Raw genomic sequence first — 55,397 nt, forward strand, 5'->3', positions numbered from 1 at the left:
CGCCGGGTCCAGGTCCACGCCGGGGAACATCGCGGTGAACCGGTCGGCCGACCGCCGGCCCGCGCCGCACGCCGCGGCCTCACGCTCCGCGGGCGGCCGCGGACCGGCCGGGCCCGCCCCGGCGGCGCCGCGCCGCCGCCGCGTGCCGCGCCAGCGCCGCCGCCGCCAGCGCCCCCGCCAGCGCGCACACCCCCGCCCACCCCGCCGGCTCGTACACCCGCGCCGCCAGCCACGACCCCGCCGCCCCGCCCAGATACCCGCACGTCATGTAGGCGGTGTTCACCCGGCTGCGCGCTTCGGCCCGCAACCCGTAGTTGCGGACCTGGTTGGCGACCATCCCCGACTGCATCGCCACGTCCAGCAGCAGCGACCCCGCCGCCAGCCCGCACAGCCCCACCGTCCCGCCCGCGCAGCCCACCGCCAGCACCCCCGCCGCCACCACCGCCCCGGCCATCGACCACAGGTTCACCGCGTCCGCGCCCCGCCGGTCGGCAACCCGCCCCGCCACCGGCGTGCACGCCATCGTCACCGCGTTCACCAGCGCCAGCGCCCCCACCGCCGGCGCGCCCAGCCCGTAGCGGGGACCCGCCAGCAGCAGCGCCACCCCCGTCCACACCGCCGAGAACGCCCCGAACACCGCCGCCTGGTAGAAGCACGACCGGCGCAGGTCCGGCTCCTGCCACAGCAGCGCCGGCGGCTGCAGCAGCAGCCGCCGGTACCGCTGCCCCGACGGCGGCACCGTCACCGGCAGCGCCCGCGCCAGCACCACCGCCAGCACGGCGGCCAGCGCCGCCGCCGCCAGATACGGCGACCGCCACCCCAGCCACTGCGCCAGCGGCCCGCCCAGCGCCCGCGACAGCAGCATCCCGCCCAGCGACCCGCTCAGCAGCACCCCGCTGACCAGCCCCCGCCGCGACGCCGGCACCAGCCCCGCCGCCATCGGCCCCACCACCGGCGCGACCACCGTCGCCGCGCCCGCCGCGGCGCTCGCCGCCAGCAGCACCCCCGCCCCCGGCGCCGCGCCCGCCGCCGCCAGCGCCGCCGCCGTCACCGCCAGCAGCACCACGACCAGCCGCCGGTGCGGCACCCGGTCGCCCAGCGGCACCAGCAGGAAGATCCCCGCCGCGTACCCCAGCTGCGCCGCCGACACCGCCTCCGCCGCCGTCCCCGCGCCCACCCTCAGCCCCGCCGCGACCGCCGGAGCCGCCGCCTGCGGGAAGTACACGTTCCCGACCGCGACACCGCACGTCACCGCCAGCAGCCCGATCACCCCGCGGCCCGCCCCGCCCCGCCCGGACACGGCCCCCTCGGACACGGCCCCCTCGGACACGGCGGCGCCCGCCGCGCTCATCGCCTTCGCTGCGCTCGTCGTCATGCCCACGAGTCGACCGCGGTGGCCCCGGCGCCGGGAAACGATGTAGCGTGGCGCTTAATGATCCGTTTCGTGCTCGGCGTCGAGGATCTCGCCGACACCCGCTTCGCGCTGTCGCCCCTCGGCGAGACCATGGAGAGCCTGCGGGTCCTGCGCGACCCCGGCCGCTACGCGCTGCAGCTGCCGTGGCGGCGCGACGCCCTGCGGCGCCTCGCCGGCGCCGACACCGCGCTGCTGATGGCGCTGGTCGGCGACCGGCACGCCATCCCCGACCACCTCACCCCCCGGCCCGCGGCGTTCGCCCCCGCCTTCGACGACCAGCTCGCCGCCGCCCGCGCCGCCCCGCCCGCCCGCGTCCGCCGCGACCTGCTCGCCGTGCACGCCCCCGGCCCGCCGCCCGCCGCGCTCGCCGACGCCGCCGGCGACGACGCGCGCGTCGCCCGCCTCAACGACGCGATCTGCGACGGGCTGCGCCGCTACTGGCACACCGCCGTGCGGCCGCACTGGCCGCAGATCCGGCTCGTGCTCGAGGCCGACATGACCTACCGCGCCCGCCGCCTGGCCACCGGCGGCGCCCGCGCCCTGTTCGCCGGCATGCACCCCAACCTGCGCTGGGACGACGGCGTCCTGCACATCGACAAGATGATCGGCCGGCACACCGTGCACGCCGCCGGGCGCGGCCTGCTGCTGGTCCCCTCGGCGTTCGCGCACAAGCCCGCCCCGCCCGTCAGCCCCGACGAGGCGCCCCTGCTGGTGTATCCCAGCCGCGGCGTCGCCACCCTGTGGCGCCCCGCCGCCGACGCCGCCGACACCGAAGAAGCCGGGGGCGGTGGTGCGCTGGCGGCGCTGCTCGGGGCGCCGCGGGCCCGGCTGCTCGGCATGCTCGGCGAACCCCTGCCCACCGTGGAGATCGCCCGCCGCCTGTCGGTCACCCCCAGCGCCGTCTCCCAGCACTTGAAGATCCTGCACGCCGCCGGGCTCGTCACCCGCGCCCGCGACGGCCGCCACATGCTGTACCGGCGCAGCGCCCTCGGCGACCACCTCACCGACCCCACCCCCCGAACCTCCCGCGTGTTCGAACAAACGTGATATGTGTTGGAAGCATTGTTGAGCGAACACCGCCAGGGGGCCGTCATGGAATGGGTCGTCGTCGACTACGGCGAGGTCGTCTGCCAGGCGCCGCCCGAGGACGCCGCCGCCCGCCTCGCCGGCACCGTCGGCGGCGACCCCGCCGCGTTCTGGGACGCCTACTGGAGCGGCCGCGCCGCCTACGACCTCGGCACCGTCGACGCCGCCGGCTACTGGGGCGAGCTGTGCGGGCGCCTCGGCCGCGCCGCCACCCCCGCCCTGCTGGAGGTGCTGGTCCGCCTCGACCTGCAGATGTGGTCCCACCTGGACGAGGGCACCCTGCAGATCCTGCGCGAGCTGGACGCCCGCCGCGTCCCCCTGGCGCTGCTGTCCAACGCGCCGCTGGAGATGGCCCGCCACATCGAGGCCGCGCCGTTCGCCGCGCTGTTCCGGCACCGGTTCTTCAGCGCCGACCTGCGCCTGGCCAAACCCGACCCCGCCATCTACGCGCACGTCGCCGACCGCCTGGGCGCCGCGCCCGCCGACCTGACCTTCGTCGACGACCGCCCCGCCAACGTCGAGGCCGCCCGCGCCGCCGGACTGCGCGCGCTGCTGTTCACCGGCGCCGACCGCCTGCGCCGCGACCTCGCCCTCTGACCGCCCCCGGCGCGCTCACGGCGCATCATCGGCTCCTCGGACACCCAGGCGAACCGACCGGACACAGTGACCGGGTGCTCGAAGATCGCAACGATCAGAGGCGGGCGGCGAAAGGGACGCGGCGGGAGGGTGAGGCACCACACGGACATCGGCGTTCCGTCCGAACCACGGCAACGGATGCGTAACAATGGCTCGCTATGGCATGGCGAACGGGGACCCGGATCCGGGCGGCGGCGGTGCTGGCGGCCGGCGCGGTGGCGAGCGCGGCGGGCTGCGGCGTGCCCGCCTTCGGCGGCGGCGACGGCGACCGCGCCGGCCCCGTCACCGCCGGCGACAGGCCCGAATGCCCCAAGGCCGCCGCGCCCGACGGCGACGGCGCCGCCCGCCAGGTCCGCGGCATGTGGATCGCGACCGTCGGCAACACCGACTGGCCCACCGAGCCCGGCCGGCCCGCCGCCGTCCAGCAAAAGCAGTTCACCCGCCTGCTCGACACCGCCAAGGCGATGAACCTCAACGCGGTGTACGTGCAGATCCGCCCCGACTCCGACGCCTTCTACCCCTCCCCGTACGAGCCGTGGTCGCAGTGGCTCACCGGCACCCAGGGCAAGGACCCCGGCTACGACCCGCTCGCCTTCATGGTGGCGCAGGCGCACGCGCGGAACCTGGAGTTCCACGCCTGGTTCAACCCCTACCGCGTCAGCTCGCAGGATGATGTGAAGAAGCTCGCCGCGAGCAGCCCCGCCCGCCGCCACCCCGACTGGGTCCGCCGATACGGCGGCGGCCTGTGGTACGACCCCGGCCTGCCGCAGGTCCGCGACCTGGCGACCAAGGCCGTCCTGGACGTCGTGCACAAGTACGACATCGACGCCGTCCACTTCGACGACTACTTCTATCCCTACCCCGAGGACGGCGACTTCCCCGACGCCGCCACCTACAAGGCCTACGGCAAGGGCCTGTCCAGGGCGGACTGGCGGCGCCGCAACGTCGACACCCTCGTGCAGACCCTGTCGCAGCAGATCCACCAGGCCAAACCCTGGGTGCGGTTCGGCATCAGCCCGTTCGGGGTGTGGCGCAACAAGTCCACCGACCCCGACGGGTCGGCCACCAGCGCCCTGCAGAGCTACGACGACATCTACGCCGACACCCGCGGCTGGATCAAAAAGGGCTGGCTGGACTACGTCACCCCGCAGCTGTACTGGCCCATCGGCGACCCCCGCGCCGACTACGCCGAGCTGCTCGCCTGGTGGGCCCGCCAGGTCAAGGGCACCGAAGTGCAGCTGACCATCGGGCAGGCCGGCTACCGCGTCGGCGAGCCCGGCGCCTGGCGCGACCCCGGCGAACTGTCGCGCCACCTCACCCTGAACCGCAAGTACCCGCAGGTCCGCGGCGACGTGTTCTTCAGCGCCGCCGACATCGCCGCCGACCGCCGCGGGTTCGCCTCCCGCATCCGCGACGACCACTACTCCCGCCCCGCGATCCCGCCCGCCGTCACCGGACGCGGCGGGCACGCCCCGCCCCCCGTCAAGGACACCCGCGCCGTCCCCGACCGCACCGGCGTCAAGGTGCAGTGGCGGCCCTCGGACGGCGCGGTGTCCTACGCGGTGTACCGCGCCGACGGCAGGACCGCCGGATGCGCGCCGCTGGGCGGCGCCCGCCTGATCGCCGACGTCCGCGGCGGCGGCGTCATCGACCCCTCCGCCAAGACCGGACGCTCCTACACCTACTACGTCACCGCCCTGGACCGCCTCCACCACGAGAGCGCTCCCGCGCGCGGGGCAACGGTTACCGCCGCCGAAGGATAATGATCATGCTCTGTGGGGAGGAACACAGCACTGCCCGCCCCCCGGAGGTACGAAGCATGGCGCTGTCGATGGAGGAACAGCGGATCCTCACCCAGATCGAGGTCCGCCTCAGCGAGGACGACCCGCGGCTGGCCGGCCGCCTCGCACGGCTCGGCACCCCCCGCGGCCGCCGCGCCAAGGTGATCACCGCGGCGGCGGTCGCCGTCGTCGTGGTCCTGGCGGCCGCCGGAGCCGCGATCGCCGCCGCCCTTCTGCAGTGACCCGCCCCGCCACCCGCCCCGGCCGCCCGCCGCCCCCGCCACCGGCGGCCGCCGCCCCCGCACGCACCCGCCCCTGAACACCCGCCCCGCCCTACGGGCAGCGCCGCTCCGCCGCCCGCACCCCGCCCGGAGACGGCGAACGCCGAGGCCCCGGCGAGAACGGATCTCGCCGGGGCCTCGGCGCTCAGGCCGGTGTGGTGGTCGCCTCACGGCGAAAGGCACAACGGGGTTCCAGCCCGGACCGTACGGACCGGCGGTATTCCCCGAAGGCGTTGTGTAGAGCCCGGGGGACACATGCCACACCGACGCCACCCACCATAACGGCAACCGGGCACCGCTCATTCCACCGGGGCCGCCCGCGCGTCCACCATCACCTCACCCGCGGGTGAGGGTTGCCTGCACCGGTGCACCGCGCCCGCGCCCGATGCGTCCCTGAAGATGAACCGACGCGGAGAACGCCGGAACCGGCCGCCGGGACGGGGAGACACCCGGCGGCGACCACCGGCCCGCGCACACCGCCGCACGGTGAGGAGACGGGGAACGTGGCACCAGAGGGGAACGGCGCCGACACCGCGATCGCGGACGGCGCCGCAGCCGAAACCGGCATCGACGTCATCGAACCGACCGCCCTAGGGCGACCCGCCGCGAACGGCGGCGCGCAGGGCGGGCAGGGCGCAGAACCCGGCGGGGGGCAGGGCGCGTCCTGGGAACTGCCCGCCGAGCCGCGCACCGCGGCCCGCGCACGCGCCCTCACCGCACGGGCCCTGGACGCCTGGCACGTCACCGACCCCGGCGACGTCGACGACGTCGTCCTGATGGTCGACGAACTGGTCACCAACGCCGTCGTGCACGGCACCGGGCCCGTCCGCCTGCGCCTGCGCCTGGACGGCGGCCGCCTCACCGGCGAGGTCGGCGACGCCGACCCCGCCCCGCCGGGCGGCATCGAGTCCGGGATCGCGCCCGGCATCGCGCGGCCGGCGCCCCCCGTCCTGGACTGGGCCGAGGCCGGCCGGGGGCTGCTGCTGGTGACCGCGCTCGCCACCGGGTTCGGCGCGCGCTGCCACGCGGCCGGCAAGACCGTCTGGTTCACCCGCGACCTGCACGGCGCCGGCCCCGGGAACGCGCCCGTCACCGCCGCCGCCGCCGCAACGGCCCCCGCGCACGAGCCCGCGCGCCCGCCGCGCCGCTGACCGCCCCGCCGACCGTGCCGCCCGGCGCCGCGCTGGTGCTCCATGAACACCTGCGGCAACCGCGCCAAGAAGGACGCCCTGCACGCCCGCGGCCACACCACCGCCTGACCCGGCCCGGACCACCCCCCGCCCGGGTCAGGCCTGCAGCGGGCAGCGGTCCACCACCCAGACCTCCTCCTCATCACCCGACGGCGGCCGCGGCGGCTCGTCGGTCAGCCGGTCCAGATGCCACTCGATGTGCGCCAGCGGACCCCGCCAGCCCGCCAGCAGATCCGCCAGCGGACGCGGCGGACCCGGCGGCCCGTACGGCCGCGGATCGGGCAGCTCCCCCTCCCACAGCGCGTCGTCGCAGTCCGCCGCCCAGTGCGCCGCCGCCTCCAGCACCTGGTTCAGGTCCCGCGCCAGATCCCCCAGCGACCGCGGCGCCATCGCGTCCTGGATCATCCGCTCACGCGCGTCATAGGGCAGCTCCCGGTCGAACACCGCCGGGAACGGCGGGCGCCGCCCCTCCAGCACCGGATCCTCACCGGTCGCCGCCGCCCGGATCGCCGCCAGCTGCCAGCGCGTCCACTCCGCCAGATGCCCCAGCACCCCGCGCAGCGTCGCCGCACCCGCACCGCCGCCGCGCACCTGCCCGGCCGCCTCCCGCAGCCGCGACCGCACCAACTCCAGCCGGTCCAGCGTCCACACCCGGGCCCGCACCGCACCCGCCGCGCCGCCGCGCAGCGCGTCCGCCGCGGGACGCGGCATCGGCACCCGCAGCGCCGCCAGCAGCCCGTCCAGGTCCCGCACGTCCGCGCCGCGCCCCGACAGCACCGCCGCGCCCACCCGGTCCAGCCGGAACATCCGCGGCCCGTCCCGCATCAGGCACCACCCCACCAGGTACTCCCCGTAGGGGGCGGTGACCAGCCCGTGCGCCTCCACGTCCCGGAAACTGCGCGCGCCCGCCCGATCGGTGTAGGCGAGCCGGACGACGCGCCGCCGCCGCACCGCCTCGGCGATGGTGTCGCGGACCGGGCCCATCAGCGACGCGACCTGCCCCAGCGGCTCCGGCTCCGCGGGCTCCTCCAGCACGTACCCGCGGCGGCCCCGCGGCCGGACCGCGAGCCCGCCGTGCGTCAGCAGCTCCAGGTCGCGGCGCACCGTCCGCTCGCTGACCTGCAGCCGCGCGGCCAGCTCCCGCGGCTGCAGCGGCTCGGGCGAGGCCGCGCGCAGCTCCGCGACCAGCGCCAGGAGCCGGTCCACCCGGTCGACACGCTCCATACGGCCATCGTGACCGGCGCCGCCGACATTATGCGGCGGTGAAGACGCCTGTAACCCTTACGCCACAGGCGACCTGCGCCTTCCGGCCCGTCCCGGCGCCGGCGGGTCAGCGGCCCGACAGCTCGGCCGCCAGCCCCTGGAAGTCCGCCGCCGTCAGCGTCAGCGCGCTGCCGATCGCCTGCGTCGCCTCCGCGCTGCCCAGATGCCGCGTCGCCGCCCGGTCCAGATACGCCTCCACCAGCCGCGCCCCGGTCAGCCGGCCGCGCGGCCGCAGCGTCGCCGCGTCCCGCTCCACCACCGCCCACGCGTCCGAGCCCAGCCGCAGCGACCGCTCCTCGGCCAGCAGCCCGACCAGCGCCGACCGCGCCCGCCCGTCCGACAGATCCGGCAGCCGTACCGCCCGCAGATCGGTCACCAGCTCCGGCGACGCCGCCGACAGCTCCCCGACCCGGTCCGGCTCGCAGGTGCCCAGCAGCGCGGTGTCGTTGACGCCCTCCAGCCGCGTCCGGTACAGCACCGACGCGTACGCCGCGCCCTGCGCCTCGTCCAGGATCAGCCCGTCCAGGCCGTCCAGCAGCAGCACGTGCCCCGCGTGCTCCTCCAGCGCCGCCCGCAGCCCCTCCGGGCCCGCGTCGCGCAGGTCCTCGGCGTGCGCCGAGCGGACCTCGCCGCTGGAGGCCTCCACCTCCGCCAGCGCCCGCGCCACCATCCGCGCCAGCCGCCGCTGGCCGCTGGACGGCGCGCCGATCAGCAGCAGCGCCGGCGCCGACGCGCTCGACACCTCCTGCCCGCGCAGCCGCCGCGCCCACTTGCCGCGCCGCCGCACCTCCGTCACCACCCGGCCGATGTCGTCGGCGCCGCACAGGAACCGGATCCCGTACGCTTCGGCGACCCGCGGCGCCGAGTCCGGCACCGGCGCCTGCGGCGCCGGCGGGACCGGCTCGGGCACCGGCACCGGAGGCGGCGGCAGATCCGGCTGCTGCGCCGCCGGCTGCGGCGCGGCGGGCTGCTGCTGGACGCCCGGCGGCGGGGCCGACGGCATCGGCGCGCCCGGCCACGCCGGACCCTGGTCGAGCTTGGTGCGGAACGCGTCGGTGTCCAGCTGCGTCGCCGCGGCGTGCGCCGCCGGCGGCTCGGGCTCCGACGGCCACCGCGGCTCCTCCGCCGGACCGGGCGGCGGCGCCGGAGCAGCCGGCACCGGAGCACTGGGGGCCGGAGCAGCGGGCGCGGGCTCGGGTGGTGCGGGCTCGGGGACCGGCTCCCGCCGGGCCGCGGCGCGCCCGTCCGGCTCGGGCGCCGCGGGCGGCGGGGCGGGAGGCGCGATCCGCGGCGGCGGGACGTCGGACGCCAGCGGGTTCACCGGCGCCGGCCGCTCCCCGCGTGCCCGCGCGGACGGCTCGGGAGCCGGCGGGACGGGCGGGTCGGCCCGGTGCGCCGCGGGCGGCTCCGGCGGCTCCGGCGGCGTGGCGGGCGGGGGCATCGGCGGGGCCGACGGCGGCTCCACCGGGGCGACGGCCGGCGGCGGGCCCGGCGCGTCCTGCGCCGGCTCGGGCACCGGCGCGACCGGCCGGTCCGGGCCCGAGGACGCCCGCTCGGCGGCCATGTGCGCGCGGGCCGCCTTGATGATGTCCCACGCCGACAGCTCGTCGGTGGACGGCGGGGAGTGCATCGCCGGGGAGGTCAGCTCCGCCGCGACCGCCTGCGGCACCGCGAACCCCGTCGCCGGCGGCGGCACCTGCGCCAGCCGGCACCACGTCAGCCCGAGGGTGTAGGTGGTGGCCAGCAGCGCCGCCAGGGCGTCGGGGTCGTCGCGGCGCAGCGCGTCCGGCAGCCGCCCGTCGCGCGGCCACAGCGCCCGCAGCGGATTGGCGGGGTCGCTCAGCACCGCCTGCAGCGTGCGGGCGCTGTCGGGGTCCAGCCAGCGCTGCAGCGCCGGCAGCGCGCCCGGCGCGGCCGCCAGGTCGGCGGCCAGCACCGCGACGCCGGCGCGGCGGACCTCGTCGTGGCTGCGGCCGCCCGGCGCCGGACGCGGCCCGGTCAGCCCGTGCACGATCTGCTCCAGGTCGTACAGGGCCAGGCGCAGGTACTCGCCCGGCGCGGTGTCGCGGACCATCGGCGTGGCGAACTCGGCGGGGCAGCGGCGCCGCCACTCCTGCACGATCGCCTCGGGACCGTAGCGGACGGTGGCCATGTCCTGGTTGACCATCCGCAGCGACGCGGCGGTGACGGCGGCGAGCGCGTCGGCGCCCGGCCGGAACCGCGGGTCGGCCTGCAGGCCCGCCGCGACCTCGTACATCACCCGCGCGATGTGCGCGGCGCCGCCGCCGTCGCCGGCGCCGAGCCGGTGGACGTAGTAGCCGGCCAGGGTGCCGAAGTCGGGCGGCATCATCCAGTGCAGCCGGTCGGCGGAGGTGGTCAGGAACGGGATGAACGACTCGATCAGCGGGTGCTCGGTCAGCACCACCGGGGAGCCCGCGCACCACAGCAGCGCGCCCCACGCGGCGGCGATGGTGCTGGGCGTGCCGGGCTGGAACATCGGGTCGCGCTGGGCGAACTGCTGCGGGTCGACCGCGAGCGCGGTGGTGATGGCCTGGGAGATCCGCGCGACGATCGCCGTGTCGGGGACGGGCCCGAGGAACCCCAGCGGCGCGACCCGCCCGGCCGACTGGTCGGGGCCGGGGGGGTACCGCGGGGGGGGGCGGGGGGGGGGGCCGCCGCCGCGGGGCGCCGCCACCGCGACGCGCCGGTCGGCGAACTCCGGCGGGGGAGGGCAGGGATGCCAGGCGCCGTCCAGGCCGCACCGGTACCAGCGCCCCCACGCGCCGAACAGCCACCACTCCCCGGCGCCCCACAGCATCCGCGCGGCGATCTGCGCGGCCCGGTCCTGCGGCTGGGCGGTCCGCCACCACGGCGAGGCGACCAGTTCGCGCACGTTGCCCTCGACCGCCGCGAACAGGTCCCCGCTCGGGCCGCCTCCCGTCCCGCCGGGTCCCGCCCCGGCCCCCTGCCAGCTCACCCGGCGAATAGTAGTCCTCCCCGGCGGAGTGTCCGGCATGTCGCGTCCTGCCGGCCGTTTCGGACGGACCGTGCATGACGGGCGCGGTCCGCGCGGGACGGGCGGGCGGTCAGGCGTTCTCGGCGCGGAACCGGCGGGCCCCCAGCCACACCGACACCACCAAAAGCACCGCCGCGACCAGCGCGCCCTCGGCGAGGGCCGCCGTCGCGTAGTCGCCCAGGAACGCCGCCCGCGCCGCGTCCACCACGTACCGGAACGGCGTGCACCGCGACACCGCGTCCAGCCAGCCCGGCGCCAGGCTCATCGGCAGCAGGATCCCCGACAGCAGCAGCAGCGGCAGCGTCACCGCCGACAGCAGCGGCGCGAACGCGTCCTCGCTGCGGGTGCGCATCGCCAGCACGTACGACAGCGACGCGACCGCGGCCGCCAGCGACACCACGAACAGCAGCCCGACCGCGACGCCGGCCGCCGGCGCCCGCAGCCCCAGCGCCAGCCCGACCGCCACCAGCATCACCGCCTGCACCGCCACGATGAGGGTGTCGCGCAGCACCCGGCCGAGCAGCAGCGCGGTCCGGCTGACCGGCGTCACCCGCAGCCGCTCCACCACCCCCGACCGCAGCTCCGCGATCAGCCCGAACCCGACGAACCCGGCGCCGAACAGCGCGAGCTGGATCAGCACGCCCGGCACGAACACCTGCCAGGCGCTGCCGGCGCCGAACCCGCGCACGTCCACCAGCCGCGACAGCAGCGGCCCGAACAGCACCAGGTACAGCAGCGGCTGCAGCGCGCCGAACACCACCGCGACCTTGCTGCGCAGCGTCTGCCGCAGACACCGGCCGAACACCAGGCGGGTGTCGGCGGCGGTCCGTGCCAGGGACATCGAACTTCTCCTTCTGTCGGTTTGTCGTTTCGTCGGTCGCGGCCGTCGGCCCGTGGTCGCGGCGGGGTCGCCGCCGGTCAGGCGGCGTCGCGCAGGGAACGGCCGGTGACGGTGAGGAACACGTCGTCGAGGCTGGGACGGGCCAGGTTCAGCGACGCCAGCTCCACCCCCGCGGCGTCCAGCGTCCGCACCAGGCTCATCAGCTGCCGCTCGCCGTCCTCGACGGTCAGCCGCACGGCGCCGCCGGCGGCCACCGCCTTGCGCACCGAGCGGTGCCGCGACAGGGCCTCGCGGGCCCGCGCCGCGCCGGAGGGGTCGGCGAGCTGCAGGGTGACCACGTCGCCGGCGACGCGGCGCTTCAGCTCGGCGGGCGTGCCCGCCGCGACGATGCGGCCCCGGTCGATGATGAGCAGCCGGTCGCACAACGCGTCCGCCTCGTCGAGGTAGTGGGTGGTCAGGAACACCGTCGTGCCGTCCCCGGCGCGCATCGAGCGGATGTGCTCCCACAGGTTCCCGCGGCTCTGCGGGTCCAGGCCGGTGGTCGGCTCGTCCAGGAACAGCAGCGGCGGCCGGTGCACCAGCCCCAGCGCGATGTCCAGCCGGCGCCGCTGCCCGCCCGACAGCGCCCCGCACGGCCGGTCCCACAGCCCCTCCAGCTCCAGCCGCGCGCACAGCTCGGCGATCCGCTGCGCGCGGCCGTCCACCCCGTAGAGGCGGGCCTGCAGGTCCAGCTCCTCGCCGGCCGGGACGGACGGGTCGGTGCCGCCGCCCTGCGCGACGTAGCCGATGCGGCGCCGCACCCCGCCCGGATCGGCGCGCAGGTCGCGGCCGGCGACCGTGGCGGTGCCGGCGGTCGGTGCCAGCAGCGTCGTCAGCATCCGCAGCGTGGTGGTCTTCCCGGCGCCGTTGGGGCCGAGGAACCCGACGATCTCGCCGGGCGCCACCGACAGGTCTACGCCGCGCACGGCCTCGACTCTCCCGTGCTTGCCGGTGAAGGTGCGGGCGAGCCCGCGTGCCTCGATCACGATGACCTCCGATGGGGGGATGGACGACCCGGTCGGTAGAGTAACCACAATTTTGCAGTCTCACCAAATTTTCAGTGAGTCCAGCGAAGGTAGGATCTCCCGCATGGGCAAGGAGATCGACCGGCGGCCCGAGCCCGAACTGGGGCTGCGCGAGCGCAAGAAGCGCGAGACCCGCCGCCGCATATCCGACATCGCCACCGGGCTGTTCATGATGCGCGGCTTCGACAACGTCACCGTCGCCGACGTCGCCCGCACCGCCGACGTGTCGGTCAACACGGTCTTCAACTACTTCAAGACCAAGGAGGACCTGTTCTTCGACCGCCAGGACGAGATGGTCGGGTCCGCCGGGGCCGCCTTCCGCGACCGCCGCCCCGGCGAGGGCGTCGTCGCGGCGTTCCGCCGCCGCTTCTTCGAGGGCCTGGACGAGGGCTCCTACCGCACCGCCTTCCACGAGGGCTCGGAGGTCTGGCTGAAGACCGTCCACGACAGCCCCGCCCTCACCGCCCGCTCCCGCGAGCTCGGCCGGCGGATGACCGACGCCCTCGCCGCGCTGCTCGCCGAGGAGACCGGCGCCGGCCCCGACGACGTCACCCCCCGCGTCGCCGCGTCGATGATCTACGCCGCGCAGGGCGTGCTCATCGAGGAGATCGCCGCCCGCAAGGCCGCCGGCGAGACCCTCGCCGAGATGCGCGAGCACGTCTACGCCTCCGCCGCCCGCGTCTTCGACCTGCTGGAGCACGGCATCGGCGACTACGCCCCCAAACCCGCCCCCGCCGACCAGGACACCGCCGACCAGGACACCGCGACCGGCGTTCGGGACGGCGGCGGGGCGTAGCGCGGCACCGCCCGGACGGCGCGGCCGGAAAATGAGTGTCGAGGCGCTCCGCGGCGTTCCTAAAATCCATGATTGCGGAGGCGATCAATCATGGACACCCCCACGCTCCTTGCCCACCTGCAGACCCACGACACCCCCCTCACCCTGCCCCGGGGCGGCACCCTGCGCTGGGACGACGCGGACCTGCACCGCGCCGCGCACGCCGCCGGCCCCGAGCACTACGCGCTGCTGGCCCTCGCCCCCGGCGCGCTGCCCTGGCAGCGCGCCCGCGTCCTGCTGCAGACCCTCGCCGCCTCCCAGGCCGGGCTCGACGGCGCCACCCGCGACACCCTCGCCCGCCTCGCCCGCGTCCTGACCCTGGCGCTGCCGCCCGCGCACGTCATCACCGCCCTGCTCGCGCTGCGCCGGCTGCGCGCCAACCACAAGCACACCACCCGCACCGTGCTGCGGTTCGTGCTCGAGCACCCCGACGCCGACGCCCTCATCGCCGCCCGCCGCGCCGCGCTGCTCGACTGCTTCGAGCACGCGCTCGGCAAGACCGCCGCGCGCGGCTGCGCCCGCCGCATCGACGGCGGCGACACCGGCTCGGACTACCTGCGCCGCCGCCTGCTGCGCTTCCTCGCCGCCCCCGCCGCCGCGCCCGCCCGCGTCAAGGCCCTCTACACCCCGGCCGCGGCCGGCGCCGGAGCCGACGGCGCGGTCGCCGGCGCCGCGCGGGCCCTGCCCGGCGAGCCCGCCCTCACCCTCGACACCGCCCGCACCCGGCCCCCGACCGTCACCGCCACCAACCGCGGCGACATCGCCGCCGCCCTCGTCCACCTGTACCGCGGCGGCCCCGCCGAGGACCTGTACGCCGCCCTCGGCCGCTACGTCGACGACGCCGCCCGCGCCTTCCCCCGCTTCGCCGGCACCGTCGCGCTCGTCCTGGACGCCTCGGCGTCCATGCGCGGCTACGGCGAACGCGAATGGGCCGTGCTGTCGCAGGCCGCCGCGCTGCGGATGCTGCTGTCGCGGATCTGCGACCGGCTCGAGGTCGTCGAGGTCGGCGGCGACGAACGCGCCCCCCGCGGCGCCACCGACCTGGCCGCCGGGGTGCTGGACGCCCTGGCCGCCGGCCCCGACCTGGTCGCCGTCGTCTCCGACGGCTACGAGAACCGCTTCCCCGGCGACCTCGCCCGCGTCACCGCGACCCTCCCGCGCGCCGGCGTCACCACCCCCGTGGTGTTCTGCCACGCCCTGTTCACCGCCGCCGACGATCTCGCCCTGCGCCGCCCCGCCCCGTCCCTGCCGCAGCGCGGATTCTGGCACCAGGACGACTTCACCGACCTGCTGCCCTGGATGTTCGCGCACAGCCCCGCCGGCCGGCCCTGGCTGCGCACCGCCCTGCACGCCCGCCTGGACGCCCTGGACCGCCAGGCCGACGACCTCACCACCGCCCTCGCCGCCTGACCGCCCCCGGCAGGCCCGCCCCGGCAGGCCCGCGCGCGCCCGCCCGCGCGCCTTGCGGGGCGGGCCGTCCGGCGGCACGAACGAAGGGAGCACCGCCGCATGACCGAGATGACGGCGCTCGACACCCTGGTGCCAGGCCCGCTCAGCCTCGCCGGGCACCGCCTCGGCACCCCCCAGCAGGCCGGCGCCCTCACCATGGTGCCGATCTCCGGGCCCGGCCGCCCCGGCTTCGTCCCGCCACGCACCGGGCTGAAGCTGTCGCGCGTCACCGGCTACGGACGCCTCGAACTGCGCAACGGCGCCGCCGACGGCGTCGCGATCGTCCCCCTGCACATCGGCTACGTCCAGGACGCCGCCCAGAACCACGCGCTGTGCCGCTCGGCGTTCCTGGCCCCCGGCCAGACGCTGCTGTTCGAGGACGCCTGCTGCGTCCAGCAGAGCCAGGGCGGCTACCTGGCCGGACGCGACCAGTGGTTCTTCGTGCTGCCCGCCGAACTGCGTGCCCGCGCCCTGCAACTGCGCGGCGTGCACGGCTACGCCAAGCTGTGGGGCGACATCGCCGAGCTCAACCGGCGCTGCGGGCTGCCCGGCCGCGGCCACCTCGAGCAGATCCTGTCGCGCAAGCGGCCCGTCCTCACCCAGTTCCAGAGCCGCCTGGAGCCCCAGCCCGGGCAGGTCGGCGCCCTGTTCCTGGTCGCCGGCGCCTTCGCCGGCCTGGAGATCTGCCCCGACCCGCGGTACTTCGCCGAGATGTGGCCCGCGCTGGCCTGCTTCGCCTACGGCGTCGCCGCCTGGCGCGCCGAACCCGCCCCCGCGCCCGCCGCCCCCTACGACGCCGCCACCCTCGCCGAACTGCGCGGCGCCCTGGACCGCGACCGCGCCGCCCGCCTCGCCGGCATCGCCGCCGCGCTCGCCGCCTCCCCGCTGCGGGAGGCCGCCGACGTGCAGGAGGAGGAGCGCTACCTGGACCTGCGGCTGTCCACCGTCACCGGCCCGCACCTGGCCGGGCAGGTCGTCACCGACGGCGGCCGAGCCGTCTACGCCTCCCTGTTCGCCCGCTGACCCGCCCCCGAAAAAGGGGTTGCCCCCGAGCGGCCCCGCCCAGTTGAATCGGACCACGGGAACTGAGCCGGACCCGTCGGGCGAAAACCCGGATTCCACGTCCGCATCTCGCACGACGCTCATCACGTCGCGAAGCGATCACCAGCCCGACCCGGTGCCGGCCGCCTGTCCCGCCCCCTCAACGCAGGGGCGCGCACCGCCCGCCCTCGGAGCACGGGCCGGCGGACCGCCGCGGACGCGCCGGCGCCGGGGTCAGGCGCCGCGCAGACGGTCCAGGCGGGTGTGGATGCCGGCGAAGTGCGCGCTCATCGCCGCCTCGACGGCCGCGTGGTCCCGGGCGAGCACCGCGGTGTAGATGTCGCGGTGCTTGCGGGCGACGTACTCCGGGGTCTCGTCGGGGGTGCCCAGCTCGTCGCTGAGCTGGTGGTAGACCTGCCAGAACGCGCCGAGGAGGCGGCCGACGAGCGGGTTGCCCAGCGGCCGGTACAGCAGGTCGTGGAAGCGCCGGTCGGTCTCGGGCGCGACCGCGCCGACCAGCGCCTCGGCCTCCATCTGCGCGATCACCTCGCCGACCGGCGACAGCAGCTCGGCGAGGTCGGCGCCGTGCCGGTCGATGAGCCGCGCCGCGAGCCCGTTCTCCAGCACCTCCCGGACCTCGGTGAGATGGGCCAGGTGGTTGCGCTCGTCCTGGGGGGCGATCCGGCTGTGGAAGGCCAGCTCGTCGACCAGGCCGTTCAGCGACATCTGGCCGACGAACATGCCGAACCCGTGGCGGATGTCGACGATGCCGACGGCCTGCAGCGCCTTCAGCGCCTCGCGCACCGAGTTGCGCCCGGTGTCCAGCTCCTCCATCAGCTCGGTCTCGGTCGGCAGCGGATCCCCGGCCGACAGCCCGCGCCGGACGATGATCTCCTTGACCGCCTCCTGCACCTCCAGCGCCCGGCTCGGCCGCCGCCTGCGCGCGGGAGCCGGCGCGGCGGCCTCGGCGGGGGCGCGGTTGTCTCGCAACGTCACGGGATTCTCCTGCTCATCAGCTCTTGACTTCGCGCCGAACGGACTCTTAGTGTCCAACGCCAACAGGTTATAGGACGTGGGACGTCCTGTGTATCACCTTCCCGTTGCCTCTGCCGCCCCGATCAGGAGACATCGTGACAGCCCGTCGCCCAGCCCTCAGCCGCCGCGACTTCCTGCGCTACAGCGGGACGTTGAGCGCCGCGGCCGCCATCTCCAGCACGGTCGCCGCCTGCAGCGGGCCCGCCTCCACCGGCTCGTCCGGCGCGGCCGGCGACAAGGACCTGGTCACCGTGGTCATCGGCTACGGCAACGACCAGAGCTGGGACCCGACCATGACGGCGTCGGCCTTCTCGATGGCCGCCAACAACCACGTCTACGAGGGGCTGGTCGACACCGACCCCATCACCCGCGCCCCCTACCCGGCGCTGGCGACCGCGCTGCCGGCCGACACCTCGGCGACCACATGGAAGTTCACGCTGCGGCAGGGCGCCAAGTGGCACGACGGGCAGCCGGTCACCGTGGACGACGTGCTGTTCTCCTTCGACCGCGCGCTGGACACCGGCACGCTGATCTCCTCGTTCTTCCGCAGCTGGCTGAAGGAGGTCCGCAAGGCCGACGACACCAGCGTCGAGCTCGTCTTCAAGTTCCCCTTCCCCGACGCGCTGCCGCGGCTGACCATCGCCAAGATCATGCCCAAGCACGTGTTCGGCGCCCCGGGCGGCTGGGACGCGGCCAAGAACGGCAAGGCGATCGGATCCGGGCCCTACAGGATGACGGCGCACCACCCGAAGTCCAACACCGCCTTCGAGGCGTTCGCCGGCTACAACGGCCTCCGCAAGCCGGCGATCAAGAAGATGAACTGGCTGTCCATCGTGGACGCCTCGGCCCGCGTCGCCAAGATCTCCGGCGGCGGCGCCGAGGCGCAGATCGCCGACAACGTGCCGTACGCCAACATCGACCAGCTGCGCAAGCAGGGGCTGACCGTGAACGGCGGCAAGGGCATGAACCACATGTTCCTGATGTTCAACACCGCCCAGAAGCCGTTCGACGACGCGCGGGTCCGCCAGGCGCTGTTCTACGCGATCGACACCCGCAAGATGATCGACGTGGCGCTGAAGGGGCACGGCACCCCGGCCAGCAGCTTCCTCAACCAGGAGAACCCCTCCTACGCCAAGGCCAAGACGGTCTACGGCTACGACCCCGGCAAGGCCAAGTCGCTGCTCGCCGCGGCGGGCGTGAAGGACCTGACGGTCAACCTGATGGCGGTCAACGTCAGCTGGATCGCCGACTGCCTGCCGACGATCGCCAACTCCTGGAACGCGGTCGGCGTGAAGACCACGCTGGAGCCGCAGGACACCAGCGCGCTGTTCACCAAGATGGACCAGTCGCAGTCCTACCAGGTGGTCGCCGCCGCCTCCAACCCCAACCAGTTCGGCCTGGACGCCGACCTGATCCTGCGGTACAACTTCACGCCCGGCGGCACCTGGATGAAGTACACCAAATGGGATGACTCCTCCGACGCCAAGGCGGTCTTCGCCCTGATGGACCGTGCCACCCAGGAGCCGGACCGGGACAAGAAGCTGGACCTGGTGCACCAGTACATCGACCTCATCGCCGAGCAGGCCGTGCTCTACCCGGTCGTGCACACCGAGCTGATGACCGCGTGGAACCCCAAGAAGCTCACCGGCGTGCGGGCGCAGGCCTACCCCGGGGTCACCCTGCTGCAGGCCAAGCGCACCTGACCGGCGCCGCCCCTCCGCACCCCGCGCCGCACCCCCCCGCGCCGCACCCCCCGGCGCCGCACACCGATACGCCGGCCCACCGGCGCAGTATCGCGACGCCGACCCGGCGTCCCGCCCCCGACTCCCAGGAGGCCTCCGTGGCAACGATCGCCAGAATGCTGGTACGCCGCGTCCTCATGCTCGTACCGCTGTTGCTGGGCGTCGTGCTGTTCGTGTTCCTCATCATGCGGTTCTCCGACAACAAGCCCGAGTACGCCTACTTCCAGGGCGCCAACCCCACCCAGGCGCAGATCCACCAGTTCCAGGTCGACAACGGGCTGCTCGACCCGCTGCCGGTGCGCTACCTGCGGTTCGTCGGCGACCTGCTGCACGGAGACATGGGCACCAGCGCGCTGACCAAGGCGCCGGTGCGCACCTCGATCGGCACGGCGATGCCGCTGACGCTGCAGCTCACCGCGCTCGGCGTGGTGGTCGCCATCGTGCTGTCGGTGGTGTTCGGCGTGACCGCCGCGCTGTTCCGCGACCGCTGGCCCGACCAGCTCGTGCGGCTGGTGTCGCTGGTCGGCGTGGCCGCGCCGGCGTTCTGGCTCGCCCTGCTGATGATCCAGTACCTGGCGGTCGACCGCGGCTGGTTCCCCACCAGCGGCTACGTCAACCCGGCGGACTCGCCCGGCGGGTGGCTGCGCTCGCTGACCCTGCCCGCGCTGGCGCTCTCGCTGCCGGTCGCCTCCTACCTCACCCGGATCATCCGCACCTCGATGGTGGAGGAGCTCGACAAGGACTACGTGCGCACCGCGATCGGCAGCGGGCTGCCGCCGATCGTCGTGGTCGGCCGCAACGTGCTGCGCAACGCGCTGATCACCCCGCTCACCGTGCTCGGCCTGCGGGTCGGCTACCTGCTCGGCGGCGCCGTCGTCATCGAGACGATCTTCGCGCTGCCCGGGATGGGCCAGCTCATGATCAACGGGGTGCGCAACGGCGACCCGGCGGTCGTGCAGGGCGTCGTGCTCACCATCGCGACCGGGTTCGTGGTCGTCAACCTCGTCATCGACGCCCTCTACCTGCTCGCCAACCCCCGGCTGAGGAGCGCCGCCTGATGCGCCGCGGACTCGCCGACAGGCTCTCGCGCGGACGCGTCGGCTTCCGCCGGCTCGGCCCGGCCGCCTGGATCTCGCTGGGCATCGTCGCCGTCGTCGCCGTCGCCGCGGTGCTCGCCCCCGTGCTCGCCCCGCACTCCCCGTACGTGCAGGAGGCCGCGGGCGGCGGCCCGAGCCCCTCGCACTGGATGGGCCTGGACAGCGCCAACCGCGACATCTTCTCGCGCCTGCTGTACGGGGCGCGCTGGTCACTGGTGATCGGGCTCGGCGCCACCGCCGTCGCCCTGGTCTGCGGCGCCCTGGTCGGCGCGGTCGCCGCGACCGCGCCCCGGTGGGCGGACGAGACGATCATGCGGGTGCTGGACGTGGTCATGGCGTTCCCCGGCATCGCGCTGGCCGCCGTGCTGGTCGCGGTGTTCGGCGGCGGCATCCCCGTGCTGGTGCTGGCGATCGCCTTCCTGAACACCCCGGCCGTGGCGCGCATCGTCCGCGCGAACGTGCTCGCGCAGTACGGCGAGGACTACGTCGCGGCCGAACGGGTCATCGGCGCCCGCGCGCCGCACATCCTGACCCGGCACGTCGCGATCAACTGCGCCGCCCCCGTGCTGGTGTTCTGCACGGTGATGGTCGCCGACGCGATCGTGTTCGAGGCGTCGCTGTCGTTCATCGGCGCCGGCGTGCGGCCGCCCGACCCCTCGTGGGGCAGTGTCATCGCCGACGGCCGCACCATGGTGCTGCTCGGCGGCTGGTGGGCCACCGTCTTCCCCGGCCTGCTGATCCTCATCACCGTGCTCGCCCTCAACATCCTCGCCGAGCGGATCTCCGACGCCTGGGCCGCGCCCGCCCAGCGCGAACCCGAGCGCACCGGAGCCGAGGCCGCCGCCGGCGCGGGCGAGGCGCCGCCCGCGGACGCACCGGACGCAGCGACCGGACCGGACGCCACCGGCGACGCGGTCCCAGCCCCGGCCGAACTGCCCGGCCTCGCCGAGGCCGCCCGGCGGCTGGCCGGCCGCGCCCGCCCGCTGCCCGAGGGCCGCCCCGTCCTCAGCGTCGAGAACCTCGCCGTCGCCTTCGAGGGCCGCCACGACGGCGTGAACGTCGTCGACGGCGTCACCTTCGACGTCCGTCCCGGAGAGGTGCTCGGGCTGGTCGGCGAGTCCGGCTGCGGCAAGTCGCTGACCGCGCTGACGATCATGGGCCTGGAGCCGCGCGGCGCCCGCGCCGGCGGCCAGGTGCGGTTCGCCGGCCAGGACCTGCTGCGGCTGCCGCGCTCGGCGCGGCGGCGGCTGCTCGGCCACGAGATGGCGATGATCTACCAGGACGCGCTGTCCTCGCTGAACCCCGCGATGACCATCAGGGCCCAGCTCAAGCAGGTCGTGCGGCGCGGCGGCCGGCGCAGCCCGGCGGAGCTGCTGGAGCTGGTCGGGCTCGACCCCGCCCGCACGCTGTCGTCCTACCCGCACGAGCTGTCGGGCGGCCAGCGCCAGCGGGTGCTGATCGCGATGGCGCTGTCCCGCGACCCCAAGCTGATCATCGCCGACGAGCCGACCACCGCCCTGGACGTCACCGTGCAGGCCCAGGTGATCGAGCTGCTGCTGCGGCTGCGCGCCGAGCTGGACTTCGCGCTGATCCTGGTCTCCCACGACCTGGCCCTGGTCGCCGACGTCACCGACCGCGTCGCCGTGATGTACGGCGGCCGGATCGTGGAGACCGCGGTGACGTCCGCGCTGGTGGGCGCGCCCGCGCACCACTACGCCCGCGGGCTGCTCGGCTCGGTGCTGTCGATGGAGTCCGGCGCCGACCGGCTCGCCCAGATCCGCGGCACGGTGCCCGCCCCCGCCGACTTTCCGGCGGGCTGCCGGTTCGCCGACCGCTGCCCGGCGGCGACCGAGATCTGCCGCACCCGCACGCCCGTGCTCGAGGGCCCCGACGCCCGGCACGCGGTCGCCTGCCACCACCCGGCGGCCGACCTGACCGTGCCCGTGCCCGCCGCCGGCGCGGCCCTCGCGCCGGCCGACCCACCGGAGGGCTCATGACCGACGACGCGCTGGTGGAGATGGTGGACGTGCACGTCGTCCACAAGGCCCGCTCGGGCGGCCTGCTCGCCCGCGACCGCGTGCACGCGCTCACCGGAGCGGACCTGACCGTGGCGCCCGGCGAGACCGTCGGCGTCGTGGGGGAGTCCGGCTGCGGCAAGTCCACGCTGGCCAAGGTCCTGGTCGGGCTGCAGCGCCCCACCTCGGGAACGGTCCGCTTCCAGGGCCGCGACCTGTGGGCGATGCCGGGCGGCGAGCGCCGCACCGCCATCGGCACCGACGTCGGCCTGGTGTTCCAGGACCCCTCCACCGCGCTGAACCGCCGGCTCCCGGTCCGCCAGGTGCTGCGCGACCCGCTGGACGTCCACCGCGCCGGCACCGGCGCCGAACGCGACGAGCGGGTCCGCGAGCTGCTCGACCTGGTCGGGCTGCCGCAGAGCGCCGCCGACCTGCTGCCCGGGCAGATGTCCGGCGGCCAGCGGCAGCGGGTCGCGATCGCCCGCGCGCTCGCGCTGCGGCCGCGGCTGCTGGTCGCCGACGAGCCGACCAGCGCCCTGGACGTGTCGGTCCGTGCGCAGATCCTCAACCTGCTGCAGGACCTCAAACGGCGGTTCGGGCTGGCGATGGTGTTCGTCTCGCACGACATCCAGACCGTGCGGCGGATGAGCGACCGGGTCGCGACGATGTACCTCGGGAGGATCGTGGAGCAGTCCCCGGCCGCGGCGGTCCCGGGCGCCGCGCGCCACCCCTACACCCGGGCGCTGTTCTCCGCCACGCCCGGCCTGCTCGCCCCGATCGAGCCGATCCCCCTGGCCGGGCCGATGCCGTCGGCGACCCGGCCGCCCAGCGGCTGCCCCTTCCGCACCCGCTGCTGGAAGGCCGACGACCGCTGCGCCGCCGAGATGCCCGCGCCGTCGCGCGACGGCGACGGCCTGTTCCGATGCCACCACCCGGTCCGCTCCGGCGCGACGGACCGCGAACTGATCAGCCAAGCACAGGAGCGTTCATGACCGATGCGGCCCCGCTGTCCGGCGTCGTCCCCCCGGTGTGCACCCCGCTCACCCCCGACCGCGAGGTCGACACCGCGTCACTGACGCGGCTGGTCGACCACCTGCTCGACGGCGGGGTGAACGGGCTGTTCGTCCTCGGCTCGTCGTCGGAGGCCGCGTTCCTTCCCGACCGGCACCGCAGGACCGTCCTGGACACCGTCCTCGGCCACGTCGCCGGACGGGTCCCCGTGCTCGCCGGCGTGATCGACATGACCGCGCCCCGGGTCGTCGACCACGTGCGCGCGGCCGTGCGGGCGGGCGCGGACGGCATCGTGGCGACGGCGCCGTTCTACACCCGCACCCACCCCAGCGAGATCGCGGTCCACTTCCGGACGATCGCCGCGCACGCCGACGTCCCGCTGTACGCCTACGACCTGCCGGTGTCGGTGCACAGCAAGCTCACCGCCGACCTGCTGCTGGACCTGGCCGCCGAGGGGGTCCTCGGCGGGCTCAAGGACTCCAGCGGCGACGAGGCCGGGCTGCGCGAGGTGATCCTCGGCCGGCGGGACCGCGACCTGCCCGCGTTCTCGGTGCTGACCGGCTCGGAACTGACCGTCGACTCGGCGCTGTGGATGGGCGCCGACGGCGTCGTCCCCGGGCTCGGCAACGTCGACCCGCACGGGTACGTCCGGCTCTACCAGGCCGCCGCGCGCGGCGACTGGGAGACCGCGCGCGCCGAGCAGGAGCGCCTGTTCCGGCTCTTCCGGCTCGTGCACGTCGGCGGCCCGCACATGGGCCGCGGGTCCTCCGCGCTCGGCGCGTTCAAGGCCGCGCTGTTCCTGCGCGGCGTCATCGACCACCCGACGACCGCGCTGCCGCAGATCCCGCTCGACGACGACGACATCTCCCAGGTCAGGAAGTACCTGTCCGAAGCCGCCCTCATCTGACCGGCGACCCGGCGGCGGCGCCGGGCACCACCCCCTGAACGAGAGGACACCGTGGCTCTTTTCAGCGTTTCCCTGCGCCGGACGACGGCGGTCGCGGCGGCCGCCGCGACCGCACTGGCATGCACCACCTTCGGCGCGGCGGCCGAAGCGTCACCGCCGGCACCGGAGTTCTCCGAGCAGGTCCTGTTCGCCCAGCACACCGAGGGCTATTTCTGCTTCCGCATCCCCGCCGTGGTGAAGGCGCTCGACGGCACGCTGCTCGCCTTCGCCGAAGGGCGCAGGAACAGTTGCGGCGACGCCGGCGACATCGACCTGGTGCTGCGCCGCTCCGCCGACGGCGGCCGCACGTGGGGGCCGCTGCAGGTCGTGCTGCCCGGCAACGGCGACACCCGCGGCAACCCCGCCCCGGTCGTGGACCGGCGCACCGGCCGCATCGTGCTCATGACGACCTGGAACCCCGGCGACGACGACACGATCCGGCACCCGTTCGTGCAGTACAGCGACGACGACGGCGCCACCTGGTCCGCCGCGCGCGACCTCACCGGCCAGCTCGTCAAGCCGGAGTGGAACTCCTGGTACGCCACCGGCCCGGGGCACGCGATCCAGTTGCGGCACGGTCCGCACGCGGGACGCCTCATCGTCCCGGCCAACCACGAGGGCGGCGGCGGCGCGGCCGAGGGCGGGCCGCAGGGCGTCCACCTCGACTACAGCGACGACGGCGGCGCCACCTGGAAGATCGGCGCGGACGACACGCGCACCACCGACGACGTCACCCCCAACGAGTCGACCGCCGCCGAACTGCCCGACGGCCGCATCTACGTCAACGCGCGCGACAACAGCGGCACCGACCCGGGCAACCGGAGCGCCGCCGTCAGCAGCGACGGCGGCGCCACCTTCGACGCGCCGTTCCGCACGCTGCCGAAGCTGGACGCGCCCAGGGTGGAGGGCTCGGTGCTCGCGGTCGGCCGCAAGCTGCTGCTGTCGGTCCCCGCCCACCCCGTCACCCGCGAGGTCATGGCGGTCCGCTCCTCCTCCGACCAGGGCCGCAACTGGCAGCAGACCGGCAAGGTCGTCTACTGGGGGCCGTCCGCCTACTCCGACATGACCGACCTCGGCGGCGGCCGCATCGGCCTGATGTACGAGGCGGGCCAGACCTCCCCGTACGAGTCGATCCGCTTCGCCGCGTTCAACCAGGCGTACCTGGACACGCCCAACGGGACGCCCCCGGGCCTGCCGAAGCCGCCGCAGCCGGGCCCGACGACCCCCGACCGGTCCGGCCACCGCAACGACGGGTACGTCCGCGGCGCGATGAGCAGCCCGAGCGAGTTCGACGGCGTCGACGACCACGTGCAGGTCCCCTGGAACCGGTCGCTGGACCTCGGCGACGGCGACTTCACCTGGGCGGCGCGGATCCGCTACGGCGACACCACCGGAACCCGCACGATCCTGTGGGCCTACCGGGTCGGCAGCGGCGCCCCGGAGATCTGGCTGCGGGCCGAGCCGGCGAGCCACCGCATCCGCGGCTTCATCCAGACCGACCTGGGCCAGGTCGCGGTCGACACGGCGCAGGCGTACAACGACGGCCAGTGGCACGAGGTCGTCCTGCGACGCTCCGGCGGACGGCTCACCCTCAGCGTCGACGGGCAGGCCGCGTCGGTCGCCGCCCCCGGCGGATCGGTGACCGAGGGCAAGCAGTTCACCATCGACGGCATCGACGTCGGCCAGCGCCTGGACGGCGCCCAGCACTTCCACGGATCCATCTCCGACGTGCGCGTCTACGACCGCGCGGTTCCCGACGCCGGCCTGGCCGCCGCGCGCGGCGGCCTGCGGCTGTGGCTCCCGCTGGACAGGATCGACCCGCAGCGATGAACGGCACGGCCCCCGACCGGAGCAGGGAGCGGCACGGCGTGGACAGGATCGCCGGTCTCCGAGACCGCCTGGGCATCGCCTACGGCGGCGACTACAACCCCGAGCAGTGGCCGCAGGAGGTCTGGGACGAGGACGTCCGGCTGATGAAGGAGGCCGGCGTCTGTCTGGTCAGCGTCGGCATCTTCTCCTGGGCGTCGGTCGAACCGCGCCCCGGCCGCTACGACTTCGGTTGGCTCGACCAGGTCATGGACCGGCTCGCCGACGGCGGCGTCGCCGCCTGCCTGGCCACCATGACGGCCTCACCGCCGCCCTGGCTGACCGCCCGCCACCCGGAGATCCTCACCGTCCGGGCGGACGGCCGGACGATCTCGCCCGGCGGCCGGCAGCACTACTGCCCGTCCAGCCCCGTCTACCGCGAGCACGCCGTCCGCCTGGCCGAGCAGGTCGCCGCGCGCTACGCCGGCCACCCGGCCCTGGCGATCTGGCACGTCGGCAACGAGTACGGCAACGTCGTCCCCTGCCACTGCGAGGCGTCCGCGCAGGCGTTCCGGCGCTGGCTCGAAGACCGGTACGGCTCCGTCGAGGGCCTCAACGACGCCTGGTCGACGAGCTTCTGGTCCCAGCGCTACGGCTCCTTCTCCGAGGTGCTGCCGCCGCGGTCGCCGGCGCCGTTCCCCAACCCCGCCCACGACCTCGACTACGCCAGGTTCACCTCCGACGAGCTGCTCGCCTGCTACCTGGCCGAAAAGGCGGTGCTGCAGGACATCACCCCGGACGTCCCGGTGACCACCAACTTCCCGCCGTCGCTGCGCCCGGTCGACCTGTGGACGTGGGCGCCGCACGTGGACGCCGTCGCCTACGACGCCTACCCCGACCCCGCCGACACCGGCGCCGCCGCCAAGGCCGCCTTCACCTACGACGTCATGCGGTCGCTGCGCGGCGGGCAGCCGTGGCTGCTGATGGAGCAGGCGCCGGGAGCGGTCAACTGGCGGCCCCGCAACGCGGCCAAGCCGCCCGGCGTGATGCGGCTGTGGAGCTGGCAGGCGGTCGCGCACGGCGCCGACGCGGTGATGTTCTTCCAGTGGCGGCAGTCGCGGGGCGGCGCTGAGAAGTTCCACTCCGCGATGGTCCCGCACGCCGGACCCTCCAGCCGGATCTTCTCCGAGGTGCGCGAGCTGGGCCGGGAGCTGGCCGCCGCGCGCGCACTGGCCGGCGCGCGGGCGCCCGGCGCCGATGTCGCGGTGGTGCTGGACTGGCCGAGCTGGTGGGCGCTGGAAGGCGACGCGCACCCCAGCTCGCACCTGCGGTTCCTCGACGCCGCCTGGGCCTGCCACCGGCCGCTGTACGACGCCGGCGTCGCCTGCGACGTCGTCGCGCCCGACGCGGACCTGGCCGGCTACCGGCTCGTCGTCGTGCCGAACCTCTACCTGGCCTCCGCGGACGCCGGCGGCAACCTGGAGCGCTACGTCGAGGGCGGCGGCACCCTGGTCATGTCGTTCTTCTCCGGCATCGTCGACCCGTGCGACCGCGTCCACCTCGGCGGATACCCGGCGCCGTTCCGGCGGGCGCTCGGCCTGCGCGTCGAGGAGTTCGCGCCGCCCGCCGCCGGGGAACCGGTCGCGCTGTCGGAGGGCTCGGGAAGCGTCTGGGCGGAGGAGGTCGTCCCCGAAGGCGCCGAAACGATCGTGTCCTTCACCGGCGGCGCCCTCGCCGGCCGGCCGGCCGTCACCCGGCACCGCTTCGGCCGGGGCACCGCGTGGTACCTCGCCACCCGGCCCGACCCGGCGACGATGCGGCGCCTGTTCGACCGGATACGCCGGGAGGCCGGTGTGGAGCCCGTCCTGCCGGGGCTGCCCGAGGGCGTCCAGGCCCGCGCCCGGCGGACGGCCGACGGCCTGCGGCACATCGTGCTGAACCACGGGCCGGCCGAGGCCGCCGTCGAGCTCCCGGCACCGATGCGCGACGAGCTGTCGGGCGCCGGTCCGCTCACCACCCTGCGCCTGGCCGCCGGGGACGTGGCGCTGTTGCGCCCGGCCTGACCGCCGCCCGCGCGCATGCCCGCCGGGCGCGGCGGCGGGCATGCGGGGCCTCAGGCGGCCAGGAACTCCAGCAGGTCCTGGTTGAAGCGCTCCTTGTCGCCCGGCACCATCGCCAGGCCGTGCGAGGCGCCCTCGTAGACCTTCAGCGTCGCGTCCGGGACGATCCGCGCCGACTTGCGGGCGGTCGCGTCGATCGGGACGATCTGGTCGTCGTCGCCGTGCACGATCAGCGTCGGGACGTCGATCTTCTTCAGGTCGTCGGTGAAGTCGGTCTCGGCGAACGCCGTCGTGCAGTCCACGCCCGCCTTGACGCTCTCGTGCATCGCCATGAACCAGAACGCGTCCCGGTTGCCCTGCGTCGCCCGCGCGTCCGGGCGGTTGGCGCCGAAGAAGCTCTCCGACATCTCCCGCCAGAACTGCGAGCGCTCCCGCAGGATCCCGGCCTTGATGTCCTCGAACACCTGCGCCGGGACGCCCTCGGGATTGGCGTCGGTCCGCAGCATCAGCGGCGGGATCGCCGACAGCAGCACGACCTTGGCGACCCGCGCCGTGCCGTGCCGGCCGATGTAGCGGGCCAGCTCCCCGCCGCCCATCGAATGCGCCACCAGCGTGACGTCCCGCAGGTCCAGGGCGCCGAGCAGGTCGGCGAGGTCGTCGGCGAAGGTGTCGAAGTCGTAGCCCTCCCACGGATGCGACGAGCGGCCGTGCCCGCGCCGGTCATGGGCGATGCCGCGGTAGCCCGCGTCGGCCACCGCCTTCAGCTGGTCCTCCCACGCGTCGGCGTTCAGCGGCCAGCCGTGCACGAACACCACCGCAGCGCCCGACCCCCAGTCCTTGAAGAAGATCTCGTTGCCGTCGCGCGTCGTGACGAACCCCATCCCATGACCCCCAGACGTGTCGGTGCGTTCCGCCGGGCGTTCCCGCGCACGCGCGCCGCTACCCCGATCGCGGGTCGACCTTTCTTTACGCACCGGACGCGACCGGCGCCCGGCGGCGGCTGAAGTCTCGGCAAAGGCGGGCGCGTGCGGACGGGAACGCACGGCGGGCGCGGCTAGCGTGCGGCCATGCCGCAGACGCCCGGCGACAGGCCCGCGCCGCCGGACGGCCCGGGGGGACGGCCCGGCCCCCGGCGGATGCCGCCGTGGCTGCCCCGCGCGTTCGTGCTCGCCGGCGCGGTCGTGCTGGCGTTCATGGCGCTGCTGTGGCTGCTGGAGCGGCTGCGCGGGCTGCTGCTGCTCGTGCTGGTCTCGCTGTTCCTGGCGTTCGCGATCGAACCGGCGGTGAACCGGCTCGCCGCCCGCGGGTGGCGGCGCGGCGCCGCCACCGGGCTGATGTTCGCGGTGATCGGCGTGCTGCTCGCCGGGTTCCTCGGCGGCATCGGATCGCTGCTGGCCGCCCAGGCCACCCACCTGATCAACGGGTTCCCCGGCTACGTCCGGCACGTCATCGACTGGATCAACGCGACCTTCGGCACCCGCCTGTCGCGCGACACCCTGTTCCAGCGGCTCCCCACGGTGACGGGCACGCTGTCGCGGCACCTGTCGGACCTGGCGCGGAACGTGTGGGGGATCGGCGCCACCGCCTTCGGCGTGGTCTTCAAGGGCCTCGGGGTGCTGCTGTTCACCTTCTACCTGTCGGCGCAGGGCCCCCAGCTGCGCCGCACGGTGTGCTCGCTGCTGCCGCCGCACCGCCAGCGGACCGTGCTGCGGGCCTGGGAGATCGCGATCGACAAGACCGGCGGCTACATCTACTCCCGCGCGCTGCTGGCGCTGATCTCCGCCGTCGCGCACTACATCGCGCTGATCGCGCTCGGCGTGCCGTACGCGGCGACGCTGGCGCTGTGGGTGGGGGTGGTCTCCCAGTTCATCCCGGCGGTCGGCACCTACCTGGCGGGCGCGGTGCCGGTGCTGATCGCGCTGACCCGCTCGCCGTCGACCGCGCTGTGGATCCTGCTGTTCATCATCGCCTACCAGCAGGTGGAGAACTACCTGCTGCAGCCCCGCATCACCGCCCGGACGCTGGACATGCACCCCGCGGTCGCGTTCGGGCTGGTGCTGGCCGGGGTCGCGGTGGCCGGGCCGGTCGGCGCGGTGGTGGCGCTGCCGTTCGGCGCGAGCGTGCAGGCGTTCGCCGGCGCCTACGTCCGCCGCTACGAGGTGGAGGAGCACACGCTGACCCGCACGGCCCCGCCCCGGCGCCCGCGGCGGACGCCCCCGCGGTGGCTCGACCGGCTCCGGCACCGCAAATGACCCCCGGTCCGGCGGTCCGCGGGCGGCTTTACCGGCAGCGGGACGAATCCGGCCCGCATCGTCGGCCTTTGCCGTGGACGAGCCCGCCCCGCGGGGTTAGCGTGCCGACAGAACCTTGATCAATTGGCAGCTCGGGGGCGGAGGGAGCCGTCATGCACCTGCCCCGCACGCACCGTCCTCCCAGGCATGCGGCCCACCGGACCCGCGCCCGCCGCGCCGTCGCCGGACTGGCCGCGGCCGCGCTCGCCGCCGCCGCGCTCACCGCCCCGGCCGCCCGCGCCCAGACCACCGGACGCCACGCCGGCAAGGACCCGCGGCTGCTGCGGCTGCTGCACTCGATGAGCCTGCAGGACAAGGCCGCCCAGCTGTTCGTCCTGCAGGTCTACGGCAAGAGCGCCGACACCGCGGACCCCGCCGACGTCGCCGCCAACCGCAAGCTGTACGGCGTCGACAACGCCGCGCAGATCGTCGCCCGCTACCACCCCGGCGGGTTCATCTACTACGCGAACAACGTCACCGACCCCCGCCAGGTCGCCGGCCTGTCCAACGGCATCCAGCGCGCCGCGATGGCCCAGCCGCACCAGGTCCCCGAGACGATCGCCACCGACCAGGAAGGCGGCATCGTCGCGCGGATCCAGCCGCCCGCCACCCAGTCGCCCGGCGGCATGGCGCTGGCCGCCGGACGCTCCGCCGGCGACGCCCGCGCCCTCGCCCGCATCACCGGGCAGGAGCTGCGCGCCATCGGCGTCGACCAGGACTACGCGCCCGACGCCGACGTCAACGTCGATCCCGCCAACCCCGTCATCGGCGTCCGCTCCTTCGGCTCCGACCCCGCGCTGGTGTCCTCCATGGTCACCGCGCAGATCCGCGGCTACCGGGCCGGGGGCGTGACCGCCACCGCCAAGCACTTCCCCGGGCACGGCGACACCACCACCGACAGCCACACCGGCGTCCCGCGCATCGGCCACACCCGCGCCGAGTGGGAGCGGCTCGACCTGCCGCCGTTCCGCGCCGCGATCGCCGCCGGCGTCGACTCGATCATGACCGCGCACATCATCGTGCCCGCCCTCGACCCGTCCGGGGACCCGGCCACCCTGTCCGAGCCGATCCTCACCGGCATCCTGCGGAACCGGCTGCACTACGACGGCGTCATCGTCACCGACGCCCTGGACATGCAGGGCGTCCGCGACAAGTACGGCGACGAGCGCATCCCCGTCCTCGCCCTCAAGGCGGGCGCGGACATGTTGCTCAAACCGCCCGCCGACGCCTCCGGCAACGGCGTGTTCACCCGCCAGCTCGCCGCCGTCGTCAACGCCGTCGAGACCGGCGAGATCAGCGAGCGGCGCCTCGACGCGTCGGTGTACCGGGTGCTGGCCCTCAAGCAGAAGCGCGGCCTGTTCCGCGACCCCTACGCCGACCCCTCCCGCATCGGCGGCACCGTCGGCACCCGCGCGCACCTCGCCGCCGCGCAGCGCGCCGCCGACCGCACCACCACCCTGGTCAAGAACGACGCCGGCCTGCTGCCGCTGAAGGCCGGCCCCCGCAAGGTCCTGGTCGCCGGATGGGCCACCGCCTCCAGCACCGCCGGGCTCGCCGCCGGCATCGCCGGACACGGCGCCGCCACCACCGTCCGCAGCACCGGCCTCAGCCCCACCCAGCAGCAGATCGACGACGCCGTCGCCGCCGCCTCCGGCCAGGACCTCGTCGTCGCCGTCACCAACCGCGCCTGGGACGTCGCCACCGAACCCGGCCACCAGGGCCCCGGGCAGGCGAACCTCGTCAAGGCGCTGGTCGCCACCGGCAAGCCCGTCGTGGTGATCGCCGTCCGCGACCCCTACGACATCGCCTACTTCCCCGAGGCCGCCACCTACCTGGCCACCTACTCCTACACCGCAGAAGCGCAGCGCTCGGCCGTCAAGACCCTGTTCGGCGAGAACGACCCGCGGGGCAGGCTGCCCGTCGCCATCCCCACCCGCGACGACCCCGGCACCGCCCTCTACCCCTTCGGCCACGGCCTGAGCTACAGCCGCTGAACCCGCCGCTCATACCGACGGCGACGGCCCGGTCCCGGGGACGACAGCCGCGGCCGTCCCCGGGACCGGGCCGGGCAGGGGCGTTGAGGAAAGGCGGCGGAGCGTCAGCGGCGCCGCGCGGCGGCGGCCACCTGCTTGGCGCCGATCGCCTTCATCATCGTCGGCCAGATCTTGGTGGCCTCGCGGATCCACGCGGGCCAGTTGTGCCGGCCGTCGCCGTAGATGTCGGCGGTGTAGGGCACCTTCAGCTCGTCCAGGTGCTTCTTGAACTCCTTGTTGTCCGCGCCGACCGCGATCTCGCTCAGCAGGCCGATGTCCCACGGCGCCACGTCCGGGTCGCCGGGGCCGGGCTTGCCGGTCGTCCCGGCGGAGAAGAACAGCTGCGTCCCGCGCAGCTTGTCGGCCAGCGCGTAGGGGTCGTGGGCCGCCCAGTTGGCGTCGTCGGCCCACGGGATGCCCCAGATCGCGAACGGGTCCTGCCCGTTGCCGGCGTTGGTGAGCATCAGCATCGCCGGCATCCCCGCCGACCGCAGCGACAGCGTGCCGCTCAGCGACGCGGCGTACTTGAACAGGCCCGGGTGGCGGGCCGCGTAGGCGAACGCGCCCTGCCCGCCGGAGGAGTTTCCGATCACCGCGCGGACCGCGCCCGCGCCGTAGTTGCGCTCCATCAGCTGGCGCACCTCGGCGGTGTGGAAGGTCTCCCACTTGGGAGTCCCGCCCTTGCCGTAGTTGTACCAGTCGGTGTACGAGCCGTTCTCGCCCTCGGGCATGACGACCAGCACGTCGTACTTGGCCGCCCAGGCCTCGATGTCGGTGTTCTTGGTCCAGGAGGTGTAGTTGTCCTGGCCGCCGTGGAGCGCGTACAGCACCGGCCACGTGCGCGCCGCCCCGCGCTGCCAGTCCTTGGGCAGCAGGATCCGGGTCTTCACCGACTTGCCGAGCGCCGGGGAGGAGATGGTGACGTCCACCTCGTGGTCGGCGACCTTGGTCTCCTGGGTGATCCGCGCCCCGTCGTCCGCCTTGGCCGGGGAGGTGTCCGCCTGTGCCGCTCCGGCGCCGGCGGCGCCGATCCCCGCCACCAGGACGGTGGCGGCGGCCCCGGCCGTCACCGAGCGCCGCCACTGGACGACCGCGAGTACCGGACGGCGGACAGAGGGTGTCATATGCTCACCTTGCGGAACAGGCCCGACCCCCGTGGCCGCGCGACTTCCGCCGAGTGTGCCGCCGACCCGCCGAATGATCTACAAGCGGGAGTAATAAAGAAGAATCCGGATCACTGTAGATAAGTGAGTCATTCGGCGGGTGCTGTGAGCGTCCGGTGACACTCGGGTCGGATGGGGTGATGGCGGAGGAACCCGCCCACCCGGCGGACGCCGCGGACCCGGCCGCCGCGAGCGCGAGCATGTGAGTCACGTCTCGGCGTGACCGGTCCCGCGCATCGGACAGGATCGAGGGATGCGGACGCATCGGCCGGGGGGCGGGCGCGCGGACCGGCGGCCGCCCCGGGCACTGGCGGCGGCCGCGGCCCTCGCCACGGCCGCGGCCGTCCTGGACGTGCTGGCCGGCGGCCCGCTGCGCCACCTCGACCAGCGGTCGTCCCGCGGCCGCGCCAACGCCGCCTCCGACGACCCCAGCCAATGCGGCTGGAACTGCGGACCGCGCCGCCGCCCCCACCGCCGCGAACCCCCCAGCACCACCGGCTCCGCGTCCAGCCCCTCCAGACCGACCGGGTCGGCGTCCGGGTCGAACGCCGGCACCGGGATCGTCCAGCCGCCGCCCTCCTCGGCGACGGTCTTCTCCAGCTCCGCCGAACCGCCCGGATCGGGGGAGTGGCCCGTGTCACATCCGGTACCGGACCCCGGCCGGTCCCGTCCGACGACCCGCGTCCTGGCGATGCTCGACCTGCTGCTGGAGACCAGCCTCGAGCAGGCGCGCCGCAGGATCCCCGCGACCGTCGCCGCGCTCACCGAGACCACCGGCGGCGTGGTGATGACGACCCGCGCCGAGCACCTGGACGGCATGGCGCGGATGCTCGCCGGGCTCGGCTGGCCGTTCGTGATCCGGCGGCCCGCCGAACTGCGCGGGCACGTCCGCGACCCCGCCCGCCGCCCGGACGAGCAGGTCGGCCGTGCGGGTCAGTCCTGCGCGGGCCCGTCGCCGGAACCGCCGGGCGCGTGCGCTGCGCGGGCGTCCCACTCCTCGCGCAGCATCGCGTAGATGACCTCGTCGGTCCACTCGCCCTTGACCATCTCGTTCTGCACCAGGTGCGCCTCGCGCCGCATCCCGAGCCGCTCCAGCACCCGCGCGGACGCGACGTTGCGGCCGTCCAGCCGGCCCACCATCCGGTGCAGCCCCAGGCCCTCGAACCCCAGCCGCAGCACCGCCTCGGCCGCCTCCGTCGCGAACCCCTTGCCGTGGAAGTCCGGATTGAGGATGTAGCCGATCTCGCCCTGCCGGTGCTCGCGGCTGCGCCACTGCAGATTGACCTCGCCGACCAGATCGCCCGTCTCGCGCCACTCGACCGCCAGCACGAGCCAGTCGCCTTCCTTCTCCAGCGTCGCGGCCGCCATTTTCTCGCGCAGGAACGACCGCGATTCCTCCCGGTCGCGCGGCTCCCAATAGAGGAAACGCGCCACCTCGGGAAGGGATTGGTAGGCGTAGAGGCTCTCCAGATCGTCTTCCCGGAACGGGCGCAGGGTCAGCCGTTCGGTCTCGATGGGAAAGGTGGGACGCAGCACGCGCCGATCCTATTCATCCGGCTCGCCGTTCGGCGACCCGTGGTTCCCCGGTAACCCCCAGGCCGCGCGCCGGCCGCATCGGCGTCACCTTCCGGAATCTAGGAGCGGGTCGCGCCGTCCCGGCCGCCCTCGCCGCCCGCGTTCTCGCCCGCGTCCCGGCCGCCCGCGACGCCGGTCTCGCGTTTCTCTTCGTCGCTGAACCCGCGGGTGTCGCGGAATTCGACATAGGGTTCGCGTCCGGCCCGCCGCCCGCCGGCGGCGATGGCGCGGCCGCGTTCGAGTTCCGCGTTCATCTCCGCGCCCAGCAAGATCGCCAGATTCGTGATCCAAAGCCATACCAGGAAGATGATGACGCCGGCGAGACTGCCGTAGGTCTTGTTGTAATTGGAGAAGTTCGTCACGTAGGCGGCGAACACCCCCGACGCCACCAGCCACATCACGATGGCCAGCACCCCGCCCGGGGTGACCCACCGGAATCCGCGCTTGGCGTTCGGCGCCGCCCAGTACAGCAGCGCGAACAGGAAGCTGACGATGATCAGCATCACCGGCCATTTGACGATGTCCCAGGCGGCTACGGCGGTCGAGCCGAGCCCGAGCAGGTCGCCGGCCCTGCGGGCGAGCGGCCCGGAGACGATCACCGCGATGACCGACGCCGACAGCAGCACCAGCGTGACGACCGTGACGCCGACGCGCAGCGGGACCGCCTTCCAGATCGGCCGGCCCTCGGGGATGTCGTAGATCGCGTTGGACGCGCGCATGAACGCGCCGACGTACCCCGACGCCGACCAGATCGCGGCGAGGATGCCGACGACCGCGACGACGCCGGCGCCCGCGCGGTTGTTCTGCAGCTGGGTGATCGCGTTGACCAGGACGTCCTTCACCGCGCCGGGGGCGATCCCGTTGAGGTTGTCGATGAGGTCGCTGGTGACCGACTTGCCGCCGAGCCCGATCAGCGACACCACCACGAGCATCGCCGGGAAGATCGACAGGATGGCGTAGTAGGTGAGGGCGGCGGCCCAGTCCGACAGGTTGTCGCGCTGGAACTCGCCGGCGGCGCGCTTGGCGGCGCGCCCCCAGGAGGCGGTGGGAAGATCGGTGGGCGCGGAGGGCCTGCGCATGCCGGTCGTCCTCTCTCAGATGTGCAGGGTTCCCCGGCCGGTCCGGCGCACCCGGATCGGAGCGCGCTGCGCGCGGCGCACCCGCAGCCGCACCGGTGCGTTGCGGATCGTGCGGCGCAGCCGCGCCTGGGGGGTGCGGCGGCGCCGCATCCACACCGCCAGCGCCGCGACGGCGCCGGCCGTGGCGACGGCGGCGCCTCCCTGGGCGGCCCTTGTGCGGGCCTGGCGGGAGGTGACGGCCCGCCGGGCGCGCCGCGCGCGCTCGCGGGCCATCTCCTTGGCCTGGTCGGCCTTGTCGCGGGCCATCGCCTTGACGTCGGCCCTGGCCGCCAGCGCCTCGACGGTCTCCCCGAGCTCCTGGCGGGCCCGGTCGACCTCCTGGCGCAACTCCTCGGTGCCGGCGTCGGCGCCGTGCCTGCTCTTGCTCTGGGCGGTCATCGGTGCGTCGCCCTCTCCTTCAGGTCGTGGACGGTCATGCGCGCCTCGTCCATCGCCCGCTCGGGCTTGGCGGGCGTCGCCCGCTTGGTCTGCGCCCTGCCGAGCAGCCCCAGCACGCCCGCGACCATCACCAGGAAGCCGCCGATGATGAGGGCCGCCGCCCACACCGGCAGCACCAGCGCGATCGCGGCGACCGCGGCGGCCAGCAGCACCGCCGCCCCGTACAGGCCGATCAGCGCCGCGCCGCCGAACATGCCGGCGCCGGTGCCGGCATGCCGGCCCTTGTCCTTCAGTTCCGCCACGGCGAGCCGCAGCTCCGCGCGCATCAGCTCCGAGACCTGCTGCGTCGCCTGCCGGACGAGCTCGCCCGTCCCGGCCTCGCTCCTGTGCCCGTCGAGGACCGCGGGGGCGCGTCCGGCGTCCCGCCGGGACGCCTCGGTGGTCTCGGCGGCGCTCTGGCCGTCGTGTGTCCGCAGGGTGCTCATGGCCTCAGGCTCCCTCCGCGTGCCGTCGTCTCCGAAGCCTGGCTGACCCGTTCCCCCTGGTGGCGACCTAAACGTGGGACGCGGCGCCGCAGGCGCCGGCTGCGGCAGGCACCGCCGTGACCTGGACGCCGGTCTGCCGGTCAGGCCGTGCTCACCCAGTCGACGCGGTGGCCCTCGGTCGGGTCGGGCGTCTGCCAGCGGCGGACGAGCCGGTCGATCACCGCGTCGGGCACGGGAGCGGCCCGGCCGCGGTTGCGGTCGCGCAGCACGGCGGGCGGCGCCTCCAGCGCCACCAGCTCCACCCGGCCCCGGTAGCCGGCGATGAGGCCGGTGCACTGCTCGCGCTGCATGCGCGACACGTTCGTGGCGTTCCACACGAACGAGCGCCCGGCGCGCAGATGCCCGCGGGCCAGTTCGGGCGCGGCGGCGGCGACCGCGTGCTGGTCGCCGGCGGGGGAGACGCCCATCTCGGCGCGCAGCCGGTCCAGGCTCACCCCCGCCAGACCGGGGTGCGGCAGGTGGACGGGCCGGCGAACGCGGTCAGCGCCGCCAGGTCCGGCAGCGTCCCCTCGTGCAGGACGGGCACCGACACCACCGGCGTCCCCGCCAGCAGCTCGCGGCGCCGCGCGGTCGACAGGAACGTCCCGTCGCGCTGGTCGAGGACGTCGAACTCGCAGAAGTAGTGGGGGAGCGCGTCGTAGAAGACGGTGTGCTTGGCGTACAGCCACTCGCCGTACATCACGTACCGGTCGCCGAGCCGTTCCCGCAGGACGTGCTGGACGGACGCCGCCCACGCCTTCAGCGGCCCGAACCGCTTCTCGCGGGGCCCGCCGGTCAGGTAGTGGCCGCGGCTCTGCAGCCGCAGGTCCCCGCCGGAGGAGAAGCTGATGCCGCAGTTGGCGCCGTCCAGCTTCTCCTCCACCACCAGGTACCGTCCGGCGATCGCCGAGAACGGCCGCGCGGCCAGGTCGTGGTCTCCCGGCTGCAGCCGGGAGCCCTCGATGTGCCGGGTGCGGGGGTATTTGCGGAGCATGCCGACCGTTCTCACGAACCGGCGCGGCCGTGCCAACCGGATTTCACCGGTTCGGGACGATGCGGGTGAGCGCGAACGCGGCCAGCCACAGCCCTGCGCTCGCCCACGCCAGCGCGTGCAGGCCCGCGGTGAAGTGCGCCGCGTCCGCCGCAGGTCCGGCGACCGCCCCGTACACCGCGACGCCCAGGGCCGTGCCGGCCTGCCGGGCGGTGTTGTTGAACCCGCCGGCCAGCCCGGCGTGCGCGGGCGGGACGGCGCGCATCGCCGCCGCGACCACCGCCGTCACGATCAGTCCGTCGCCGATCCCGATGGCCAGCAGCGCCGGCAGCAGCAGCGGGTAGGAGCCGCCGGCGCCGACCCGCAGCAGGCTGAGGCATCCGGCGGCGGCCAGCGCGGTGCCCGCGCCGAGCGGGAGCCGGGTGCCGAACCGGGCGGTGAGCCGGCCGCTGACCGGCGCCAGCAGCGCCAGCGGAACCGCCATCGGCAGCAGCAGCACCCCGGCGGTGAACGCCGAGTGGTGCTCGGCCTGCTGCAGCTTCAGCGTCGCGACGAAAAGCACGCCGTTGGTGACCAGGTTCATGGCCAGCGCGATCCCGTTGGCGCCGAGGAACGCGGGGGCGCGCATCAGCCCGCCCGGCATCATCGGCGCCGCCGCGCGGCGCTCGGCCCATAGGAACGCCGCCGCCGCGGCGGCCGTGACGGCGGCCGTGACGGCCGCCTCGGCGCGGTGCCCGTGGCCCGCGGCGATGACCGTCCACACCAGACCGCCGAGGGTCAGCGGCGCCAGCGCCATCCCGGCCCGGTCCAGGGGCCGGCGAGCCCCGTCCGGGCGTGCGCGGTGCGGCGCGCGGACGACGGCGAGGACCCCCGCGATCGCGGCGGCGACGATCGGCACGTTCAGCAGGAAGATCCACCGCCAGCCGGCGGAGTCGACCAGGGCGCCGCCCAGCAGCGGCCCGGCGGGCAGCGCCGTGGAGGAGATGCCCGCCCACACCCCGAGCGCGCGGGCCTGCTCCGCGCGGCCCGGATAGGCCGCGATGATCAGCGCGAGGCTGCCGGGCAGCAGCAGCGCCGCCCCGGCGCCCTGGACGACCCGCGCCGCGATCAGCGGCCCGGGGCCGTGCGCGCAGCCGCAGGCCAGCGACGCGAGCCCGAACAGGCCGAGGCCGATCAGCAGCATCCGGCGGTGCCCGATCCGGTCGCCGAGCGCGCCGCCGCCGAGCAGCAGCCCGGCGATGGCGACCGCGTACCCGTCGACGACGCCCTGCAGGCCGGGCAGCCCGGTGCCGAGCGCGCGGCCGATGCCGGGCAGGGCGACGTTGACGATCGTCACGTCCAGCAGCACCAGGAACATCCCGGCGCACAGGATCGCGAGCATCGCGCCGCGGCGCGGGACCGGCCCGGCGGTCGCGGAGCCCTCGCCGGAGGTCTGGGCGGTGGTGTCGGTCGGCGATCTCATGCGTCCACGGTGACCCGCGAACGTTTCGCCCGCGCTGGAACCTTTCCCGGGCCCTGCCGCGCGGAGTCTTTCAGCCGGGCACGATCCGGGCGAGCGCGCCGGTCTCCAGGGCGGCCCACAGGGCGCCGTCGGGGCCGAGCGCGATGCCGTGCGGCTCGCAGCCGGGCCTCGGCAGCGGATGCTCGTCGATGCGTCCCCCGCAGGTGATGCGGCCGACGTGCGCGGTGCCCCACTCGGTGAACCACAGCGCCTCGTCCGGGCCGGTGACGATCGCGTGCGGGCGCGCGGCCGGGTCCGGCAGCGGGAACTCGGTGACCTTCCCGTCGGTGGTGATCCGGCCGATGTGCCCGGTGCCGATCGCGGCGAACCACAGCGCGCCGTCCGGCCCGGCGGTGATCCCGACCGGCGCGGCGCCCTCGGTCGGCAGGGCGTGCACGGCGACGTCGCCGCCGGGCGCGATCCGCCCGATCGCGTTTCCCTGGTTGAGGGTGAACCACAGCGCCCCGTCCGGCCCGGCGGTGATCATGGACGGCATGGCGCCCGACGTCGGCAGCGGGAACTCGGTGACCTGCCCGCCGGTGGTGATGCGGCCGACGCGGTCGGTGCGCATGAGGGTGAACCACAGCGCGCCGTCCGGTCCGGCGGCGATGCCGCCGGGGCCGCCGGCGGGGACCTCGAACTGCGTCACCTGTCCGGCGGTGTCGATCCGGCCGACGCGGTCGCCGCGCAGCCCGGTGAACCACAGCGCGCCGTCGGGGCCGGCGGTGATGTTCATCGGGCCTGCTTCGACGGGGTCGGCGGGATGGAAGTCCGCCGTGCCGCCGGGGGCCATCCGCCCGATCCGTCCTTCGTGCACCAGTGTGAACCACAAGGCACCGTCCGGGCCCGCGGTTATCCCGTAAGGACCCGCTTCGGGGTCGGTGACGGTGAACTCCCTGATCGTGGCATGCGAACCCTGCGGCATGAACAGTCCCCCCTCGTCCGACTTGTTTCCGCGCGAGGGCGAGACTAACGCAACCGGAGTTGCGTTACGATCGGTCCGTGCGGATCGCCGGGCAGCGCGGGGCGCGTCCATGACCGCCGCCGGGCCCGGGACGGTCCGCCCCGGCGGCCGCACCGCGCGCATCCGCGCCGCCGTCCGCGCCGCCACCCTCGCCGAACTGGCCGAGCGCGGCTACGCGGGCTTCACCGTGGACGGCGTCGCCGCCCGGTCCGGCGTGCACAAGACCACCCTCTACCGGCGGTGGAGCGGAACCGACGGGCTCATCGCCGACGCCCTCGACCTGGCCGCCGGCGAGCCGTGGCCGGTCCCCGACACCGGCACCCTCGACGGCGACCTGCACGCGCTCGCCGGGCTCGTCCTGACCGGATTCGCCGACCCGGAGACCGGGCCCGTGGCCCGCGCGTTCGTCCAGGCCGCGGCGCAGAGCCCCGCCGCCGCGCGCGCCCTGCACGCGTTCTTCGCGCGGCGCCACGAGCAGTCCGCCGCCATCGTCGTGCGCGCCGTCGCACGCGGCGAGGCCCCCGCCGGCACCGACCCCGCCGAGGTCGTCCGGCTCGCCGTCGCCCCGCTGTACTACCGGCTGTTCGTCAGCGGCGAGCCGCTCGACCAGGCCGCGGCCGCGCGGGCGGCGGCCGCGGCCTGCGCCGCGGCCCGCGCCGGTCTCCTGACGACCTGACCGGCGCGGACCGCGGGCGCACGTCACGGAGCCGGGACGAGCCGCCGGATCGTCATCGGCTCGGCGTGCCGGAAGTGCGGCGTGGCGAAGTGCTCGTCCAGCGACGGCTCGATCAACGCCTCCAAGGCGGTGCGGAGCCGGTCCTCCCGGCCGGGCGAGGCGAGGCATTCGGCGACGACGGTCAACGGCATGACGCTCTGTCCTTGTCGACGGCGGGGCGGGGTCAGGGACGGACGGGGCCGCCGCCCGCGCCCTGCGGCTCGACGACGGCGAACGCGGCCACCTGTACCGCCTGGCACGCCCCTGCACCGAGCCCGCCGGCGCGTCCGGTGCGGCGCGGTGTCACGCGGGCGCGGGCGCCGTCCATTCCTGGTCCTTCCAGGCGGGGTCGAGCGGGGTGTGCGCGATGTGGTTGGTGTAGTTCGACAGCGTCTTCATGCCGATCCCGAGGACGATGTCCAGGACGTGGCGGCGGGTGTACCCGGCCGCGAGGAACGCCTCGACCTGCGCGTCGTCCACCCAGCCGCGCCGCTCGACCATCGCGGTGGTGAACACGCGGACCGCCTCCAGCGCGGGGTCGTCCAGCGCGCGCCCGCCGCGCAGCGCCTCGACGGCCTCGGCCGGGACGCGCGAGCGCAGCGCGAGCGTGGAGTGGGCCGCCACGCAGTACGCGCAGCCGTTCAGCACGCTCGCGGTGATCCACACGACGTGCTTGGCGTTCCTCGGCAGCGACGACCTGCCGAACAGCTCCGACAGCGCGTTGTACCCGGCCAGCAGCTCGGGCGACTCGGCCATCACCCCGTTGAGGGTGGTGACGAACCCCATCCGCTTCTTGGCGGCCTCCAGGTGGGGGCGCGCGGCCTCGGGGGCGTCGGTCTCGTCGTACACGGCGAACTCGGTCATCGGTTCTCCTCATCGGGGGTCAGGGAGGCGAGCGCGGCGTCCACGGACGCGGTCAGCTCGGCGGCGGGCGCGCCCGCCCGCGAGCGCAGGTTCACGCCGTAGGCCAGCAGCGCCAGGGTCTGCGCGGTGCCGTCGGCGTCCAGGCCGGGACGCAGCTGCCCCCGCCTGCCGGCGTCCCGCAGGGCCGCGCGCATCGCCGCGCGCAACCCGTCGTGGTGGGCGTCCAGGATCCGCCGGACGTCGTCGTCGGCGGCGCCGTCCAGGCTCGCGTGGGCGTTGGACACCATGCATCCCCAGCGTGCGTGCTCGCCGGAGCAGCGGGCGGCGATCAGCCCGGCGAAGAAGCCGGCGATCGCGGGCAGGCCCCGGCCGTCGGCCGCCAGGCGGTCGAACACCGGCCGCGAATGGCGCTCGACGTAGCCGCGCAGCGCCGCCAGGTACAGCTCGCGCTTGCCGCCGAACGTCGCGTACAGGCTGGACCGGCTGATCCCCGTCTCCGCCACCACCTCGGCGATGCCGGTGGCGGCGGCGCCGCGCCGCCAGAACAGGCGCACCACCTGCTCCAGCACCGCGTCGGGGTCGAAGTGCTTGACGTCGGGCATCCGCTCCCGCCTCCATGCCATCTTGGAACAGTCGTTCCAAGATGGCATGGGGGCCCGCCGCCGGCGCAACCCCTCGCGCCCGGGGCCGCCTAGAACCCGTGGCGACTGTCGCTCATCACCGCCTCGGCGGCGCGCGCCTCGGACGCGGCCGAGAACGGCGCCCGGCTCGCCGCGACCGCGTCCCGGGCCTCCTCGGCGACCAGATCGGCGTTGATCTGCGCCCCCGCCGTCGCCCCCGCCGCCGCGGCGGCGCCGACCTGGGCGGAAAGGTCCGTCACGTTGCCCGCGACCCACACCCCGGGCACGTCCGTGCGGCCCGCCGCGTCGGCGGGAACGTGCTCGCCCGCACCGGACGGATGCTCCACCGGCCGCAGCCCGAGCCCCGCGAGGAACCCGGCGCGGGCGGTCATCCGGGGCGCCACCACCAGCGCGTCGCGGGCGACCACCGTGCCGTCCGCCAGCCGGACGCCCGCGAGCCGGTCGCCGGCGATCTCCAGGCCGGCGACCTCGCCGTCCACCACGCGGACACCGCGCGCCGCCAGCTGCTCGGCCTGCTCGCCGGCCACCGGCGGCGCGGTGTGCGCGAAGACCACGACGTCATCGCTGAGCTGGCGGAACAGCAACGCCTGGTGCACCGACATCGGGCCGCTCGCCAGCACGCCGACCGCCTGGTCGCGTACTTCCCAGCCGTGGCAGTACGGGCAGTGCAGCACGTCCCGGCCCCACCGCTCCCGCAGCCCCGGCACGTCCGGCAGCTCGTCGGTCAGGCCCGTGGTCACCAGCAGCCGGCGCGCCCGGACGGTCCCGCCGCCGGCCAGGCCGACGGTGAAACCGCCGGCGTCGCGCGCCGCCTCGGTGACCGTCGCGGCCACCACCTGCCCGCCGTAGCGGCGGACCTCGGCGCGGCCGTGCTCCAGCAGCTCGGCCGGCGGCGTCCCGTCCCGGGCCAGCAGCCCGTGCACGTGCCCGGCGGGCGCGTTGCGCGGCGACCCCGCGTCCAGCACCACGACCGACCGCCGCGACCGCGCCAGCATCATCGCCCCGTTCAGGCCCGCGGCGCCGCCGCCGACCACCACCACGTCATAGGCGTCTTCCAGTCGTTCGGTCATTTCGACCACCTCCGCGGCCACTATGCGAACCGGAGGCCGAGAATCGCAAAGCTCGTTGCCGATATGGCAAACTCGCCCGTATGGACGACGACCTCGGCCAGGCGCTCGACGCGGTCGGCCCCCGCCTGCGCGCCCTGCGCACCGAGCGCGAGATCACGCTGGCCGGCCTCTCGGACGCGACCGGCGTCTCGGTGAGCACGCTGTCGCGGCTGGAGTCCGGCACCCGCCGCCCCACCCTCGAGCTGCTGCTCCCGCTGGCCAAGGCCTACGGCGTCACCCTCGACGAGCTCGTGGACGCGCCGCCCACCGGCGACCCGCGCATCCACCTGCGGCCCGTCGTGCGCAACGGCATGACGATGCTGCCGCTGACCCGCCGCGCCGGCGGCATCCAGGCCTACAAACTCGTCATCCCCGCGGGCAGCGAGCGCAGGCGGCCCACCCCGCAGACCCACGAGGGCTACGAGTGGCTCTACGTCCTCAACGGACGGCTGCGCGTCATCCTCGGCGAGCACGACCTGGTCCTGTCGCCCGGCGAGGCCGCCGAGTTCGACACGCGGCTGCCGCACTGGTTCGGCGCCGTCGACGCCGACCCGGTCGAGTTCCTCGTCCTGTTCGGCAGCCAGGGCGAGCGCGCCCACCTGCGCGCCCGCCCCAAGACGACGACGAAGTCCGGCTAACGCCCGCCCACGCCGCGCCCGCCCACGCCGCGCCCGCCCACGCCGCGGCCGAGTTCGGCGAGGCGGGCCAGCACGGGCAGCGCTTGCGCCAGCGCCCGCCGCTGCTCGCCGGTCAGCTGGCCGACCAGCGGCGCCAGGTGCCGCATCCGGTCCTCGCGCCGCGACCGGACGATCCCGCGGCCCGCCTCGGTGATGTGGACCAGCACGGCCCGCCCGTCGTCCGGGTCGGGCCGGCGCTCCACCAGCCCGTCGCGCTCCAGCCGGGACACCAGCTGGGTGATGCCGGGCTGGCTCACCTGCTCGGTCCTCGTCAGCTCGGTCATCCGCACGGTCCCGCCGGCCGCGAGCGTGTCCAGCACCGACAGCGTCGTGAACGGCAGCTTCTCCAGCATCGGAATCCGGATGTAGAACCGGTTGAAGCTCTCGATCGCGGTGGTGAAGGCGTCCACGTCCAAGGCGTCGTCGCAGGCGTCGGCCGAGGTGTCGTCCACACCCGAGAACCTATCGCCGTCGCCGGGACCCCGGACCGGCGAGGTGATCCTCGCCGGCCCGGCGTCCCGGGCCACTCCATCTAAGGGTTCGGGGCTGCCGCGGAGGCGTCGCTGATGTGCAGGACGGCGTCCGCCCCGTCGATGGTCTCCTGGTCGAGGGGGAAGTACACCTGCTGGTGAGCGGCGTCGGCGCGGGCGCCGGCGCCGGCGACCGAGGCGGCCTTCACCAGGCCCCACGTGCCGATACGGCTCTGCAGAGAGCCTTCGTAGGTGTCCGGGGCGGGTTCGGGGAGCCCGATGATCTCGCTGCGGCCCAGGCTGCCGGCGATGAACACGTACCGCTCGTCCATCAAGGACCCGAGAACGGCGCCGACACCGGTCCAGGTGGTCTCCAGACCGCCCATGGGAATGACGCAGGTGTTCCTCTGCAGATGCCGGTTGTGAGAGAACACCAGCGTCGGCCCTCGTCTGGCCTCGGCGCCGCGGATGTCGAGCAGGTTCTGCGCCATCAGCGCGTCCCGAGTGCCACCCAGCACGGAAATGCGCATCGTCTGATCGAGGCGCTGGGCCGCCTGTTTGTGGTACCGCAGCAGGCCGAGGCCTGCGGTGAGATACGTCCTGGCCCGGTACCACTCGGCACGCGACGCCGCCGCGATCAGTTCCGGTGCGCGCGCGTACAGCGTGGTCAGCATGTCGTCGGCGACCGACCGCAGCCTCTCCGCCTCGGGCGTCTCACCGACCGACGCGGCCGGGTCCATCACCGCCTCCATGCGGCTCCACCGCCGGTCCTCGCCGGTCAGGGCCGCGATGTCGAGGTCGAGCGCCAGGTAGTCGCGGACGTGCTCGAGGTAGGCGCGGGGGCTGGGCACGCTCATCGTCTCCATCGGCGCGTCGAAGCCGTGGAAGGCGAGGCGTTCGGCCGCGGGACGGTCCCGGTTGTACTCGCGCATCCAGGCGACCAGCCGCCTGTTGGCGTCCAGGTCCCCGAAGCCGTGCGAGAAGCCCTCGCTCATCGCCGCGTCGAGGCTTCCGGTGCCGTGCCGGACGAATTTATCCACGGCGAGCGCCGCCACCCGGTCGGTCTCGAGGGCGATCGACCGGAAGCCGTGCTCGGCCAGCCGGGCGAACAGTCCGTTGCGGACCCGCCCGAAGGCCGGTTCCAGATGCGTCGGCTCACCGAGCCCCAGCAGTTCGCATGACGCGGGCACGAACCCGCAGATGTCCTGAGTCATGTACCGCAATTGTAACTTTGACAAGTCGGTTGAGACTTTGGATACATTGGCCGTCGTCAACTGCCATGAAGTCTCAAACCGGTGATGACCCTTGCGACCAGCCGACCTCGCCCGCGAGCACGGCATCTCGACCCAGGCGGTGCGCAACTACGAGCAGGAGGGGTACCTTCCGCCCGCCGAGCGCACGCCGACCGGGTACCGGATCTACACCGGGGCGCACGCGGCGGCGCTGCGCGCCTACCTCGCCCTCGTCCCCGCCTACGGCCACTCCGCCGCGGGCCGGATCATGACCGCCGTCAACGGCGGCGACCTCGACGGCGCCCTCCAGACCATCCATCGCGGCCACGGCCGGCTGCTCCGCGACCGCGGCACCCTCGCCGCGGTGCGCGAAGCGGCCGGCCATCTGGTCGCGGACTCCGGCGCCGACCGGGGCCCGGCGGACCGCGCGCGGAGCCGCAGCATCGGTGAACTCGCGCACCGGCTCGACATCACCCCCGCGACCCTGCGCAATTGGGAAGCCGCCGGCATCCTCACGCCCGCCCGGGATGGGGCCACCGGCTACCGCGTCTTCCGCGCCGCCGACGTCCGCGACGCCGAACTCACCCATCTCCTCAGGCGCGGCGGCTACCCGCTGAGCCACATCCGCACCGTCGTGCAGCAGGTCCGGCAGGCCGGCGGAACCGGTGCCCTGGCCGCCGCCCTGGACGGCTGGCAGCGCAGGCTCACCGCCCAGGGCCTCGCGATGCTCGATGCGTCCGTCCAGCTGAGCCGCTACCTGGCCCTGCTCGACATCGCACCCGCCCCGCGCTGACCCGGCCGGGCGGCACCGGGCCCGCTCGGCTCCGAGGCCTCTCAGAGCACCTCGGCCATGAGGTGCTCGAGGGCGGTGACGGCGTGGGCGCGGTGGACGTCGAGGACGCGGACGGCCTCGTCGGCGTCCCCGGCGCGCAGTGCGGTCAGGGCGGCGCGGTGCTCGTCGATGACGCGTTCCCGGTTGATGCCTTCGCCGTAGTAAATGGAGCGGTAGGCGTCGGTGGCGTCCCAGAGCGTGCGGATGAGCCGGACCAGGCGCGGCATGCCGGCGCACTCGTAGAGCGCCATGTGGAAGGCCCGGTTGGCCGCCGCCATCGCCAGCACGTCGCCGGCCCCCGCCGCCCGCTCCACCTCGTCTTCGGCGCGGGCGAGCGCGGCGAGGTCGGCGGCGCTCATCGAGGCGGCGGCGCGGCGGACGGCCTCGTCTTCCAGCAGCGTGCGGATGCGGTAGACCTCGCGCAGGTCGTCCAGGGACAGTTCCTCGACGTAGTAGCCGCGGTGCGCGCGGTAGGTGACCAGGCCCTCGCCCTGCAGGGTCTTGAGCGCCTCGCGCAGCGGGACGCGGCTGACGCCGAGCTCCTCGGCGACCGTGTCCTGCCGGATGGGTGCGCCGGGGCGGAGCCGGCCGCTGGTGATGGCGCGCCGCAGCTCGTCCAGGACGAACTGCTGGGCCGTCGGCGGGCGGCTGCGCTGGGTGGTCATCGGGTCAATATCTCACGGACCCGGCCGCCGTCCTCGGCGAGCCGCGGCGGCTCCGGCGAACCGTCCGTCGGACCGGCGCCCACCCATTTCGGATATTGGATCCAACTATAGTGGCGGCCATGACGACCTCACCGCGGCCCCGGACCGTCCACCCCACCGCCCTGTTCGGCATCGACGCGCTCCTCACCGAAGAGGAGCGCGAGATCCGCGCCACCGTCCGCCGGTTCTGCGACGGCGAGCTGCGCCCGCATCTGCCCGAGTGGTTCGACAAGGGCGGTATCCCGGCGCGGGACCTCGCCCGGAGGCTGGGGGCGCTGGGGGTGCTCGGCATGCACCTGGACGGGTACGGCTGCGCCGGGATGGGCGCGGTCTCCTACGGGCTGGCGTGCCTGGAGCTCGAGGCCGCCGACTCCGGGCTGCGCAGCCTGGTGTCGGTGCAGGGCTCGCTGGCGATGTTCGCGATCTGGAAGCACGGCGGCGAGGAGCAGAAGCAGCGGTGGCTGCCGGCGATGGCGCGCGGCGAGGCGATCGGCTGCTTCGGGCTGACCGAGCCCGACTTCGGCTCCGACCCGGCCGGGATGCGCACCCGCGCCCGCCGCGACGGCACCGACTGGATCCTGTCCGGCACCAAGATGTGGATCACCAACGGGTCCGTCGCCGACGTCGCGGTCGTGTGGGCCCGCACCGACGACGGGATCCGCGGCTTCCTGGTCCCGGCCGGCACCCCGGGGTTCCGGGTCCGCGACATCGAGCGCAAGCTGTCGCTGCGCGCCAGCGTCACCAGCGAGCTCGTGCTGGACGAGGTGCGCCTGCCCGCCGACGCGGTGCTCCCCGGAGCGCGCGGCCTGTCCGGGCCGCTGAGCTGCCTGAACGAGGCGCGCTTCGGGATCGTGTTCGGCGCGATCGGCGCCGCCCTGGACTGCCTGGACACCACCCTCGGCTACGTCCGCGAGCGGCGGGTCTTCGACCGCCCGCTCGCCTCCTACCAGCTCACGCAGCAAAAGCTCGCCGACATGACCCTGGAGGCCGGCAAGGGCCTGCTCCTGGCGATCCACCTCGGCCGCCTCAAGGAGGCCGGGACCATCACCCCCGAGCAGGTCAGCGTCGGCAAGCTCAACAACGTCCGCGAGGCCATCGACATCGCCCGCACCTGCCGCACGCTGCTCGGCGCCAACGGCATCACCCTGGAGTACCCCGTCATCCGGCACGCGGCCAACCTGGAGTCGGTGCTCACCTACGAAGGCACCTCCGAGGTGCACTCGCTGGTCATCGGCCGCGCGCTCACCGGCGAGTCCGCATTCCAATGACGGTGCCGCGGGCGTCTCGCGCGACCGTCAGCGTCATCGCGGGGCGACGGCGTCCGGACGCGCGGGCGCGCTCCGCGGCCTCATCCGGCCGCCCGTCCAGCTGCACGTCGAGTCTCACTGGCCGATCTCCGTTCCGCGGCGCCGCCGCGAGCCGGCGAGGGGGACGGGCTCGCGGCAGGAGCCGGCCGCGGGGGCGCGACAACGCCGCTCGGGCGGTCAGGACGGCTGGACTTCGTCGAAGAGGGCGACGGCCTGGGCGGGGTCCGGGCTGACGAGGCGTTCGAGACCGGCCGCGGTGATCTTCGCCCACCGGCCGGCCCGTGTCCACATCCGCTCCTCGAAGGCGCGGACGGCCTCGTCCAGGCCTGCGGGGCCGGGGGCGGCGGCGACGGACTCGGCGAGTTCGGCGCCTTCCAGCATCGCGAGATTGGCGCCCACTCCCAACGGGGGCATCAGGTGAGCGGCGTCGCCGAGCAGCGTCACCCCGGGGACGTGCGCCCAGGTATGGGACACGGGCAGGACGTAGAGGGGGCGGTGGGCGAAGGCGGCGCCGTGGCGGAGGAGGTCGAGGACGCGAGGCGCCCAGCCCTCGAACAAGCCCAGCACATGCGATCGCACGGCCTCGACGTCGTCCGGGTCCAGGTCCGCGTGCCAGTCCAGCGGCGCGCGGAACTGGGCGTACACCTTGACGTGGCCGCCGCTGTTGCGCTGGGCGACGACGGCGCGGTTCACGCCGTAGACGGCCACGGAGCCGTCGCCGACGAGCCGGGCGAGGTCGGGGTGGCGGGTGTCGACGCCGTCCAGGGAGGTCTCGACCGAGGTGATGCCGGTGTAGTGCGGTGCCGCGGGCGAGAGCGCCGGGCGGACCCGGGACCAGGCGCCGTCCGCGCCGACCACGAGGTCGAACGCCTCCTCGCGCCCGTCCGCGAATCCGACCAGGACGCCGTCACGGGTCCCCGGCACCACCTGCGTGACGCCGCGCCCCCACTGCACGTCCAGGGGGCCGAGCAGCAGGTCGCGGAGCTGCCCGCGGTCGATCTCGGGATGGGCTCGGTCATCGGTGCGGGCCGGCCAGTCGCGCAGCACGGTCCCGTCCGGGGCCAGGATCCGCATGGCCTGCCCCTCGGGACGGGACAGGGCCCGGAACTCCGCGAGCAGCCCGGCCTTGTCCAGGGCGAGCTGCCCCAGGTTCGCGTGCAGGTCCAGCGTGCCGCCCGGGGGGCGGGCGTCTGGAGCGGAATCGCGTTCGAGCACGGTGACGGGGTGGCCGTGGCGGTGCAGGACACGGGCGAAGGTGAGGCCGGCGGGGCCGCCGCCGATCACGGCGATACGAGGTCTCATGTCGATACACCGTATTTTACTAATACGCTGTATCGCAACAGTACGATGTAGTCCATGACCGTGTGGGACCGTCCAGAGCCGCCGACCCGCCCCGCCCCCCTCGACCGGGAGCGGATCGTCGCCGCCGCCGTCGCGCTGGCCGACGAGGGCGGACTGGAGGCGGTGTCGGTGCGCAAGGTCGCCGCCCGGCTGGACGTCGGCCCGATGCGGCTGTACGGGTACATCGCCACCAAGCAGGAGCTGTTCGACCTGATGGTGGACGAGGTCTACGCCGAGATCCTCCCCGGCGAGCAGCCCGGTGACTGGCGGGAGGTGCTGCGCGTCCGCGCCGACCGCACCAGGAAGGCGGCCCTCCGCCACGAATGGCTGGCCGACCTGCTCGGCGGCCGTCCGACGCTGGGCCCCAACGCCCTCGCCGTGGGGGAGGCCACGCTGGCCGCCCTCGACGGCCTCGCCGACCTCGACACCGTCGTGCGCGCCGTGGAGACCGTCAGCGCCTACGTCACCGGCGCGATCAGGCGCGAGATCGCCGACCTGCGGGCCGAGCGCGCCACGGGACTGTCCGAGCGCGACTGGCAGCGGGCCTCCGGCCCGCACCTGAAGAAAATGCTGGACACGGGGCGTTTCCCGGAACTGGCCAAGTTCGTGTACGACGGCACCGACGTGGACGCCGAGGTGTCCTTCGCGACCGGCCTGGACTGGATTCTGGACGCGGTCGCGGCCAAACTGGCCCGCCCGCCGGCGTGACGCCCACGATCGGTCCGCGGGCACGCGGAGCGGGGCCTTGACGCCCCGGCCCGCGCGGCCGGCGCCGTCGACCGACGCCACATCCGCGCCCTCACCTGCCGCGTGGCCGCTACACCGCCGCGCGGTTGCGGACGCCGGAGGAGGTCGCGGACGCGCTCGCCGCCCACGGGCTGCGGAACGAGGACGTCTGCCCGTTCAAGCCGGCGAACGTGCTCGACCTGGTCCGCGCCACCGTCGCACGCCGGAAGGGACGCATCACCGACGAGGCGGTTCCCGCGATGACGCGCTTCGTCCTCGACCCGGCGGGCAGGCCGGTCGTCACCTACCTCGGCTACGCCCGGCCGCACCGGGGGCAGTGCGCTCGGTCACGGCTCCCGAGGGCGAGCACTACAGCCCCACGCCGTCCAGGGCGTTGTTGGTCCAGGCGGTGCCGCGCCGCCAGTAGACGAACACCATCGACAGGCTGTTCCAGCGGCCGTGCTGCTGGATGGTGGAGGGCGCGGCGCCGGCTTCGGCGGCGCTGGTGGCGCCCCCGGCGCGCAGCCCGTGGAAGGTGTGCGCGGCGGCGTGGTCGAGGCCGGCGCGCACGGCCGCGTCCCGGACGATGGTGTTGAGCGTCTCGTCGTCGATGCGGCCGGTGCCCCGCCCGGCGAACCGGCCCGCTCCGGCCAGGTTGCCGTGCCGGTCGATCCCGCGCAGCAGCGGCCCGCCGGTGATGCCGTGCCCGGCCAGGGTGCCGAGCCAGGTGCGGGCCAGTTCCACCGGGCAGGTCCGGGCGTGGCGGCCGCGCTTGAGGAACACCTCGGCCCCCGCCGCCTGCTGGTCGGTCTTGGAGCGGCGGATGGTGACGGTCAGCCCGCGCTCGCTGAAGTCCAGGTCCTCGATGTCGAGCGCGGCGACCTCCGAGCGGCGGCCCATCATCGCGAAGCCGAGGACCAGGATCAGCTGGTCGCGTTCGGCGCGCAGCGGATCGAGCTCGCCGGCCGCCACCGCTTCGGCGATCGCCTCGATCATGCGGCGCAGCGCGGCGATGTCGATCTCGGGTGCCCTGCGCCGCCTGTAGCGCAGCGCGGGGTCGGGATGCCCGGCGCGTTCCCTCCGGTAGGCGCGCAGCGCTGTGCGCGCCAGCCGGGCGTCGCAGTCCAGTCCGGCGAGTTTGTGCGCGGCCTGCACGCAGCTCAGCATGGTGTCGACGGTGGAGGGCGCAGGCGGCCCGCCGTACTGGGTGGTGGTCTCGCCGGCCAGGTGGTGGACGTATTCGGCGAGGGTCTCGCGGGTGGCGGGCAACGGGGTCCGGCCGGTCAGTTCGCACCAGCGGGTGAAGGTGGCCCAGTGCCGGGTGTAGGCGCGCGTGGTGTTGGCGGCCAGCCCGGCCGCGACGCGGGCCGCGGCCTCCGGTGACAGCGCCTGGTCGAGTGGGCGTTGGTCGGGGGATCGCCGCCCTGAAGGCGGCGGCAGCGGCGTGCCGGCCAGCACGGCCGCGGACCGGGGCTGCGGAGCGGCTCCGGCGGCGGCCGGGGAGCGGCGCCCCGCAGCGCCGCCGCCGTCCTTCCCGGTCACCGGCACTCCTTCGGTCATGGCCCGAGCCTAGCCGGATCGATCGTGATGCTGGGACGGGTTAACTAAGTCTTAACCCTATCCAGAGCCACCACAAAGATTCGTGTTTCGAAAACCTCGAAACTGAATCGTGGTTTCGCGTACACAGGCTCTCGAAACCCGGCATGATGAGGATGTGACTGATCAGCGCGAGCAGACGACGTCGGCCACCGCGGACCCCGGAACGGCCGCGGCCGCCGCGGACCAGGCCGCCGGCGGGGAAGCCGGGCCCTCCGCCGCGGCGGCACCTGAAGCCCCGTACGGGCGGTGCAAGCACTGCCGGGGGCCGCTGCCCGCGCCGGCCGCCACCGGCCGGCGCCGCGAGTACCACCGCGGCGGCGAGGGGCCGGGTGGGCAGGACTGCAAGGAGGCGGCCCGGCGGGCCCGTGAGTCGGCCGTCGGCGCCCTCGTCGAGCAGCCGCTCCAGGCGCTCATCGCCTGGGCCGAACGGGAGGAGGCCGAGCGCCGCGCGCACGCCGGCCTGCTGGCCGCGGCCACCGACCGCGACCAAAGGTTCGCCGCCGACCTGGCTCGGCTGCGCGATACCGTGCTGGCCCGCAACTGCGAACTGGAAACCGCCATCGCCCGGGCCGCCGCCGAGGCGGCCGAGGCCCAGGCCGCACGCGAGGCCGCCGAGCGCCGCGAGCGGACCGCGCAGGCCGAAGCCGCCGGCGCGCGCGAGGACGCCCGGCGCGCCGGCGAGCGCGCCGACGGCGCCGACGAGCGGGCCCGGCTGGCCGAACGCGCCGCGACCGCCGAACAGGCCGCGAGGATCAAGGCGGAGAAGGAGACCCAGGACGCCGTCGACAGCGGAGACCAGGCCCGCGCGGCGCTGGCCGAGACGCGGCGGCGCCTGCTCGAGGCCGAGGAACGGCTCGCGGGGATCAGGGCCGATCTCGAGCGGGTCCGCGGCGAACGCGACGACCGGGCCGCGCGGCTGGAGACCGCCGTCGCCGACCTGGCCGCCGCCCACCGGACCCTCGCCGAGAAGGACACCGCGATCGGTGACCTGACCGGGCGGCTCGAACGCGCCGAGAACGAGACCGCCGCGGCCCGCCGGCAGGCCGCCGAGGACGTGCGGACCGCCCGCGACACCGCCGCCGACCAGCTCCGCCGGGCCGACGCGCACCGGCGGAGCGCCCTGGACGCCGCCGAACGGATGCGCGGCGAACGCGACCAGGCCCGCACCGACCTGGTCGCCGCCCGGGCCGCGCACCATGCCGAACTCCGGGTCCTCAAGCAGGAACGAGACGCCGCCCGGGCCGCCGAGACCGAGCAGCGCGAGCGAGCCGTCCGCGCCGAACAGGCCGGCCGGGCCGCATCGGCCGCAGGCGAGCCTTCCACCGGGGCCGCACCGTCAGGACAGTGATCGGCGGGCCGGCACTGGCCGCGCTGCTGTCCAGCCACCTGCTCGCGGGGGCCGCGCAGACGGTCGACGACGTGGTCGTCATCGACCGTGGCGGGCTGGCGCACGAAGGACCGATCAGCCAGACGGTGCCGGGCGCGGCGCTCGGTGCGCTGATCCGCGTCCCGGTCGTCGGCGCGGTGGTCCTGCTGATGCTGGACCTGGCGGTGCAGCCGCTGGTGAGCGGGGCGTGGGAGCGGGAGGCGAACCTGTCGCCGTTCGGCGCGGCGGGCGTCATGACGGGCGGGACCCGCACCACGACCAAGCGGTGGAGGAGCGCGCCGCCACCCGCGAACGTGAACAGCTCGATGTGATCGCGGCGCGGCGCGAGCGCGGCGCGATCACCCGCGGAGTGCACGACATCGTCGCCCGCTCGGTGACGGTGATGCTGATCGGGGTGCGCGGCGCCCGCGACGTCCTGGAAACCGAACCGCAGGTGGCGGCGCGGACGCTGGAGCAGGTGGAGACCAGCGCCGAGCAGAGCCTGGCCGAGCTGCGCCGGAGCCTCGTCCTGCTGCGCGGGCGCCATGGCGCGCCGACCCCGCGCGAGCGGGAGATGCTCCTGCTCCCGACCCGGTTTCTCCCGCTTCGCGGGCTTCAGGGCGCGGTGCCGGCCCTGCCGATGGCGGCGCTACACGTCGTCCCAGGCGGCCGCGCTCATCTTCCAGCCGTCGCGGGTGCGGACGAACTGGGTCGTCTGGCGTCCGAAGCCCTCGAACCACTCGCCGTCGCGGAAGCCGGACTTGCCGTACTCGCTGAACCGCTGCGCGATCGAGCCGAAGATCTCCGTCCGCTCGGCGATCTCCCATTCGGAGAACTCCGTCAGCGTCCCGTCGGTGAGCATCCGCTGCCTGGGGGCGATGAACGCGTCGAGGTCGTAGATCTCGGTCTCGCCGCCGACGTTCTTGATGATCAGCCCTTCCGGGATGAACACCTCGCGGACGACGGCGAGGTCCGGGCCTGTGCCGCCGAGGTTGCCGAACGCGCCGAACAGCGCGCGCATCAGCCGGTCGAGTTCGTCCTTGACGCCGGTGTCCACGGCCCCTCCAATACTCATAACATCTGTTATGTGAATGTACCCTGGCGGCATGCCGCGCCACAAGGGAGATCACGAAGCCCGCCGCCGCGAGGTGTCGGGGGCGGTGTGGCGGGTGCTGGCCGCGCAGGGGTTCGGCGGCCTGACGCTGCGCGCGGTGGCCGCCGAGATGGGCGCGACGACCGGCCTGCTCACGCACTACTTCCCGAGCAAGAAGGACCTGGTCGCGCACGCGCTGACGCTCCTGGACGAGCGCAGGGCGGCTGCACCGGGGACGCGGGGCGAGCCCGCCGGCCTCGGCGCTCTGCGCGCGATGCTGCTGGACATCCTGCCGGTCACGCCCCAGGCCGCCGCGGACAACCGCATCTGGGTCAGCTCGTGGGACGCCGCGCTGGCCGACCCCGGACTCGCCGCCGGCCACGCGGCCCGCTACGCGCGCTCGCGCGAGCGGATCGGGCGCCGGGTGCGGGAGGCGCAACGCCGGGGCGAGCTGCCCGCCGCCGACGCCGACGATCTCGCGGCGGCGGTCCAGTCGTTCACCCTCGGCCTCATCGTGCAGGCCCTGTTCGACCCGCAGGGCTTCCCGCCCGAG

General features: G+C 74.9%; 53 protein-coding genes and 3 pseudogenes (1 of these 56 running past the window's edge). 28 read left to right on the forward strand and 28 right to left on the reverse strand.

What is annotated here, in order from left to right; all coding sequences use genetic code 11:
* Positions 1–79: 79 nt before the first annotated feature.
* Positions 80–1,375, reverse strand: a complete 1,296-nt coding sequence (locus F8568_RS37140) for an MFS transporter (protein ID WP_236009872.1) — start codon at positions 1,373–1,375, stop codon at positions 80–82.
* A 57-nt stretch (positions 1,376–1,432) separates the two neighbouring features.
* Here F8568_RS37140 and F8568_RS37145 point away from each other — a divergent pair, with 57 nt between their 5' ends.
* The 6 genes and pseudogenes from F8568_RS37145 to F8568_RS51250 form a co-directional block, all read left to right on the forward strand.
* Positions 1,433–2,461, forward strand: a complete 1,029-nt coding sequence (locus tag F8568_RS37145) for an ArsR/SmtB family transcription factor (protein ID WP_151598313.1) — start codon at positions 1,433–1,435, stop codon at positions 2,459–2,461.
* Positions 2,462–2,506: 45 nt separating this feature from the next.
* Positions 2,507–3,097, forward strand: a complete 591-nt coding sequence (locus F8568_RS37150; RefSeq protein ID WP_151598376.1) for an HAD-IA family hydrolase — start codon at positions 2,507–2,509, stop codon at positions 3,095–3,097.
* A 197-nt stretch (positions 3,098–3,294) separates the two neighbouring features.
* Positions 3,295–4,899, forward strand: coding sequence for a glycoside hydrolase family 10 protein (locus F8568_RS37155; RefSeq protein WP_151598314.1), 1,605 nt, complete (start codon positions 3,295–3,297; stop codon positions 4,897–4,899).
* A 56-nt stretch (positions 4,900–4,955) separates the two neighbouring features.
* The gene (locus tag F8568_RS47225) at positions 4,956–5,159 is read left to right on the forward strand and encodes a DUF3040 domain-containing protein (RefSeq protein WP_151598315.1); all 204 of its coding nucleotides are present in this window, start codon (positions 4,956–4,958) and stop codon (positions 5,157–5,159) included.
* A 542-nt stretch (positions 5,160–5,701) separates the two neighbouring features.
* Positions 5,702–6,349: an ATP-binding protein gene (locus tag F8568_RS37165; protein ID WP_160573900.1), complete on the forward strand. Its 648-nt coding sequence runs from the start codon at positions 5,702–5,704 to the stop codon at positions 6,347–6,349.
* A 33-nt stretch (positions 6,350–6,382) separates the two neighbouring features.
* Positions 6,383–6,457, forward strand: a pseudogene (locus F8568_RS51250) (CGNR zinc finger domain-containing protein); the annotation flags it as partial.
* A 27-nt stretch (positions 6,458–6,484) separates the two neighbouring features.
* Here F8568_RS51250 and F8568_RS37175 read toward each other — a convergent pair.
* The 4 genes from F8568_RS37175 to F8568_RS37190 all read right to left on the reverse strand — a co-directional run bounded on the left by F8568_RS37175 (position 6,485) and on the right by F8568_RS37190 (position 12,533).
* Positions 6,485–7,612 carry a helix-turn-helix transcriptional regulator gene (locus tag F8568_RS37175; RefSeq protein ID WP_151598317.1) on the reverse strand — a complete coding sequence of 376 codons (1,128 nt, stop codon included), beginning with the start codon at positions 7,610–7,612 and terminating at the stop codon, positions 6,485–6,487.
* 106 nt (positions 7,613–7,718) lie between these two features.
* Positions 7,719–10,628, reverse strand: a complete 2,910-nt coding sequence (locus F8568_RS37180; RefSeq protein WP_151598318.1) for a hypothetical protein — start codon at positions 10,626–10,628, stop codon at positions 7,719–7,721.
* A gap of 109 nt (positions 10,629–10,737) precedes the next feature.
* Entirely contained in the window at positions 10,738–11,508 is a 771-nt protein-coding gene (locus tag F8568_RS37185) for an ABC transporter permease (RefSeq protein WP_202125777.1), read from the reverse strand.
* Between the two features lie 77 nt (positions 11,509–11,585).
* The gene (locus F8568_RS37190) at positions 11,586–12,533 is read right to left on the reverse strand and encodes an ATP-binding cassette domain-containing protein (RefSeq protein WP_151598319.1); all 948 of its coding nucleotides are present in this window, start codon (positions 12,531–12,533) and stop codon (positions 11,586–11,588) included.
* 103 nt (positions 12,534–12,636) lie between these two features.
* On the opposite strand from F8568_RS37190, the gene F8568_RS37195 reads away from it, so the two are divergent.
* The 3 genes from F8568_RS37195 (at position 12,637) to F8568_RS37205 (ending at position 15,879) form a co-directional block, all read left to right on the forward strand.
* Positions 12,637–13,368, forward strand: coding sequence for a TetR/AcrR family transcriptional regulator (locus F8568_RS37195; RefSeq protein WP_151598320.1), 732 nt, complete (start codon positions 12,637–12,639; stop codon positions 13,366–13,368).
* 90 nt (positions 13,369–13,458) lie between these two features.
* Positions 13,459–14,817, forward strand: a complete 1,359-nt coding sequence (locus tag F8568_RS37200) for a type 1 periplasmic-binding domain-containing protein (RefSeq protein WP_151598321.1) — start codon at positions 13,459–13,461, stop codon at positions 14,815–14,817.
* 99 nt (positions 14,818–14,916) lie between these two features.
* Positions 14,917–15,879 (forward strand): ARPP-1 family domain-containing protein, encoded by a 963-nt coding sequence (locus F8568_RS37205; protein WP_151598322.1) that lies wholly within the window; start codon positions 14,917–14,919, stop codon positions 15,877–15,879.
* Between the two features lie 252 nt (positions 15,880–16,131).
* Here F8568_RS37205 and F8568_RS37210 read toward each other — a convergent pair whose 3' ends face one another.
* Complete coding sequence (locus tag F8568_RS37210) at positions 16,132–16,893, reverse strand: FadR/GntR family transcriptional regulator (protein WP_202125778.1); 762 nt, start codon at positions 16,891–16,893, stop codon at positions 16,132–16,134.
* Between the two features lie 134 nt (positions 16,894–17,027).
* Between F8568_RS37210 and F8568_RS37215 the strand changes: the two genes are divergently transcribed.
* The 7 genes from F8568_RS37215 (at position 17,028) to F8568_RS37245 (ending at position 27,612) form a co-directional block, all read left to right on the forward strand.
* Positions 17,028–18,635: an ABC transporter substrate-binding protein gene (locus F8568_RS37215; protein ID WP_328601191.1), complete on the forward strand. Its 1,608-nt coding sequence runs from the start codon at positions 17,028–17,030 to the stop codon at positions 18,633–18,635.
* Between the two features lie 137 nt (positions 18,636–18,772).
* Positions 18,773–19,732 carry an ABC transporter permease gene (locus F8568_RS37220; protein ID WP_151598323.1) on the forward strand — a complete coding sequence of 320 codons (960 nt, stop codon included), beginning with the start codon at positions 18,773–18,775 and terminating at the stop codon, positions 19,730–19,732.
* A complete protein-coding gene (locus F8568_RS37225) occupies positions 19,732–21,768 on the forward strand; it encodes a dipeptide/oligopeptide/nickel ABC transporter permease/ATP-binding protein (protein ID WP_151598324.1) in 2,037 nt (678 codons plus the stop codon). The genes F8568_RS37220 and F8568_RS37225 overlap by 1 nt, the downstream gene beginning before the upstream one ends.
* The gene (locus tag F8568_RS37230; protein ID WP_151598325.1) at positions 21,765–22,778 is read left to right on the forward strand and encodes an oligopeptide/dipeptide ABC transporter ATP-binding protein; all 1,014 of its coding nucleotides are present in this window, start codon (positions 21,765–21,767) and stop codon (positions 22,776–22,778) included. Before F8568_RS37225 ends, F8568_RS37230 begins: the two co-directional genes overlap by 4 nt.
* Complete coding sequence (locus tag F8568_RS37235; RefSeq protein ID WP_151598326.1) at positions 22,775–23,704, forward strand: dihydrodipicolinate synthase family protein; 930 nt, start codon at positions 22,775–22,777, stop codon at positions 23,702–23,704. The genes F8568_RS37230 and F8568_RS37235 overlap by 4 nt, the downstream gene beginning before the upstream one ends.
* Before the next feature lie 51 nt (positions 23,705–23,755).
* Positions 23,756–25,573 (forward strand): exo-alpha-sialidase, encoded by a 1,818-nt coding sequence (locus tag F8568_RS37240; RefSeq protein ID WP_202125779.1) that lies wholly within the window; start codon positions 23,756–23,758, stop codon positions 25,571–25,573.
* A gap of 38 nt (positions 25,574–25,611) precedes the next feature.
* Entirely contained in the window at positions 25,612–27,612 is a 2,001-nt protein-coding gene (locus F8568_RS37245; protein ID WP_202125780.1) for a beta-galactosidase, read from the forward strand.
* A gap of 50 nt (positions 27,613–27,662) precedes the next feature.
* Here the strand turns inward: F8568_RS37245 and F8568_RS37250 are convergent, their stop codons facing one another.
* Complete coding sequence (locus F8568_RS37250) at positions 27,663–28,490, reverse strand: alpha/beta fold hydrolase (protein WP_151598328.1); 828 nt, start codon at positions 28,488–28,490, stop codon at positions 27,663–27,665.
* A gap of 186 nt (positions 28,491–28,676) precedes the next feature.
* On the opposite strand from F8568_RS37250, the gene F8568_RS37255 reads away from it, so the two are divergent.
* Together F8568_RS37255 and F8568_RS37260 are read left to right on the forward strand one after the other, a co-directional pair.
* Entirely contained in the window at positions 28,677–29,861 is a 1,185-nt protein-coding gene (locus tag F8568_RS37255; RefSeq protein ID WP_151598329.1) for an AI-2E family transporter, read from the forward strand.
* Between the two features lie 152 nt (positions 29,862–30,013).
* On the forward strand, positions 30,014–31,894 hold the full coding sequence (locus F8568_RS37260; RefSeq protein ID WP_151598330.1) for a glycoside hydrolase family 3 protein: 1,881 nt from the start codon (positions 30,014–30,016) through the stop codon (positions 31,892–31,894).
* A gap of 104 nt (positions 31,895–31,998) precedes the next feature.
* Here the strand turns inward: F8568_RS37260 and F8568_RS37265 are convergent, their stop codons facing one another.
* Positions 31,999–33,057 (reverse strand): alpha/beta hydrolase, encoded by a 1,059-nt coding sequence (locus tag F8568_RS37265; RefSeq protein ID WP_151598331.1) that lies wholly within the window; start codon positions 33,055–33,057, stop codon positions 31,999–32,001.
* Between the two features lie 292 nt (positions 33,058–33,349).
* Here F8568_RS37265 and F8568_RS37270 point away from each other — a divergent pair, with 292 nt between their 5' ends.
* The gene (locus tag F8568_RS37270) at positions 33,350–34,111 is read left to right on the forward strand and encodes a WYL domain-containing protein (RefSeq protein ID WP_160573901.1); all 762 of its coding nucleotides are present in this window, start codon (positions 33,350–33,352) and stop codon (positions 34,109–34,111) included.
* Here the strand turns inward: F8568_RS37270 and F8568_RS37275 are convergent.
* The 8 genes and pseudogenes from F8568_RS37275 to F8568_RS37310 form a co-directional block, all read right to left on the reverse strand.
* Positions 34,030–34,632, reverse strand: a complete 603-nt coding sequence (locus tag F8568_RS37275; RefSeq protein ID WP_151598333.1) for a GNAT family N-acetyltransferase — start codon at positions 34,630–34,632, stop codon at positions 34,030–34,032. The genes F8568_RS37270 and F8568_RS37275 overlap by 82 nt on opposite strands.
* Positions 34,633–34,730: 98 nt before the next feature.
* The gene (locus F8568_RS37280) at positions 34,731–35,750 is read right to left on the reverse strand and encodes a YihY/virulence factor BrkB family protein (RefSeq protein WP_151598334.1); all 1,020 of its coding nucleotides are present in this window, start codon (positions 35,748–35,750) and stop codon (positions 34,731–34,733) included.
* Positions 35,751–35,765: 15 nt separating this feature from the next.
* Positions 35,766–36,188 (reverse strand): DUF3618 domain-containing protein, encoded by a 423-nt coding sequence (locus F8568_RS37285; protein WP_151598335.1) that lies wholly within the window; start codon positions 36,186–36,188, stop codon positions 35,766–35,768.
* A complete protein-coding gene (locus tag F8568_RS37290; protein ID WP_151598336.1) occupies positions 36,185–36,673 on the reverse strand; it encodes a phage holin family protein in 489 nt (162 codons plus the stop codon). The genes F8568_RS37285 and F8568_RS37290 overlap by 4 nt, the downstream gene beginning before the upstream one ends.
* A 140-nt stretch (positions 36,674–36,813) precedes the next feature.
* The gene (locus tag F8568_RS37295; RefSeq protein ID WP_407924506.1) at positions 36,814–37,167 is read right to left on the reverse strand and encodes an AAA family ATPase; all 354 of its coding nucleotides are present in this window, start codon (positions 37,165–37,167) and stop codon (positions 36,814–36,816) included.
* A gap of 2 nt (positions 37,168–37,169) precedes the next feature.
* Positions 37,170–37,706, reverse strand: a pseudogene (locus tag F8568_RS37300) (RNA ligase family protein); the annotation flags it as partial.
* A gap of 43 nt (positions 37,707–37,749) precedes the next feature.
* Positions 37,750–39,165 (reverse strand): MFS transporter, encoded by a 1,416-nt coding sequence (locus F8568_RS37305; protein ID WP_236009875.1) that lies wholly within the window; start codon positions 39,163–39,165, stop codon positions 37,750–37,752.
* 70 nt (positions 39,166–39,235) lie between these two features.
* On the reverse strand, positions 39,236–40,129 hold the full coding sequence (locus F8568_RS37310; protein WP_151598337.1) for a Vgb family protein: 894 nt from the start codon (positions 40,127–40,129) through the stop codon (positions 39,236–39,238).
* Between the two features lie 109 nt (positions 40,130–40,238).
* On the opposite strand from F8568_RS37310, the gene F8568_RS37315 reads away from it, so the two are divergent.
* Entirely contained in the window at positions 40,239–40,844 is a 606-nt protein-coding gene (locus F8568_RS37315; protein ID WP_151598338.1) for a TetR/AcrR family transcriptional regulator, read from the forward strand.
* 23 nt (positions 40,845–40,867) lie between these two features.
* Here the strand turns inward: F8568_RS37315 and F8568_RS47230 are convergent, their stop codons facing one another.
* From F8568_RS47230 to F8568_RS37335, 5 genes are all read right to left on the reverse strand, one after another.
* The gene (locus F8568_RS47230) at positions 40,868–41,035 is read right to left on the reverse strand and encodes a hypothetical protein (RefSeq protein WP_202125781.1); all 168 of its coding nucleotides are present in this window, start codon (positions 41,033–41,035) and stop codon (positions 40,868–40,870) included.
* Positions 41,036–41,067: 32 nt separating this feature from the next.
* Positions 41,068–41,211, reverse strand: coding sequence for a hypothetical protein (locus F8568_RS37320; protein WP_160573902.1), 144 nt, complete (start codon positions 41,209–41,211; stop codon positions 41,068–41,070).
* Positions 41,187–41,747, reverse strand: coding sequence for a carboxymuconolactone decarboxylase family protein (locus F8568_RS37325; protein ID WP_151598339.1), 561 nt, complete (start codon positions 41,745–41,747; stop codon positions 41,187–41,189). Before F8568_RS37325 ends, F8568_RS37320 begins: the two co-directional genes overlap by 25 nt.
* Positions 41,744–42,370 carry a TetR/AcrR family transcriptional regulator gene (locus F8568_RS37330; RefSeq protein WP_202125782.1) on the reverse strand — a complete coding sequence of 209 codons (627 nt, stop codon included), beginning with the start codon at positions 42,368–42,370 and terminating at the stop codon, positions 41,744–41,746. The genes F8568_RS37325 and F8568_RS37330 overlap by 4 nt, the downstream gene beginning before the upstream one ends.
* Before the next feature lie 68 nt (positions 42,371–42,438).
* Positions 42,439–43,458, reverse strand: a complete 1,020-nt coding sequence (locus tag F8568_RS37335; protein ID WP_151598340.1) for an NAD(P)/FAD-dependent oxidoreductase — start codon at positions 43,456–43,458, stop codon at positions 42,439–42,441.
* Positions 43,459–43,538: 80 nt separating this feature from the next.
* Here F8568_RS37335 and F8568_RS37340 point away from each other — a divergent pair, with 80 nt between their 5' ends.
* Entirely contained in the window at positions 43,539–44,135 is a 597-nt protein-coding gene (locus tag F8568_RS37340; protein WP_151598341.1) for a helix-turn-helix domain-containing protein, read from the forward strand.
* Here F8568_RS37340 and F8568_RS37345 read toward each other — a convergent pair.
* Complete coding sequence (locus tag F8568_RS37345; RefSeq protein WP_328601192.1) at positions 44,132–44,626, reverse strand: MarR family winged helix-turn-helix transcriptional regulator; 495 nt, start codon at positions 44,624–44,626, stop codon at positions 44,132–44,134. The genes F8568_RS37340 and F8568_RS37345 overlap by 4 nt on opposite strands.
* An 80-nt stretch (positions 44,627–44,706) precedes the next feature.
* Positions 44,707–45,858 (reverse strand): erythromycin esterase family protein, encoded by a 1,152-nt coding sequence (locus tag F8568_RS37350; protein ID WP_151598342.1) that lies wholly within the window; start codon positions 45,856–45,858, stop codon positions 44,707–44,709.
* Positions 45,859–45,949: 91 nt separating this feature from the next.
* Here F8568_RS37350 and F8568_RS37355 point away from each other — a divergent pair, with 91 nt between their 5' ends.
* The gene (locus tag F8568_RS37355) at positions 45,950–46,669 is read left to right on the forward strand and encodes a MerR family DNA-binding transcriptional regulator (protein ID WP_151598343.1); all 720 of its coding nucleotides are present in this window, start codon (positions 45,950–45,952) and stop codon (positions 46,667–46,669) included.
* Positions 46,670–46,710: 41 nt separating this feature from the next.
* Here F8568_RS37355 and F8568_RS37360 read toward each other — a convergent pair whose 3' ends face one another.
* Positions 46,711–47,373: a GntR family transcriptional regulator gene (locus F8568_RS37360; RefSeq protein ID WP_151598344.1), complete on the reverse strand. Its 663-nt coding sequence runs from the start codon at positions 47,371–47,373 to the stop codon at positions 46,711–46,713.
* Between the two features lie 119 nt (positions 47,374–47,492).
* Between F8568_RS37360 and F8568_RS37365 the strand changes: the two genes are divergently transcribed.
* A complete protein-coding gene (locus tag F8568_RS37365; protein ID WP_151598345.1) occupies positions 47,493–48,680 on the forward strand; it encodes an acyl-CoA dehydrogenase family protein in 1,188 nt (395 codons plus the stop codon).
* Positions 48,681–48,896: 216 nt separating this feature from the next.
* On the opposite strand, the gene F8568_RS37370 is transcribed toward F8568_RS37365, so the two are convergent.
* Positions 48,897–50,021, reverse strand: a complete 1,125-nt coding sequence (locus tag F8568_RS37370) for an FAD-dependent oxidoreductase (RefSeq protein ID WP_151598346.1) — start codon at positions 50,019–50,021, stop codon at positions 48,897–48,899.
* Positions 50,022–50,075: 54 nt separating this feature from the next.
* Between F8568_RS37370 and F8568_RS37375 the strand changes: the two genes are divergently transcribed.
* The gene (locus tag F8568_RS37375) at positions 50,076–50,768 is read left to right on the forward strand and encodes a TetR/AcrR family transcriptional regulator (protein WP_151598347.1); all 693 of its coding nucleotides are present in this window, start codon (positions 50,076–50,078) and stop codon (positions 50,766–50,768) included.
* A 109-nt stretch (positions 50,769–50,877) separates the two neighbouring features.
* On the opposite strand, the gene F8568_RS37380 is transcribed toward F8568_RS37375, so the two are convergent.
* Complete coding sequence (locus tag F8568_RS37380) at positions 50,878–51,090, reverse strand: hypothetical protein (protein WP_151598348.1); 213 nt, start codon at positions 51,088–51,090, stop codon at positions 50,878–50,880.
* 65 nt (positions 51,091–51,155) lie between these two features.
* The gene (locus F8568_RS37385; RefSeq protein ID WP_151598349.1) at positions 51,156–52,346 is read right to left on the reverse strand and encodes a tyrosine-type recombinase/integrase; all 1,191 of its coding nucleotides are present in this window, start codon (positions 52,344–52,346) and stop codon (positions 51,156–51,158) included.
* A gap of 154 nt (positions 52,347–52,500) precedes the next feature.
* Here F8568_RS37385 and F8568_RS37390 point away from each other — a divergent pair, with 154 nt between their 5' ends.
* The 3 genes and pseudogenes from F8568_RS37390 to F8568_RS51255 form a co-directional block, all read left to right on the forward strand.
* Positions 52,501–53,733, forward strand: a complete 1,233-nt coding sequence (locus F8568_RS37390; RefSeq protein WP_151598350.1) for a coiled-coil domain-containing protein — start codon at positions 52,501–52,503, stop codon at positions 53,731–53,733.
* The gene (locus F8568_RS47235) at positions 53,730–54,083 is read left to right on the forward strand and encodes a hypothetical protein (RefSeq protein ID WP_202125783.1); all 354 of its coding nucleotides are present in this window, start codon (positions 53,730–53,732) and stop codon (positions 54,081–54,083) included. Before F8568_RS37390 ends, F8568_RS47235 begins: the two co-directional genes overlap by 4 nt.
* A pseudogene (locus F8568_RS51255) lies at positions 54,080–54,277 on the forward strand (histidine kinase); the annotation flags it as partial. The gene F8568_RS47235 and the pseudogene F8568_RS51255, both read left to right, overlap by 4 nt.
* 123 nt (positions 54,278–54,400) lie before the next feature.
* Here F8568_RS51255 and F8568_RS37405 read toward each other — a convergent pair.
* The gene (locus tag F8568_RS37405) at positions 54,401–54,808 is read right to left on the reverse strand and encodes a DUF4440 domain-containing protein (protein ID WP_328601193.1); all 408 of its coding nucleotides are present in this window, start codon (positions 54,806–54,808) and stop codon (positions 54,401–54,403) included.
* Between the two features lie 49 nt (positions 54,809–54,857).
* Between F8568_RS37405 and F8568_RS37410 the strand changes: the two genes are divergently transcribed.
* A protein-coding gene (locus tag F8568_RS37410; protein WP_151598352.1) for a TetR/AcrR family transcriptional regulator crosses the window boundary here: on the forward strand, positions 54,858–55,397 show its 5' portion. The gene runs 129 nt beyond the window's last position; 540 of the gene's 669 nt are visible here — the first part of the coding sequence; its start codon is at positions 54,858–54,860; the stop codon falls past the right edge of the window.

The organism is Actinomadura physcomitrii (assembly GCF_008923205.2).
Lineage (GTDB): Bacteria > Actinomycetota > Actinomycetes > Streptosporangiales > Streptosporangiaceae > Spirillospora > Spirillospora physcomitrii.

What these genes read in the sequence shown, in the direction of transcription:
- F8568_RS37370 (WP_151598346.1), bottom strand. Translation starts at nt 50,021, where the DNA reads ATGAGACCTCGTATCGCCGTGATCGGCGGCGGCCCCGCCGGCCTCACC.
- F8568_RS37310 (WP_151598337.1), bottom strand. Translation starts at nt 40,129, where the DNA reads ATGCCGCAGGGTTCGCATGCCACGATCAGGGAGTTCACCGTCACCGAC.
- F8568_RS37330 (WP_202125782.1), bottom strand. Translation starts at nt 42,370, where the DNA reads ATGGCATGGAGGCGGGAGCGGATGCCCGACGTCAAGCACTTCGACCCC.
- F8568_RS37185 (WP_202125777.1), bottom strand. Translation starts at nt 11,508, where the DNA reads ATGTCCCTGGCACGGACCGCCGCCGACACCCGCCTGGTGTTCGGCCGG.
- F8568_RS37350 (WP_151598342.1), bottom strand. Translation starts at nt 45,858, where the DNA reads ATGACTCAGGACATCTGCGGGTTCGTGCCCGCGTCATGCGAACTGCTG.
- F8568_RS37145 (WP_151598313.1), top strand. Translation starts at nt 1,433, where the DNA reads ATGATCCGTTTCGTGCTCGGCGTCGAGGATCTCGCCGACACCCGCTTC.
- F8568_RS37155 (WP_151598314.1), top strand. Translation starts at nt 3,295, where the DNA reads ATGGCATGGCGAACGGGGACCCGGATCCGGGCGGCGGCGGTGCTGGCG.
- F8568_RS37285 (WP_151598335.1), bottom strand. Translation starts at nt 36,188, where the DNA reads ATGACCGCCCAGAGCAAGAGCAGGCACGGCGCCGACGCCGGCACCGAG.
- F8568_RS37200 (WP_151598321.1), top strand. Translation starts at nt 13,459, where the DNA reads ATGGACACCCCCACGCTCCTTGCCCACCTGCAGACCCACGACACCCCC.
- F8568_RS37175 (WP_151598317.1), bottom strand. Translation starts at nt 7,612, where the DNA reads ATGGAGCGTGTCGACCGGGTGGACCGGCTCCTGGCGCTGGTCGCGGAG.
- F8568_RS37375 (WP_151598347.1), top strand. Translation starts at nt 50,076, where the DNA reads ATGACCGTGTGGGACCGTCCAGAGCCGCCGACCCGCCCCGCCCCCCTC.
- F8568_RS37150 (WP_151598376.1), top strand. Translation starts at nt 2,507, where the DNA reads ATGGAATGGGTCGTCGTCGACTACGGCGAGGTCGTCTGCCAGGCGCCG.
- F8568_RS37270 (WP_160573901.1), top strand. Translation starts at nt 33,350, where the DNA reads ATGCGGACGCATCGGCCGGGGGGCGGGCGCGCGGACCGGCGGCCGCCC.
- F8568_RS37290 (WP_151598336.1), bottom strand. Translation starts at nt 36,673, where the DNA reads ATGAGCACCCTGCGGACACACGACGGCCAGAGCGCCGCCGAGACCACC.
- F8568_RS37320 (WP_160573902.1), bottom strand. Translation starts at nt 41,211, where the DNA reads ATGGACGGCGCCCGCGCCCGCGTGACACCGCGCCGCACCGGACGCGCC.
- F8568_RS37255 (WP_151598329.1), top strand. Translation starts at nt 28,677, where the DNA reads ATGCCGCAGACGCCCGGCGACAGGCCCGCGCCGCCGGACGGCCCGGGG.
- F8568_RS37195 (WP_151598320.1), top strand. Translation starts at nt 12,637, where the DNA reads ATGGGCAAGGAGATCGACCGGCGGCCCGAGCCCGAACTGGGGCTGCGC.
- F8568_RS37305 (WP_236009875.1), bottom strand. Translation starts at nt 39,165, where the DNA reads ATGAGATCGCCGACCGACACCACCGCCCAGACCTCCGGCGAGGGCTCC.
- F8568_RS37250 (WP_151598328.1), bottom strand. Translation starts at nt 28,490, where the DNA reads ATGGGGTTCGTCACGACGCGCGACGGCAACGAGATCTTCTTCAAGGAC.
- F8568_RS37325 (WP_151598339.1), bottom strand. Translation starts at nt 41,747, where the DNA reads ATGACCGAGTTCGCCGTGTACGACGAGACCGACGCCCCCGAGGCCGCG.
- F8568_RS37365 (WP_151598345.1), top strand. Translation starts at nt 47,493, where the DNA reads ATGACGACCTCACCGCGGCCCCGGACCGTCCACCCCACCGCCCTGTTC.
- F8568_RS37280 (WP_151598334.1), bottom strand. Translation starts at nt 35,750, where the DNA reads ATGCGCAGGCCCTCCGCGCCCACCGATCTTCCCACCGCCTCCTGGGGG.
- F8568_RS37230 (WP_151598325.1), top strand. Translation starts at nt 21,765, where the DNA reads ATGACCGACGACGCGCTGGTGGAGATGGTGGACGTGCACGTCGTCCAC.
- F8568_RS37335 (WP_151598340.1), bottom strand. Translation starts at nt 43,458, where the DNA reads ATGACCGAACGACTGGAAGACGCCTATGACGTGGTGGTGGTCGGCGGC.
- F8568_RS37140 (WP_236009872.1), bottom strand. Translation starts at nt 1,375, where the DNA reads ATGACGACGAGCGCAGCGAAGGCGATGAGCGCGGCGGGCGCCGCCGTG.
- F8568_RS37360 (WP_151598344.1), bottom strand. Translation starts at nt 47,373, where the DNA reads ATGACCACCCAGCGCAGCCGCCCGCCGACGGCCCAGCAGTTCGTCCTG.
- F8568_RS37340 (WP_151598341.1), top strand. Translation starts at nt 43,539, where the DNA reads ATGGACGACGACCTCGGCCAGGCGCTCGACGCGGTCGGCCCCCGCCTG.
- F8568_RS37205 (WP_151598322.1), top strand. Translation starts at nt 14,917, where the DNA reads ATGACCGAGATGACGGCGCTCGACACCCTGGTGCCAGGCCCGCTCAGC.
- F8568_RS47230 (WP_202125781.1), bottom strand. Translation starts at nt 41,035, where the DNA reads ATGCCGTTGACCGTCGTCGCCGAATGCCTCGCCTCGCCCGGCCGGGAG.
- F8568_RS37315 (WP_151598338.1), top strand. Translation starts at nt 40,239, where the DNA reads ATGACCGCCGCCGGGCCCGGGACGGTCCGCCCCGGCGGCCGCACCGCG.
- F8568_RS37260 (WP_151598330.1), top strand. Translation starts at nt 30,014, where the DNA reads ATGCACCTGCCCCGCACGCACCGTCCTCCCAGGCATGCGGCCCACCGG.
- F8568_RS37385 (WP_151598349.1), bottom strand. Translation starts at nt 52,346, where the DNA reads ATGACCGAAGGAGTGCCGGTGACCGGGAAGGACGGCGGCGGCGCTGCG.
- F8568_RS37235 (WP_151598326.1), top strand. Translation starts at nt 22,775, where the DNA reads ATGACCGATGCGGCCCCGCTGTCCGGCGTCGTCCCCCCGGTGTGCACC.
- F8568_RS37265 (WP_151598331.1), bottom strand. Translation starts at nt 33,057, where the DNA reads ATGACACCCTCTGTCCGCCGTCCGGTACTCGCGGTCGTCCAGTGGCGG.
- F8568_RS47225 (WP_151598315.1), top strand. Translation starts at nt 4,956, where the DNA reads ATGGCGCTGTCGATGGAGGAACAGCGGATCCTCACCCAGATCGAGGTC.
- F8568_RS37225 (WP_151598324.1), top strand. Translation starts at nt 19,732, where the DNA reads ATGCGCCGCGGACTCGCCGACAGGCTCTCGCGCGGACGCGTCGGCTTC.